A 57,671-nucleotide genomic window follows, 5' to 3' on the forward strand; every position below is an offset into this window, starting at 1 on the left:
CGTCGCACGCTTCTTCTGGTCGTCTTCCAGCGCGGAGATCTGCGAGCGCAGCGCGGGCGGCACTGCCTGTCCTTCTGCGATGCCGACCGTGCGCAGCAGACTCGCGCGCTCTGCCGCATCACGCTCGGCCGTCAGCGCCTTGGCGTCATCTGTCGCGGCCTGGATGATGTGGCCTGCCACCTCGACCGCACTGCCGACGCCGCGAACGCCGAGCACGGAGCGCAGCGTGGTGTCGCGTCTGTGCCGGGCCGCGTCGTCGGTGGCGAGGCGCTGCGCCATGCCGATGTGTCGCTGAGAATGCCGGGCCGCCTGCTCTGCCGTGACCTCGTCGGCGCCGGTGCGCTGCATGATCAGTCGGGTGACGTCGTCGACGTCCGGTTCGCGCAGTCGCAGAGGCCGCACGCGAGAGCGGATCGTCGGCAGCAGATCGGCCTCGCTCGGTGCGCAGAGGATCCAGACGGTGTTCTCTGGTGGCTCCTCGAGGGCCTTCAGCAGCACGTTCGAGGTGCGCTCGACCATGCGGTCTGCGTCTTCGACCACGATGACGCGGTAGCGACCGACCGACGGAGCGAAGTACGAACGCTCCACCAGAGATCTCGCTTCTTTGATCGTGATGATGACCTTGTCGGTGCGCAGCGCGGTGACGTCGGGATGCGTGCCCGCGAGTACCTGTCGCATGGTGTGCTCGTCGTCAGGGTTATCGGCGATCAGCGCCGCCGCGAACGCGTAGGCGAGGGTGGAGCGCCCAGAACCGGGTGGGCCGGTGATCAGCCAGGCGTGCGACAGAGCGGAAGGATCGGATGCCGCGCTGCGCAGCGCTTCCACCGCGTCATCCTGTCCCCAGACATCCGTCCACGGAAACGGGGCGAGAGTCGGGGCAGATGGCATGGACTCAGCCTAACCGGAGCATCCGACGGACCCCCGCGCGCTCAGACGAGAGCGGCGACGCGGGTCCGGATGCCGGCGGCGATCATCTCAGGTTCTTGCGCGGCATCCAGCACCAGGAAGCGATCCGGCTCGGCGGCGGCGAGAGTCAGGAACGACTCGCGCACTCGGGTGTGGAACTCGGTCTTCTCGGACTCCAGCCGATCGAACGGCTTGTCTGCGGAATCGAGGCGGGTCCTCGCCGTCGCGGGGTCGAGATCGAGCAGCAGCGTCAAGTCGGGCAGCGCATCCTCGGTGGCCCACAACGACAGTTCGCGCACCTCGGCGGCATCGAGCACGCGTCCGGCGCCCTGGTAGGCGACAGAGGAGTCCAGGTAGCGGTCCTGCAGCACGATCTCGCCGCGCTCGAGAGCCGGCCGCACGACGGTTGCCACGTGGTGCGCGCGGTCGGCCGCATACAGCAGCGCCTCGGCGCGTGGCGCGATATCACCGCGGTGATGCAGCACGATGTCGCGGATCAGCTGGCCGACCTCACTGCCGCCCGGCTCTCGTGTGCGCAGCACGTTGTGCCCGGCATCCGTCAGCCACTTCTCCAGCAGCTCCGCCTGGGTCGTCTTTCCCGAACCGTCGCCACCCTCGAGAGTGATCCACACCCCTGAGCGTGCACTCACCAGCGCCTACTTCTTCGCCGCGTTCGCGGCACGCGTCGCCGCGGCCTTCTTGGCCGCTGCCGAACGTGCAGCGGCCTTCTCCTCGTCGGTCTTCGCCGCCGGCTTCTTCGCAGCAGGCTTCTTCGCAGCCACCTTCTTGGCCGGAGCCTTCTTCGCAGCGCCCCGCTTCGGAGCGGGGCCCTTCGCGCGCTTGTCTGCGAGCATCTGCACGGCGATCTCGAAAGTGATGTCCTCGGGCTTCTGCCCGCGCGGGATCGTCACGTTCGTCTCACCGTCCGTGACGTACGCGCCGAAGCGTCCGTCCCGGATCCGGATCGGCTTGCCGCTGACAGGGTCGGCCTCGAACTCGGCGAGCGCGCTGGATGCACGGCGAGACCCCGCACCGTACTTCGGCTGCGCATAGATCTCGAGCGCCTGGTCGAGGGTCACATCGAAGATCTGCTGCTCGCTCTCGAGCGAGCGCGAATCGGTGCCCTTCTTCAGGTACGGGCCGTAACGACCGTTCTGCGCGGTGATCTCGTCGCCGGTCTCGGGATCGTTGCCGACGACGCGCGGCAGGCTCAGCAGCGTCAGCGCGGTGTCGATGTCGATGTCTTCCACGGACATCGAGCGGAAGAGCGATGCCGTGCGCGGCTTCGGCGCGTCTTTCTTGGCCGTCTTCTTCTTCGGCTTGTCAACGACCTCACCGGTGGCCTCATCGATCGCGACGTCCTCCTCCGGCAGGTTCTCCTGCACGTAGGGGCCGTAGCGACCGTCCTTCACGACGATGACCCGGCCGTTCTCCGGGTTCTCCCCGAGAACGCGGTCGCCGGCGACAGGTGCATCGATGAGTTCCTGCGCCTTGGCCGCGGTCAGCTCGTCGGGAGCGAGGTCTTCCGGAACGTTGACGATCCGGCCGCGCTCTTCGGGTTTCGCGGGGTCGATGACCTCGAGATATGGTCCGTACTTGCCGAAGCGCAGCGTGGCGGTGTCGGTGATGGGTGTGGAGTTGAGCGCGCGGGCGTCGATCTCGCCGAGATTGTCGACGACCTGGCGCAGACCCACCTGTGCCTCGGTGCCGAAGTAGAACGATTTCAGCCATTCGACACGCTTCTGCTCGCCCCTGGCGATCGCGTCGAGGTCGTCTTCGAGGGCGGCAGTGAAGTCGTAGTCGATCAGGTCGGCGAAGTGCTCCTCGAGCAGCCGCACGACGCTGAACGCCATCCAGGTCGGTACGAGCGCCTGACCGCGCTTGGTGGCGTAACCGCGGTCGATCACGGTGCCGATGATGCTGGCGAACGTCGAAGGGCGGCCGATGCCGTGCTCCTCCAGCGCCTTGACCAGCGAGGCCTCGGTGAAGCGCGGCTTCGGTGTGGTCTTGTGGCCTTTCGCCTCGGCATCCGACATCCCCAGCTCATCGCCGACGGTGACGGCAGGCAGCGACTGATTCGAATCAGCGTCGGAATCGCCGCGCTTTTCGTCCCGGCCCTCCTCGTAGGCCTCGAGGAAGCCCTTGAAGGTGTAGACGGTGCCGGATGCCGTGAACTCGGCGACCTGGCCGGCGGCCTGCACGGCGAGCGTGACCGTCGTGGTCTCGTACTTCGCGTCGGCCATCTGGCTGGCGACCGTGCGCTTCCAGATGAGGTCGTAGAGGCGCAGTTCTTCGCGGTCGAGCTCGCCGGAGACCGACGCCGGCTTGCGGAAGTTCTCGCCCGACGGCCGGATCGCCTCGTGGGCCTCCTGCGCGTTCTTGCTCTTGGACTTGTACACGCGGGGCTTGAGCGGCACAGCCTTGTCGCCGTAGAGCGCGACAGCCTGGCTCCGTGCCGCCTGCACCGCCTGGGTGCTGAGGGCGACGGAGTCCGTTCGCATATAGGTGATGAAGCCCTTCTCATACAGGCGCTGGGCGACGCTCATCGCCTGCTTCGCGCTCATCGAGAGCTTGCGTCCTGCCTCCTGCTGCAGCGTGGAGGTGGTGAACGGGGCGTACGGACTGCGAGTGCCGGGCTTGGCCTCGACCTTGGTGACGGTGCCGGCACCGGTGGCGTCGACAGCGTGTGCGAGGGCGAGAGCCTTCTTCTCGTCAAGGACGATGACGGCCTTCTTGAGCTTTCCGTTGTCGTCGAAGTCGGTGCCTCGGGCGAGCTGGCCGCCGTCGACGCGAACCAGGCGCACCTTGAAGGCAGTGCCTGTGGCTGAGGCGGATGCTTCGACGTCCCAGTAGTCGGCGGAGACGAACGCCATGCGCTCGCGCTCCCGCTCTACGATCATGCGGGTGGCGGCAGACTGCACGCGCCCGGCGGAAAGCCCCGTCTTGACCTTGTACCAGAGCACCGGCGAGATGTCCCAGCCGTACAGGCGATCGAGGATGCGGCGGGTCTCCTGGGCATCGACGAGTGCGAGGTCGAGCTCGCGGGTGTTGCCGATGGCCGCTTGGATCGCGTCCTTGGTGATCTCGTGGAACACCATGCGCTTGACGGGCACCTTCGGCTTCAGCGTTTCCAGCAGGTGCCAGGCGATCGCCTCGCCTTCGCGGTCCTCATCAGTGGCGAGCAGGAGCTCGCCGGCATTCTTCAGCGCGCGCTTGAGTTCGGCGACGGTCTTCGTCTTGCGATCGGACACGACGTAGTACGGGTCGAACCCGTTGTCGATGTCGATCGAGTACTTCCCGTACGCGGCCTTGTCGGCAGCGGGGATGTCCTTCTTGTCAGCGAGGTCGCGAATATGGCCGACAGAGCTGAGCACCTCGTAGTCATCACCGAGGTACCCCTGAATCGACCTCATCTTCGTCGGAGACTCGACGATGACGAGCTTCTTGCCTTCAGCCAAGGGTGCGTCCTTTCTTCGAAGCACACCATACACACCACTGTCGTGGTGCATTCACAGCGGAGCCGTGGGTGAGACCGTCAGAATCCCTCGGGTGGCCCGGCACGGGCGCGGGAGACGGCAGCAAGACCAGCGTACGCCGACTCGACCTGCACGGTCGCCACAAGACCGTCCAACACGCACGACACGAGCGTCGCTCGGGATGCCGCGGCGACCCGGGCCGCGAGCGCACAGGGCTCCTCTCCGGTGACGATCGCGCCGGACGACGCGTCTGCGGCCGCGAGTGCGGCAGCATCCGCCGCCCCGGCAGCACGCTGCGCCGTGACCGCCGCACCGCCGACGGCCGCAAGCCCCAGCGACAGCGATGCCGCGACCGTCAGCACACCGGCGGCGAGCGCGCTGCCTGCCATCACAGACCTCCGCTGAGTGCGCAGCTGGACGCGGTCAAGGGGAAGCGGATCAAGCGTCCGATCACCATGTCCGCCCGAGCGCTGACGCAGCTGAGGTCACCGCGTAGTTCGCTCGAAACCTCCGCATCGCTCACGGATGTCGTCACCGCCGCATACGCGATCGCGTTGCTCTCGCCCCGCCCCAGCAGTCGTGCTGCGTCAGCCACCGCATCTTGAAGAGACACCTGCCGTGCGCCGGCGCCGAGTGCGCCCGCTCCCAGCATCAGCGTGAGCAGGACTGCCGGAAGCGCGAGCGCGAGCTCGGCGGCGACGGATCCGCGCTCGGCGTCGGTCGTCTTCACGACGAGCTCGTCGCTCGCATCACGGCATGCGCGTCGGCTAAGAGACCGTGAGCGCACGACGCACGAGATCGGTCAGGATGCCGCGCACCTCGTCCGAGCGCATGATGACGACGAGCAGTCCTGCGAACGCCACGGCCGCCATCGTCGTGATGGCGTACTCGGCGGTGGCAGCGCCGGACTCGTCGGTGAAGAGCGACGCCGCGCGGCGTCTGGTGAGGGTCGGGATGGAGTTCATGTGTTCCTTCTTTCTTTCGGGCTGCGGTCAGGCAGCGGGGTTCAGATCGACAGCGGTATCAAAGCGGCAGCGGAGTCGACGACATGACAGAGATCATCAGCGGCGCGACGCCGAGCAGCAGAAAGGCGGGGAGCGTGCAGACGCCGAGCGGGATGAGCAGTTGCGAGGAGAGCCTGGCCGCGCGCAGTCGTCCGCGGATCCGTGCGTCGTGACGCTCCTGGGCGGCGGCGGCTCGCAGAAGCTCGCCGGCGGGGACACCCGCTGCGCGCGACAGCTCGAGCACTCCCCTGGTGTGTGCGCCGCTGATGCGATCTCGAGCGGGACTGTCGTCCACGAGCTGCCACGAGCGCTCGATGGAGGCACCTCCGGACAGGGCGACGGCCATGAGTTCGGCATGCATGCCGGGCGTGCCCGGATCCGGCTGCGCCCGCTTGAGCAGATGACGCGTCCAGACGCGTGCTCCCAGCACGAGCAGCAATCCCACGATCAGGCATGCGGTGCCGATCGGATTGCTGAACAGCACCGTGACCGTGTCGAATCCGAGAGCGAATCCGAGCAGGAGCCCCGCGAGCGGCATCCAGAGCAGAAGCCGGGCCGTGCCGGCCGGCTCCGCGAGCGCGATGCGCACGTCATCGGCCGCAGCGGCCGTGTCTCGCATCGTCTCAGCGAGCGACCGCAGCACCTCGGCGAGAGGAGCTCCTACGGTCGTCGCTACATCCCATGCGGCCGCCACATCGGCCCATGCACCGCGCTCAGCTTCGATCGCGTCGACAAGGACGGCGCCCTCATCGCAGCGCTCGACCACGCTTTCCGCGTGGGCGTCGCCCGAGTCCGCCAGGTGCCGCCATGCATTCAACGGAACGGCACCGGCCTGCAGCAGCACAGCGAGCGTGCGCACCGAGACCGCCGCCTCCTCCGCCCCGGCATCCGGTTTCTTCGCCGGTCGCAGACCCGGGATCGACGCGAGCTTCACCACGGTCGCACCTCTTCGATGTCGAGTCGATCGGCCCGCAGCAGAAGCCGCCCCACCTTGGCGATGCGCCGCACCCCATCACCACCGCGAGCGAGGTGCACCACCACCGTGAACGCGCTCACGACCTGTCGGGCCAGAGCCGTGGCATCCATACCCGCAAGCGCACCGAGCGCTTCCAGACGGGCGGGAACATCGACGAGTCCGCTTGCGTGGAGCGTGCCTGCGCCGCCGTCATGGCCGGTGTTCAATGCGGAGAGGAGTTCGCGCACCTCTTCACCGCGGCACTCGCCGACGACGAGCCGATCCGGTCGCATGCGCAGCGACTCGCGGACCAGTCTGGCGAGCGTGATGGATCCCGCTCCCTCCAGATTCGCCTGTCGCGCCTCGAGCGCGACGTGGTGCGGATGCGCAGGGCGCAGCTCGGCGACGTCCTCGATCGTGACGATGCGCTCAGCCGCGGGGACGCGGTGCAGCAGCGCTGCGAGCAGCGTCGTCTTGCCGGTACCAGTGCCGCCGGTGATGAGGATGTTCGCCCGCTCTGCGACCAACTGCTCCAGCCAGGCCTGCTGCGACGCGTCGAACGCCCCGAGTGCCGCGAGTGCGCCGAGGTCGGCTGCGCGCACGCGAGGAATACGCACCGACACGGCGGTGCCGGACGTCGACACCGGAGCGAGTACCGCATGCACGCGGATGCCGGATGCGAGTCGTACATCGACGCAGGGCGACTGGTCGTCCAGGTGACGGCCGCCGGCTCCGATCAGTGCGACGGCGAGGTCGCGCACCTCGCGCTCGGACGCCGCCCACTCCACCACGCGCTCTGCGCCGTCGCCGCGATCGACGAAGAGCCCATCTGCGCCGTTCACGAAGACGTCTGTCACTCGCGGATCGGCGCAGTGCTCGGCGAGCGGCCCGAACGCGGCATCCAGGTCGACAGGGAGTGCGCGGCTGCCGCCTACGGCAGTCACCGCATCGCGCGGCCGGATGATGAACGGCTGTGGCATGCCCCGACGTTATGCGCGGCCACTGCCCTGCGTGCGCCCGGAACCCACGTGCTGTGCGCAACCCGTCACGTTCGCGGGACAGTGCAGAACGACTGCGAACACAGAGAAGGGCGGCACCACACGGGGGGAATGGGATGCCGCCCAAAGGCGGGCCGAGCCCGGGGAGGACGGCCACGCCGAGGCCGAATCGAGATTACGGCTGCCGTCGAGTGTACGCATGGCAGCCGTCCTCACAAAACCGATCCGGATACCGACTTTCGGCGGTATTGACGAAAACAGGCGCAGACTAGATTCACCGTGTCACGGTCGTGCACTCTGCACGATCTCGTCCCGCCGCAAAGGAGCGCATGCCATGAGCAGCCAGATCGATCATCTCCTCGACGAGACCCGCAGGTTCCCGCCCGCTGAGGAGTTCGCCGCAGCTGCCGTCGCGCAGCCAGAAGTCTACGAGCGGGCCGGCGCCGACCGCGAGGCGTTCTGGGGCGAGCAGGCCCGGGAGCTGCTGCATTGGAAGAAGCCCTTCACCCGAGTGCTCGACTGGTCCACCCCGCCGTTCGCCAAGTGGTTCGACGACGGCGAGCTCAATGTCTCGTACAACTGCCTCGACCGTCACGTCGAAGCCGGCAATGGCGACCGCGTCGCGATCCTCTGGGAGGGCGAGCCCGGCGATTCCCGTCGCATCACCTACGCCGAGCTCACCGACGAGGTCAAGCGGGTCGCGAACGTGCTGTCCGGGTTCGGAGTCGGCGTGGGGGACCGCGTCGCGATCTATCTGCCGATGATTCCCGAGGCCGTCGCGGCGATGCTCGCCGTCGCACGTCTCGGTGCCGTCCACTCCGTCGTCTTCGGCGGTTTCAGCGCCGACAGCCTGCGCTCCCGCATCGACGACGCCGGCGCCAAGGTTGTCATCACGGCGGACGGCGGTTATCGCAAGGGACGCGTCTCCGCCCTCAAGCCCGCCGTCGACCAGGCTCTCGGCGACCGCGGCGACGGCGTACAGCAGACCGTCGAGCACGTTCTCGTCGTCAAGCGCGGCGAGAACGACGTCGATTGGGTCGAAGGACGCGACGTCTGGTGGCATGACATCGTGCCTGCGGCATCGGTCGATCACGAGGCCCAGGCGTTTCCCGCCGAGAACCCGCTGTTCATCCTCTACACCTCCGGCACCACCGGAAAGCCGAAGGGCATCCTGCACACGTCCGGCGGCTACCTCACCCAGGCGGCATACACGCACAGGAACGTGTTCGACCTGAAGCCGGAGACCGACGTGTTCTGGTGCACGGCGGATATCGGCTGGATCACGGGCCACACCTACGTCACATATGGTCCACTGGCGAACGGCGCGACGCAGGTGCTCTACGAGGGAACGCCGGATGCCCCGCATCCCGGCCGCTGGTGGGAGGTCATCGAGAAGTACGGCGTGACGATCTTCTACACCGCGCCGACCGCGATCCGCTCCTTCATGAAGATCGGCCGCAGCGTCCCTCGAAAGTTCGACCTGTCGTCCATCCGCCTGCTCGGATCGGTGGGTGAGCCCATCAACCCCGAAGCGTGGATGTGGTACCGCGAGGTGATCGGCGGGGGCGACACTCCGATCGTCGACACCTGGTGGCAGACCGAGACCGGAGCCATCATGGTGTCGCCCCTCCCTGGCATCACGGCGACGAAGCCGGGCTCGGCACAGGTGCCGCTCCCGGGCATCGCCATCGACGTCGTCGACGAGACGGGTGAAGAGGTCGGCAACGGCAACGGCGGTCTGCTCGTGATCACCGAGCCGTGGCCGAGCATGCTGCGCGGCATCTGGGGCGATCCGGAGCGCTACAAGGAGACGTACTGGGAGAAGTTCGACAAGCAGGGCTTCTACTTCGCGGGCGACGGTGCACGACTCGACGAGGACGGCGATCTGTGGCTGCTCGGACGCGTCGACGACGTGATGAACGTCTCCGGCCACCGGCTGTCCACTGCCGAGATCGAGTCGTCGCTCGTCGCGCACGAGGCGACGGCAGAGGCCGCCGTGGTCGGCGCTTCGGACGAGACCACCGGCCAGGCTGTCGTCGCCTTCGTGATCATCAAGGAGAGCTACCTCTCCGAGCACGATGCGGCCGGGCTGGCGACGCAGCTGCGTCAGTGGGTCGGCGAGCAGATCGGTGCAATCGCCCGCCCACGCGACGTCTACATCGTGGGCGAGCTGCCCAAGACGCGCTCCGGCAAGATCATGCGCCGCCTGCTGCGCGATGTCGCCGAGGGCCGCGAAGTAGGCGACACCACGACTCTGGCCGACACGGCGGTGATGAGCATCATCTCGGCGCAGGTCAAGTAGCGGCATTGAAAAGGTCCCCGCTCCCGTCGGGTGCGGGGATCTTCTCATTGAGATCACGCGAGAGTGAAGGTCACCTCGACCTCGACCGGGCTGTCCAGGGGCAGCACCGCGACTCCGACGGCGGCGCGGGCGTGCACGCCCGCGCCGCCGAAGATATCGCCGAGCACGTCGCTGGCGCCGTTGATGACGCCGGGCTGGCCGGTGAAGGCCGGATCGGATGCCACGAAGCCGCCGACGCGCAGCACGCCGCCGATCTTCTCCAGTCCGCCTGCGGCGGCGGCCGCAGCCGCGAGCGCATTCAGCGCGCACGTGCGGGCATACATCTTGGCGTCTTCGGCCGTGACCTCTGCGCCGACCTTGCCTGTCGCGGGCAGCGCACCCGATGCGAACGGCAGCTGGCCCGACGTGTAGACGAGGCCCGCGTGCACGACGGCGGGAACGTACGCCGCGACGGGGGCTGCGACTTCCGGAAGCTCGATCTCGAGCTCACTCAGCCTGGACGCGATGCTCATGCCGCACCGCCCTCGAACTGACGTGCGGCCTGCTCTGCGGCCGCCAGGCCTGCACTGTTCGACCCATCCTGCGACACCGGCCGCTTGAAGTAGGCCACGAGTCCCCCTTCCGGACCTTGGACGACCTGCACGAGCTCCCAGCCCTGCTTTCCCCAGTTGTTGAGGATCGCGGCGGTGTTGTGGATCAGCAACGGGGTGGTCAGATACTCCCACGTGGTCATGGCACTCCTGCGGTCAGAGACGATCGGCACAAGCGATCGTCAAAGGCGGTATTCAGGGAACTCCCCTACGATCTAGCGTATGCCTCAGAAGAATCGCACAGCGAAAGGCGTGCTCGGCGGCCTTCTCGGCTTGATCGGGCTCAGCGCAGTCGCCGGGGTCCTGGTGACCGCGACGGTCACCCCCGCACTCGCCGTCGCCGGAGCCGCCGGATCGCAAGCGCTCGACCTGTTCGACAAGCTGCCGTCATACCTGAAGCCGGATGCGCCCATGGAGCCGAGCACGATCTACGCGATCGGCCACGACGGCAACCCGGTGCAGATGGCGACGTTCTTCGACCAGAACCGCACGCAGGTGGAGTTCGATCAGATCTCACCCGTCGTGTACGACGCCATCCTCTCCAGTGAGGACAAGGGCTACTACGAGCACGGCGGAGTGAACCTCGGAGCGACGGCGAAGGCGCTGATCGACAACGTGCGCGGCACGTCATCGCGCGGAGCATCCACGATCAGCCAGCAGTACGTCAAGAACGTGCTCGTGCAGCAATGCGAGCAGAAGGTGCTCCCGGGTGATGAGAACTACGCGGACAAGACCGCGCAGTGCTGGCTGGATGCCACCAACGCCGTCGGAACGGACGGTATCGAGCGCAAGCTGCAGGAGATGCGCTACGCGATCCAGATCGAGAAGGATTACTCGAAGAACGAGATCCTGCTCGGGTACCTGAACATCGCGAGCTTCGGCGGCACGGTCTACGGCATCGAGGCTGCGGCGAACTACTACTTCAACACCAGCGCTTCGAATCTGACGGTTGCGCAAGCGGCAACATTGGCCGGCATCGTGCAGAATCCGAACCGCTACCGCATCGACAAGATCGGCGGCTCCGCCACAGAAGCGGGCAATGCGGTGAACAGCGAAGCAGACGGTTACGCCTTGACGAAGGTTCGCCGCGACTACGTCATCAACCGCATGCACGAGGACGGCAAGATCACCGACGCGCAGCACGCCGAGGCACTCGAGTCGCCAATCGCTCCAGCCATCAATGCGCCGTCGCAAGGGTGCGCGGCCGCGCAGAACAACGCCTATTTCTGCCAGTACGTGAAAACCGTCGTGCTCGGCGACCCCGCCTTCGGCGACACCTATGAAGAGCGCGTGAAAGCGCTGCAACGCGACGGTCTGGAGATCTACACTTCACTGGACCTGCGCATCCAGGACCCGGCGGTCGCTGCTCTGAAGGATCGGGTGCCGCCGAACTTGGACAACCAGCACTTCGGCGGTGCCGGTGTCACGATCGAACCCGCAACTGGCCGAATACTCGCGATCACGCAGAACACGAACTTCCAGGAGACCCCGACCGAAGACCAGGCGTACTCGAGTCTCGTGTATGCCGCGGACTACGATCACGGCGGGTCCGCCGGGGTCCCGGTCGGATCGACCTACAAGCTGTTCACGCTGATCAACTGGCTCGAGACCGGACACTCGGTCAACGAGTCACTCAACGGCCGCCACCAGACGCTGAAGATGAACGTATGCGATGGCCAGACCCAACCCCTCGATACCAGCGAGATCAACAACTTCGACAACAATCCCGGCTACTACGGCACACCGATGCGGTTCACGAAGGATTCGCTGAACTCGGGTTACTTCGCCATGGCGTCCAGGTTGGAAGTCTGCGACATCAACGCCGTGGCCGATCGCATGGGTGTCACGACGTGGGACCCCGACGCGCAGAAAGTCGTGAAGACGACGGACTTCAACTACCCCTACAACGTCCTTGGCGACAAGTACATCGCACCGCTCGACATGGCCAGCGCGTATGCGACAGTCGCGAACAAAGGCATCTACTGCGCCCCGAAGGCGATCGACCGGGTCGTCAACCAGAAGGGCGAGGAACTGCCGGTTCCGGAGACGGCCTGCTCGCAGGTCATTTCTCCTGAGGTCGCGGCAACCGCCGCATACGCACTACAGGGAGTCATGAACTCCGGCGGTACCGGTCAGAACGCCAACCCGTATGACGGCACGCCTCTGCTCGGCAAGACCGGCTCGCACGAGACTTACGCGACGATGATGATCGAGTCCAGCACGAAAGCCACGACCGCCGTCTACATCGGTCGCACAGAGGGCTTCGCGAACATCTGGAACGAGTGGTACAACGACAACGAGCTGCAGAGCATCCGCTACGACGTCGCCCGCGACATGCAAGCTGCCGCAAATGCGGCGCTCGGTGGCGGCGATGAGTTCCCGCGGCCGGACGACAACCTCATCCGCCGGGTGCTGGTCGATCTCCCGAACGTCGTCGGGCAGACGGTGGGTGACGCCACAGCGACGCTCGAGTCCGCAGGATTCTCGGTGAACGTGGGCCCAGAGGTCGACAGCGATGCCGCGAAGGGCATCATCGCTACACAGGACCCGGGCGCGGGACAGGTGTCCAGCGGCACCACGGTCACGATCTCACCGAGCAACGGTCAGGCCGCGACAGTGCCCGATGTCTCCGGAAAGCCCCTCGCCGATGCCGTCGAAGCCTTGAAGGCCGCCGGCTTCACCAGCGTGACTGCGCATGCGTCGTGTTCCGCCGGCGACGACGATGCCAATACGGTGAAGAGCTCCAGCCCCGCTGCCGGAACCGCCACGAAGAAGTCGACTGCAGTGACAGTCAAGTGCTCGTAGCGGGCAAGCGCGCCCACCCGGCCCTCCTCGCGCTCAGCGCGGTGGGGGCCGTCGGCGCGGCCTGCGCGATATGGGGCATCGGCATCGAGCGCTACCTGTTCACCGCGCGCGAAGCCTCGGCCGAGGCCCTCGCGCCTGGCGCCCGCCCGATCCGGATCCTGCACCTGTCGGATGCACACATGGCGCCGTGGCAGCACCGCAAGCAGGACTGGCTCTCGTCGCTCGCCGAGCTGGAGCCAGATCTCATCGTCAACACGGGCGACAACCTCGGCCACCGCGACGGTCTGCAGGGCGTGCGTCGCGCGTTCGATGCGTTCGCCGGAATCCCCGGTGTCTTCGTGCACGGCTCGAACGACGTCTACGGTCCATCGCCGCGCAATCCGCTGCGCTATTTCTCCGGTCCATCCAAGCGCCACCAGGAACCCGAGCACCTCGACACGGATGCGCTCGACGCGTACTTCACCGACGAACTCGGCTGGGCGGACCTCAACAATGCTGCGGCTCGCCTGAGCGTGGCCGGTAGCGATGTCGACCTGTTCGGCGTCGACGATGCGCACCGCGATTGGGACGAGATCGACGATCTTCCGGCAGCCATCGCTTCTCTCGGCAGTCGGGATGCCGGTACTCCCCTGCTGGGCGTCACCCACGCGCCGTACCAGCGTGTGCTCAACACGTTCACCGACCTCGGCGCGCAGGCAATCTTCGGCGGGCACACTCACGGTGGCCAGGTGTGTCTCCCCGGCTTCGGCACCCTTGTGGCGAACTGCGACATCCCGCTGAAGCAGGCGAAGGGGCTGAGCACTTGGAGCCACGGCGGGCGCAGCATCCCGCTGAATGTCAGCGCCGGCTGCGGACACTCGATCTACGCGCCAGTGCGCTTCGCCTGTCGCCCGGAGGCGACTCTGCTCACGCTCACCGCACGGGACACGCCCGCATAGTCCGGGAGAGCATCGATTCGGCTCAGAGCCCGTTTCACTGTAGACTCAAACGGTTGCAACGGGGTGTGGCGCAGCTTGGTAGCGCGCTTCGTTCGGGACGAAGAGGCCGCAGGTTCAAATCCTGTCACCCCGACCACTGTTGCAAGAAGGCCGCCCTCCGGGGCGGCCTTCTTCACATCCGACAGCAGGCCTGACGACCCGCTGCGCTCACCTAGGCTGGAGACACCATGACCACACCCCGCCTCGTCGCCTTCGACCTCGATGACACGCTCGCCCCGTCGAAGAGCCCGATCGACCCGAAGATCGCCGTCCAGTTGCGCGCACTGCTGCAGCATGTCGACGTGGCGATCATCTCCGGCGGCAACGAACAGCAGTTCCGCGTCCAGGTGATCGCGCAGCTCGGCGACGCCGACACGACCGATCTCGCCCGCCTGCACCTGCTGCCGACGTGCGGCACACGCTACCTGCGCCATGACGGCGAGGGCTTCGACACCGTGTATGCGCACGACCTCTCCGACGAGCAGAAGTCGGCCGCGTTGCGCGCGCTCCGTGAGGAGGCGGAACGGCTCGGTCTGTGGGAGCAGAACCCCTGGGGCGAGATCCTCGAGGACCGCGGCTCGCAGATCACATTCTCGGCGCTCGGGCAGCAGGCCCCGCACGACGAGAAGCAGTCCTGGGATCCGTCCGGCACCAAGCGCAGTCGGCTGCGCGAAGCAGTCGCCGCGCGCCTGCCTGAACTCGAGGTGCGTTCGGGCGGTTCGACCTCGATCGACATCACCCTCGCCGGCATCGACAAGGCACACGGCATGAAGGCGCTGGCCGAGCGCACCGGCATCCCGCTCGGCGACATGCTCTTCTACGGCGACCGCCTCGACGAGGGCGGCAACGATTATCCGGTCAAAGCGCTCGGAGTACGCTCGATCGCGGTCACCGGGTGGGAGCACACCGCAACCGAGCTGGACGAACTCATCCCGACGCTTTAGCCGTGTCTGGGCGGCGGGCCGTAGCATTGCGACATGGATCCGCTGACGCTCACGATCCTCGTCGCCGCGTGCGCCAGTGCGGCATGCTGGCTCCTGTCCCTTTCCACCCGCGACACCTCATGGGTCGACCGCGGGACCGGCCTGTTCCGCCACAGCCGCCATCCGAACTTCTTCTTCGAACAGGCACAGAGGTGGGTGTTCTGCGCGATGGGTGCGGCAGCAGCCGCGGGATCCGGTCCGGGATTCTTCGGAGGCGCACCGAGCTGGACGATCATCGGGCCGGCGCTGCTGACTGCGCTCTTCATCGGCTCGACGATCTTCACCGAATCGATCTCAGCATCCCGATATCCGGAGTACGCCGAGTACCGCCGCACGACCTCGATGATCGTGCGGCTTCCTCCCCGCGCCGCTGCGTTGCGGTGACGCCACGGCAACGCGGTCAGCGCGCAGCGAGAGCTGCGTTCGCCGCCCCGCCCCCCACCGGCACGAGACGGGCGAGCTGAGTGACGTGAGCCGGCTCGAGCTCCGCAAGAGATGCCACGCCGAGAAGGCGCATGGTGCGCTCGATCTCGGTGCGCAGGATCGCGATCGTCCGGTCGACGCCCTGCCGCCCTCCGGCCATCAGACCGTAGAGATATGCCCGCCCGATCAGCGTGAAGTCCGCGCCGAGGGCGACGGAGGCGACGATGTCGGCGCCGTTCATGATTCCAGTGTCGATCATGACCGTGAAGTCGTCTCCGACTTCCCTGCGCACCTTCGGCAGCAGGTGGAACGGGATGGGCGCCCGGTCGAGCTGACGGCCACCGTGGTTCGACAGCACGATACCGTCCACGCCTGCATCGCGCAGCTTCACGGAGTCCTCGACGTTCTGCACGCCCTTGATGACGATCTTTCCGGGCCAGAGATCGCGGATCACGGCGAGGTCGTCGTAGCTGATCGTCGGGTCCATCGCAGCATCCAGCAGCTCGCCGACGGTGCCGCCGGTGGTGCTGAGCGACGCGAACTCGAGCTTCGGTGTGGTGAGGAAGTCCCACCACCACCAGGGGCGAGGGATCGCGTTGATGATCGTCCCGAGCGTGAGCTGCGGCGGAATAGCGAATCCGTTGCGCTTGTCACGCAGACGGGCACCCGCGACCGGAGTGTCGACCGTGAAGTGCAGCGTGTCGAAGCCGGCAGCGGCGGCGCGACGGGTGAGCTCGTAGGAGATCTCGCGGTCGCGCATGACGTACAGCTGGAACCAGTTGCGCCCGTTGGGGTTCGCAGCCTTCACGCCCTCAATCGATGTGGTGCCGAGAGTGGAGAGAGTGAAGGGGATGCCCGCGGCTGCTGCTGCACCTGCGCCGGCCTCTTCGCCCTCGGTCTGCATGAGGCGGGTGAATCCGGTCGGCGCGATGCCGAATGGTAGGGCGCTGGGGCCGCCGAGGATGTCGATGGAGGTGTCCACATCGGGCGCCGGCTTGAAGATGCCGGGATGGAACTCGACATCCTGAAAGGCCTGACGCGCTCGCGTCAACGACAGCTCGCCCTCTGCGGCGCCGTCGGTGTAGTCGAACGCCGCCTTCGGGGTGCGGCGCTTCGCGATCGTGCGCAGATCGTCGATCGTGAGTGCCGCATCGAGACGACGCTTGCGCCCATCGAGCTCGGGCTTCTTGAACTTCATGAGCTCGAGGAGCTCTGAGGGCTTGGGAACCTGACGGGTGACCATAGCCTTCCTTTCAACGAGACGGGTGGGTGGATGTCAGACCGGCCGCGCTGTAGTAGCCGGTGATGTGGTCGTGCACGAGAGCGCGGGCGGCATCCGCGTCGCCGGCATCGATCGCGGCGATCAGCGCGCGATGCTCGAAGCGCAACCGGGCCGCCATGGCATCGAAGTCGTCGATGGATGCTGAACCGGTGAGGACGTACGACTCGATGGACGTGCGCAGGCCTGCCATCATCGCGGCGATCACGGTGTTGCCGCTGGATTCGGCCAGCGACAGATGCAGCTGCGCGTCGAGTGCGAGGAACTCGCCCGTGGTGAGGCCGCCGGCATCCATCGCGTCGAGTATCCGGTGCGCCGCCGTGATGTCACGTGCTTCGGCCGACGCGAGAGCCGTCACGACGGCATCCTCGAGCACGAGGCGAGTGCGCACCACATCCCCCAACGCGAAGCCCTTTGCGGCCAGCTGCAGGCGCAGCAGGGCAGACATCCCCCCGGAGGGCGTGGCGATGACGATCGCGCCGGACTGCGGGCCTGAGCCGGTCGCTGTGCGGATCAGCCCCATGACCTCGAGCACGCGCAGCGCCTCGCGGACGCTGGAGCGGCCGACGCCGAGTTCAGTGGCGAGATCGCGCTCGGACGGGAGTCGATCGCCTGGTCCGAGGCGACCTTCGAGCAGGTCGCGCTCGACGCGCTCGAGCACGACGCGCCAGGCACGCTGCGTCATCCACTCCTCCTCTGTGGTCAGACCACAGACTAGCGCGTGTGGTCAGACCACGCAATTCCGACGCTCAGATCGCATGAAGACGGCTGCCGCAGCCTCACCCCAGGCGCCCACCGGACTCCTCGAGGTAGCAGTTGCCGCACAGTGACTCGTACGTCACGACGTCTGCTGGCGCTCCGGCTGCCGCTCCCTCGTCGATCGCGACCTGGTCGCCGTCGAACACGAAGCGGCCGCCTGTGACGCGACCGTTGAAGACGGCCTTGCGTCCGCAGCGGCAGATCGTCTTGAGCTCCTCAAGCGAGTGGGCGATCGCGAGCAGTCGGGCAGAGCCGGGAAAGGCGTGAGTCAGGAAATCGTTGCGGATCCCGTAGGCCATCACCGGGATGCCGTCGACCACCGCGATGCGGAACAGATCATCGATCTGCTTCGCAGTGAGAAACTGCGCCTCGTCGACGAGCAGACAGGCGACGCCGGCAGGGTCGCCAGGGATCAGGCTCTCATCGTTGTGCTGCTGCATCCGCTCGCGTTCGCGTTGGAAGAGTGCGCGTGCGTCACCGTCAGGCGGGATGAGGAAGTCGACCTCACGCGTCATACCGAGGCGGCTCTCCACCTGGTTCGCGCCCTTGGTGTCTATCGTCGGCTTCGCCAGAAGCACGTGCTGGCCGCGCTCCTCGTAGTTGTACGCGGCCTGCAGCAGCGCCGTGGACTTGCCGGAGTTCATCGCCCCGTAGCGGAAGTACAGCTTCGCCACGGTGCGCTGCTACCTCGAGATGCCGAGCACGGCCGCCGTCGCCGTCATGGATTCGTCTGCCACGGCCTCGTTCTCGTTGAGCTTCTCGCCGTACGTCGGGATGAGCTCGCGCAGCGTCGGCTCCCACCCGGCGTACTGCTCGGGGAAGCACGTCTTCAGCAGGTTCAGCATGATCGGCACGGCCGTCGATGCGCCGGGCGATGCGCCGAGCAGCCCCGCGATCGAACCGTCCGCAGCGGAGACGACCTCGGTGCCGAACTGCAGCACGCCGCCCTTCTGCGCATCCTTCTTCATGACCTGTGCGCGCTGGCCTGCGTCGATGAGCGACCAGTCCTCGTCCTTCGCTGTGGGCATGAAGACGCGGAGGCCGTCGACCTTCTTGCGATGGTTCTTGATCAGCTCGCCGACCAGGTACGTGATCAGGTCAGGGTTCGCGAACGCCACGCGCAGCATGGGCCACAGGTTGTGCGTGCGCACCTGGCTGACGATGTCGAACATCGAGCCGTTCTTGAGGAACTTGGGACTGAACGTGGCGAAAGGACCGAACAGCAGCGACGCCTCGCCGTCGACGACACGGGTGTCCAGGTGCGGCACCGACATCGGCGGTGCCCCGACGGATGCCTGCGAGTAGACCTTCGCCTTGTGCTGGGAGACGATGGCAGGGTTCGTGGTCTTGAGGAACTGTCCGCCGATCGGGAAGACGCCATAGCCCTTGATCTCAGGGATGCCGGAGCGCTGCAGCAGCTTCAACGCCCAGCCGCCGGCGCCGACGAAGACGAACTTCGCGTTGACCTCGCCCGGCGTGTGCCCCAGCGCCCGGCGGTACGAGACCTGCCAGCTACCGTCCTTCTGCTTCTTGAGCTTTCGCACCTCTTGGTTGGTGCGCAGTTCGACGCCACTGGCGGCGAGGTGATCGAAGAGCTGATGCGTCAGCGCACCGAAGTCGACGTCGGTGCCGGCCGGAACCCTGGTCGCAGCGAACGGCTCGCCCTTGCGGCGCTTCTGCATGAGCAGCGGCGCCCACTGGTTGATGACACGGGAGTCCTCGCTGTACTCGATGCCCTCGAACAGCGGCTGCTCCTTGAGTACCTCGTAACGCGCCTTGAGGTACGCGACATCCTTCTCTCCGCGCACGAACGTCATGTGCGGGGTGGCGTTGATGAATGTCGACGGCTCGTCGAGCACACCCTTGTTGACCAGCGACGACCAGAACTGCCTGCTCTGCTGGAACTGCTCGTTGATCGAGACCGCCTTGGCCGGGTCCAATGGCCCGCCGTCGTTCTGCGGCATGTAGTTCAGCTCGCAGAGCGCCGCATGGCCGGTGCCCGCGTTGTTCCACGGGTTGGAGCTCTCCTGGGCCACATCAGACAGTCGCTCGAAGGCGACGATCTTCCAGTCTGGCTGCAGTTCGTGCAGCAAGGTGCCCAGTGTGGCGCTCATGATGCCACCACCGATGAGGACGACGTCGACGGATTCAGTCACCGAACCAGTCTAGTTCGCGCGCCGGAGGACGCGAACCACTGCCGTTCTCCGCGGAGCGACTACGCGGCGACAACGAGACGAGCGGCGACGAGCTCGGCGATCTGCACAGCGTTGAGCGCTGCGCCCTTGCGGAGGTTGTCGTTGCTGACGAACAGCACGAGACCCTTGTTCTCCGGCGCTGACTGATCGGCACGGATACGACCGACATAGCTCGGGTCGCTGCCTGCGGCCTTCAACGGCGTCGGCACCTCTTCGAGCACGACACCCGGTGCTGCGGCGAGCAACTCGGACGCGCGCTGCGGGGTGATGTCGCGCGAGAACTCCGCATGGATGGAGAGCGAGTGGCCGGTGAAGACCGGAACGCGCACACAGGTTCCGGCGACGCGAAGATCGGGCAGCTCGAGGATCTTGCGACTCTCGTTACGCAGCTTCTTCTCTTCGTCGGTCTCGTTGAAGCCGTCGTCGACGATGCTCCCGGCGAGCGGGATGACATCGAACGCGATGGGAGCGACGTACTTCTCCGGCTCGGGGAAGTCGATGGCCGCACCGTGGTGGACGAGCCGCAGCACGTCGCCCTGCTCGACCGCGGCTTCGACCTGTCCGAGGAGTTCCTGTGCACCGGCGAGGCCGGAACCCGACACCGCCTGGTACGTACTGACGATGAGCCGCTCGAGCCCGGCCTCGGTGGCCAGAGGCTTGAGCACGGGCATCACGGCCATCGTCGTGCAGTTCGGGTTGGCGATGATGCCCTTGGGACGCTCATCGATCGCGTGCGGGTTGACCTCGCTGACCACGAGCGGCACCTCGGGGTCGCCACGCCAAGCGCTGGAGTTGTCGATCACGACAGCGCCCGCAGCGGCGAAGCGCTCGGCGTATGCGCGGCTGGCGGTGGCTCCGGCGGAGAACAATGCGATCTCGATGCCCGCAGGATCAGCCGTCTCGACATCCTCCACGACGACGTCGACACCGGCGAACGCGATCGTTCTGCCGGCAGAACGCGCAGACGAGAACAGGCGCAGCTCGCGGATCGGGAACGAACGCTCCGCGAGGATATCGCGCATCACGGTGCCCACCTGGCCGGTGGCGCCGACGATGGCGACGGAGTGTCCTGAGTCGGAGATACGGGTCATGAAAGGCTCTTCCTACGGGGGTTTGGGCGAGTCTATCGCGAGTTTCAGCGGCCGGTGCCGGCGTGCACGACGGCTTCGTCTTCACCGTCGAGGCCGTAGGCGGTGTGCACGATGCGGGCGGCGTCGGCGAGGTCCGAGCCGCGCAGCACCACCGAAATACGGATCTCGGAGGTCGAGATCATCTCGATGTTGATGCCCGCGGTCGACAGCGCGTCGAACAGCGTCGCCGAGACACCGGAGTGCACCCGCATGCCGGCGCCGACGACGGAGAGCTTGCCGATCTGATCGTCGTGGATCAGGCTGTCGAAGCCGACGTCCGTCTGCTCGGCGGCGAGCGCCTTCAATGCCGGCGACGCGTCACCCTTCGGAAGCGTGAACGAGATGTCAGCACGCCCCGTGGCGGCGACAGAGACGTTCTGCACGATCATGTCGACGTTCGCGCCGGACTTCGCGACGATCTTGAAGATCTCGGCGGCCTTGCCCGGCACGTCGGGCACGCCGACGACCGTGATCTTGGCCTGGCCCAGCTCTGTGGCGACACCTGCGACGATCGGCTCTTCCATGGCTTCTCCCTCGGTTTCGCGGGGGTTCTTCATGCCCTCGCCCAGAACGTACGTGCCTTCGCTCGACGAGAACGTCGAGCGGGCGTGGATGAGCACGCCGTGACGGCGTGCGAATTCGACAGCGCGGATGTACAGCACCTTGGCGCCGTTCGCCGCCAGCTCGAGCATCTCCTCACTGGAGACATGATCGAGCTTCTGCGCACGCGGGATGACGCGGGGGTCCGCCGTGTAAATGCCGTCGACATCACTGTAGATCTCGCAGACATCGGCATCGAGCGCCGATGCGAGGGCGACGGCAGTCGTGTCCGACCCGCCTCGCCCGAGCGTCGTGATGTCACGCGTATCACGGTTGAACCCCTGGAATCCGGCGACGATGACGATCGCACCTTCGTCCAGGGCTTCACGCAACCGCACCGGTGTCACATCCACGATGCGCGCGGAGCCGTGGTGATCGTCCGTGATCATCCCGGCCTGGCTCCCGGTGAACGAGCGGGCGTCGAACCCCATCGAATGGATCGCCATCGCCAGCAGAGCCATCGAGATGCGCTCCCCGCTGCTCAGCAGCATGTCCATCTCGCGCGGCGCGGGGATGGGGGCGACCTCGTTCGCCAATTCGAGCAGCTCGTCCGTCGTGTCGCCCATGGCGCTCACGGCCACGACGACATCGTGTCCCGCACGTCGCGCGTCAACGATGCGTTTGGCGACGCGTTTGATGCTCTCGGCGTCGGCGACGGAAGAGCCGCCGTACTTCTGCACAATGAGGGCCAACGTACACTCCCAGGGATCTCGGGCAGATCCGCCCACGGCCATTGTACTTTCGACGCGTATTCCCCTCCGCGTATGTGACGCCTCCGAAATACTGCTGCTGCTCAGGCGGCGGACGGCGATCCGTCGCGAGCCGGTCGCTCAGGACTTGTGAGAGCGGGATCCACGACCGGAGGGCGGGTGCGGAGGTGCCCGCCCGTCGCGGCGAACCAGCATCCGGCGAGGATCACGGGGAACCCGATCAGCAGCCCCGGCGTCACCGGCTCTGCGAGCACTATCGCGCCGAGCACGATCGCGACGACAGGGTTGATGTAGGTGAACAGCGGCGCGCGCACCGGACCGACTTCGCGGACGAGCGCGAAGAAGGCGACGAACGCGAGCGCCGTGCAGATCACGCCGAGCAGAATCAGCGACACGCTCGAGCGGATCGTCGGCACCTCATGCTGTGTGAGCAGTGCGGCCGGCAGATAGCCGAGGCCGATCGCGAACAGCGCGAGCGTGATGGTGCCTATCGACGGGACCCCTGCGAGCTTGTGCGCGATGATGAACGGCGCGATGGCGTACAGCAGCGCCGTGAGCATGATCTCGCCGATCGCGAAGACGCTCGCCTGGCCCTGCGGGAAGAGTCCCGGCCCGGCGACGACGATGCCGACGCCGATGAAGCCGAGGAGAAGACCACCCAGGCGTATGGGGGCGAGGACCGCGCGGTCGCCTCGCAGCAGAGCGATGATGACGGCGAACAACGGCACCGTCGCGACGAGCAGACCGGTGAGTCCCGAAGGCAGCTGCGTCTCGGCGTGACTGAGCAGCAGAAACGGCCCAGCCATCTCGACCAGACCGAATGCGAGCACCCACGGCCAGTGCTTCCACACCGCCTTCAGCGCACCGCTGCGGATCGCGAACGGTAGCAGGACCAGTCCGCCCAGCAGCGTGCGCCCGGCGACGACGGCGGGCGGGCTGAACGAGTGCACCGCCTCTTTGATGAACAGGTAGGTGATGCCCCAGACGAAGGCCATGACCGCGAAGAGCATCCAGCCTCTGCGTGTGAAGCCCCTGTGGGCGTTCATTCGGCCGACTCTGCGGTGATGCCGGCGCTCAGGAGGACGGTCACAACGTTCGTCGACCTTCGAACGCGCGACCGAGGGTGACCTCGTCGGCGTACTCGAGGTCGCCGCCCACAGGCAGACCGGATGCGAGGCGTGACACCGTGATCTGCATCGTGGTCAGCAGTCTGCTGAGGTAGCTGGCGGTCGCCTCCCCTTCGAGGTTCGGGTTCGTCGCGAGGATCACCTCTTGCACGGTGCCGTCGGCGAGACGCGACATCAACTGCGTGATGCGCAGGTCATCCGGACCGACCCCTGCAATGGGGCTGATCGCCCCGCCGAGCACGTGGTAGAGGCCGCGGAACTCACGGGTGCGCTCGATGGCCGAGACGTCCTTGGCATCTTCCACGACACAGATCAGGGCTGGATTGCGGCGGGGGTCACGGCAGATCGCGCAGCGGTCTTGCTCGGACACGTTGCCGCAGACCTCGCAGAATCGCACCCGTTCACGCACATCCGTGAGTAGCTCGGCGAGACGGGCGACGTCGAACGTCGGTGTCTGAAGGATGTGGAATGTGATGCGCTGCGCCGACTTCGGCCCGATACCGGGGAGCCTGCCGAACTCATCGATGAGCTCTTGAACGATGCCGTCATACATCAGGCGAACCTCGTGGGCGCTTCATAGGGCTCTTCACGCACGAAGGTCGCACCGAGCACCTGACGGATCACCGCTTCGCCATAGCGCTGCACGCCGCCGCCACCGGCGGCGCGCTCGGTGGCGACGGGTACGGAGCGCTGCGGGACGGCCGGCAGCTCGGACTGCTGCGGCGGCACGGGCGGCTCGTACGGTGGTTCGTCGTCGGCGTCATCGGGGGCATCGGCGTCATCCGGCAACGGCGGCGCATCGTGATCGACCGCCCCGTCCTGCGTCGGCTGGGGGGCCGATGCCTCGGACTCGACATCGGCGGGTTCGGGGTCGATCGGGAACTGGGGATGCGATGCGACCGGCTGCTGCTCGGAGCTGGGGATCGATGCGACCGCCCATTCCGTCACCGAAGCGGGCGTGGCCGGCGCCTGCGGCGCGCTTCGTCCTGATGAACTCTGGTTCGACGACGACGGCGCTGTGCGCACGCGTTCAGGAGCAGCCGCATCGGAGAGCGCCGTCGGCGGCAACGGCTTCGGGAGATACTTCACGCGAACGCCGAGTTCCTGCTCGATCGCCGTGCGCAGGTGGTCGGACGGGCCGGGACCCGGCGTGGAGCCCTTGAACGACTTGACGTCCTGCGGACTCGCGAAGCCGAGCGTGAGCACCTCGGATTCGGTGGCGTAATCGAGCGGCTGCACGGTCGTGACCGTCAGCCACGCTGTGCGGCTGACGTCTTCGAGTCGCTTGAGGATCGCCGGCCATGACGAGCGGACGCGTTCGAAATCGACCGGGCCTGACGGCTCAGCGTGCGATTCCGGAGTCGTTTCAGGTGCCGGAGTCGTCTCGGGAACCGGAGTCGTCTCGGGTGTTTGAGTCGTTTCGGGAACCGGAGTCGTCTCGGGTGTTTGAGTCGTTTCGGGTCGCTCAACGACCCGCTGAGGTGCACCAGCGGGGGCCGCAGGCTCAGGCACAGCAGGAACAGCAGCCGGCTCAGGAGGCTCCGGAGCAGGAACAGCACGCTCAGGAACAGGAGCAGGAGTCGAAGCAGGCTGAGCGAGTCCGGGCGAGTCGAAGCCTTCGCGGCTCCCCTCCCCCGCGGCGCTCAGCACGCGGGCGATCATGAGCTCGAGGTGAAGGCGGGGCGATGTGGCCCCTGTCATGTCGTCCAGAGCGGCGCTGACGACGTCGGCCGTGCGGGAGAGGCGCGCAGCGCCGAAGGCAGTGGCCTGGGTGCGCATGCGGGCGAGCTCGTCCTCGGCGAGTCCGCGCAGCACTGCGCCGGCGCCGACGCCGACTGCGGCGATCACGATGAGATCGCGCAGACGCTCGAGCAGATCGTCGACGAAGCGCCGCGGATCCTGACCCGTCTGCACGACCCGATCGATCGCGGGGAAGGCCGCTGCGGCATCGCCGGCGGCGAGCGCATCGACGATCTCGTCCAGCAGGGCGCCGTGGGTGTAGCCCAGCAGCGACACCGCCCGTTCGTATGCGACCGAGTCGCCGTCGGAGCCGGCGATGAGCTGGTCGAGCAGCGAGAGGGTGTCTCGAGGCGAGCCGCCGCCTGCACGAACGACGAGCGGCAGCACGCCTTGATCGACCTGCACGCCTTCTTCGGCACACAGCTTCTCGACGTACTCGAGCATCGCCGCCGGCGGCACGAGCCGGAACGGGTAGTGATGCGTACGGGAGCGGATCGTGCCGAGCACCTTGTCGGGCTCCGTGGTCGCGAAGATGAACTTGACGTGCGCAGGGGGCTCTTCCACGAGCTTCAGCAGTGCGTTGAAGCCCTGCGGGGTGACCATGTGCGCCTCATCGAGGATGAAGATCTTGAATCGATCGCGGCTGGGAGCGAAGGTCGCCCTCTCGCGAAGATCCCGCGCGTCGTCGACGCCGTTGTGACTGGCCGCGTCGATCTCGACGACATCGAGTGACCCGCCGCCGGCGCGCGACAGCTCAACGCAGCTGGGGCAGGTGCCGCACGGGGTGTCGGTGGGGCCCTCCGCACAGTTCAGGCATCGAGCGAGAATGCGTGCCGAGGTGGTCTTTCCGCAGCCACGTGGCCCTGAGAAGAGATACGCGTGACCGACGCGGTCGCTGCGCAGCGCCGTCATCAGCGGTTCGGTCACCTGGGACTGCCCGATCATCTCGCCGAAGTTCTCGGGGCGGTAACGGCGGTACAGGGCTGTGGTCACCACTCCAGCCTACGGCGTGCCGCCGACACTGTGCTCGCGGCTCAGTCCTCGAACACGTTGATCACCGGGATCGCGCTGGTGACCACAGGCACGGATGCGGAGATGCGGGTGCCGTCGTCTCTGCGCGCGTCTTCGAACTGACCCAGCGTCGGACGCCCCTTCAGCACCGGCCCTTGATCGGCCAGCGCGACGACGACGTCATCCGCCTCGGTCACCGTGTACTCGCCTCCGCGCACGGTGAACGAGACCGGCTTACCGGATTGCACGGCGACGCGAAGCTGATCGCGGGTGACCGTCACGTTCAGCGCCGTGCCCTGCCACTCCAGCGAGTACGACAGCGACGGCCAGTCGACAGGCAATCGCGGGTCGAAGCTGAGCTCGCCCGCGTGATCCCGCATGCCGCCGAATCCGCACACCAGCGCGGTCCACACGCCGCCGGCCGACGCGACATGCACGCCGTCCGAGGCATTGTGGTGCAGGTCGCCCAGATCGACGAACAGCGAATGCTCGAAGTACTCCCTCGCGAGGTCCTGGTATCCGACCTCTGCCGCGAGGATCGACTGCACGACCGCGGACAGCGTCGAATCGCCCGTCGTCAGCGGATCGTAGTACTGGAAGTCGGCGAGTTTCTCCTCCGGCGTGAAATGGTTGCCCTGCAAGAAGAGCGCCAGCACGACATCGGCCTGTTTCAGCACCTGGAACCGGTAGATCACGAGCGGATGGAAGTGCAGCAGCAGCGGGCGCTGGTCGTCGGGGGTGTGATCGAGATCCCACACCTCGCGCTCCAGGAACATCGCGTCCTGCGGATGGATGCCGAGGCTCTCGCTGAAGGGGATGAACATCGCCTCCGCCGCAAGGTCCCAGGCGTCGGGCTCGCCGGCATCCAGCCCTGTACGCTCCACGAGCGCTTCATACGCACGCGGATCCTTGGCGGCGATCTCTCGCACCACTCGTGCCGCGTAGCGCAGGTTGTACCTCGCCATGACGTTGGTGAAGAGATTGTCGTTCACGACCGTCGTGTACTCATCCGGTCCGGTGACGCCGTGGATGTGGAACGTCGCATCGCCGTTGGATCCTCGCCAGAACCCGAGCGTCGCCCACAGCCGAGCCGTGTCCACGGCGATGTCGACCCCCTCTCGGGCCAGGAAGTCCACGTCGCCGGTGGCGCGCACATACTTGCCGAGCGCGAAGCTGATGTCGGCGTTGATGTGGTACTGCGCGGTGCCGGCGGCGTAGTACGCGGACGCCTCCTCGCCGTTGATCGTACGCCAGGGGAACAGCGCTCCCGCCTCGTTCAGCTGGGCGGCTCTGCGCCGGGCTGCCGGCAGCATGAGCACACGCGCTCGCAGGGCGTTGCGCGCCCATTGCGGGGTCGTATAGGTGAGGAAGGGAAGCACGTAGATCTCGGTGTCCCAGAAGTAGTGGCCGCTGTAGCCCGATCCCGAGAGGCCCTTCGCCGGCACGCCTGCACCGTCCGCGCGAGCGGATGCCTGAGCGAGCTGGAACAGGCACCACCTGGTGGCCTGCTGCAGATCGTCGTGTCCTTCGATCACGACGTCAGAGCGCTGCCAGAACCCGTCGAGCCATTCCTTCTGGCGACGGAACTGCTCTTCGACCCCCTCGATGCTCGCCCTGTCGAGCGAGCGCCGGCAGCGATCGACGAGCTCGTGTGCCGGTACGCCGCGAGAGGTGTGATAGCTGACCAGCTTGGTGATGCGGATCGGCACTCCGCCCTTCGCCTGCACACGGAAGACGTTCTTCGCGACGTCCTGCTCCACGAGCATGCGCGCGCTGTACTCGTTGTCCGTCTCGATGACGTGGTCGGCGACGACGGCCACGGTCATCCCTGATTCGGTGGTCTGATAGGACAGCGCGGAACGCAGACCGTCCTGCCAGTACTCCTCCGGCTGCAGCACCCGTTCGGTGATCTTCTCCGTCTTGCGCGGGTCGAAGCCCGACTTCTTGGCCGCCTTCGGCGTACCGCCGTAGACGCTGCCACCGTCCTGACGGTTCAGCAGCTGGCAGCTGATCGTGACCGGAGCGTCCGAGTTCTCGACCGTCACTTCGAGTCGAAGGATCGCGAGATGACGCTCCTCGAAGCTGACCAGGCGCTCGTCGCGCATGCGGATACGCTTTCCCGACGGCGTCTCCCAGACGAAGGTCCGCTCCAGCACACCGGTGCGCATGTCGAGCGAACGGGTGTAGTCTCTGACCTCCGATTCCTCGAAGGAGAGCGGCTCGTCGTCGACGTACACGCGCATGATCTTGGCATCCGGCGCGTTGACGATGGTCTGGCCGACCTCGGCGAAGCCGTACGCCTGTTCAGCGTGACGGATGCGCCAGGTCTCATGCAGACCGTTCAGGAACGTGCCGTGCTCGTGCGCGCCACGACCTTCGATGTGATTGCCGCGCAGGCCGAGGTATCCGTTGGAGATGGCGAAGAGCGTCTCCGAGACGCCGTCCTCTGCGTAGCGCGTCTCGGTCAGACGCCACGGGTCGACGGGGAAGCGGTCGCGATCGATCATGCGGTCTCCGGGTTGTGGGTGGCTGATGCGTCGGGGAGCAGCCGGGCAAGGTCATCGACGATACAGGTGGCGCCGGCGGCGCGCAGGGCCTCGGCTCCGGCTCCGCGATCGATGCCGACGACAGTGGCGAAGCCCGCTGCGACGGCCGACGCGACACCGGACACGGCATCCTCCACGGCGACGCTCGCCGCGGGGGCGACGCCGAGCCGCTCGGCGCCGGCGCGGAACATGTCGGCGGCGGGCTTGGAGGTGAGGCTCTCGCGCGCAGCGACGTTGCCGTCGACGACGACGGTGAAGAACTCGCGGATTCCGGCGCTCGACAGCACCTCTTCGGCGTTGGAGGAGCTCGATACGACCCCCATCGGGGAACCCGCATCACGCAGCGCTTCGAGCAATGCGAGGGAACCGGGAAAAGGCGCGACTCCGCCGCTGCGGAGGGCCGCCGCGAATTCCGCGTTCTTGCGGTTGCCGATCCCGCAGACGGTCTGCGCATCTGCTGGGTCGTTCGGATCGCCCCAGGGGACTTCGACGTTGCGGCTGTGCAGCAGGCTCGCGACGCCGTCGTAGCGCCGTTTGCCGTCGACGTAGGCGTAATAGTCGGCGTCGCTGTAGGCGGGGGTGATCCCCCAGGTGGCGAAGACATCGTCGAACACCGCCTGCCAGGCACGCATATGCACCTCGGCCGTCGGCGTCAGGACGCCGTCCAGGTCGAACAGGATGCCTTCGGCAAGGCTGAGGTCTGGCAGAGATTCGGGCATGCGGGCCTCCAGAGTTTCACGCGAAGGGACCGGCACCTCACCGTGCCACCTGCCAGCGTAGTGGCGCAGGGTTCACAGACATAACTCCCATGGGACGCGTTGCAGGACTCAGACCAGACTCAGGGTCTGCCGTGCGATCTCGAGCTCCTCGTCCGTGGGCACGACGAGCACCGAGACCGACGATGAGCCGGTCGAGATGCGACGGATACCGTGGCCGCGCGCCTCGTTGCGCGCACGGTCGATCTCGATTCCGAAGAAGCCGAGGCCCGCAAGCGCCTCGGCCCGCACCTGCGCCGCATTCTCGCCGACACCCGCCGTGAACGAGATGACATCGACACCGCCGAGCTGTGCGATGTAGGCACCGGTGTAGGCGCGGAGGCGATGGATATAGACGTCGAAGGCCAGGGTGGCTGCGTCGTCACCTGCGTCGACGCCGGCGAGGATGTCGCGCATGTCGCTGTGCCCGGCGAGGCCCTTCAATCCGCTCCTGGTATTGAGCAGCGTGTCGATCTCGTCGATCGAGTAATCGGCCACGCGAGCGATGTGCACCAGCACCGCGGGGTCGAGGTCACCGGAGCGCGTGCCCATCACAAGGCCCTCGAGCGGGGTGAACCCCATCGACGTCTCCACAGAGCGCCCGCCATCGATCGCCGTGACCGACGCGCCGTTGCCCAGGTGGAAGACGAGCTGACGCAATGAGGCGAGATCGCAGCCGAGGAACGCCGCGGCCTGCTCGCTGACGTACTTATGGCTTGTGCCGTGGAAGCCATAGCGGCGGATGCGGTGCTTCTCGGCGAACGCCGCATCGATCGCGTACGTGTATGCCGCCGGCTTCAGCGTCTGATGGAACGCGGTGTCGAACACGGCCACGTGCGGCACATCGCGGAACGCTGCTCGCGCGGCGCGGATGCCTGCGAGATTCGCCGGATTGTGCAGCGGCGCCAGCACCTCGAGTTCGCCGATCGACTGCTCGACGGCATCCGTCACGAGCGTCGGCGCGAAGAACCGCGCGCCGCCGTGCACGACGCGGTGTCCCACTGCCACCGGCGGATGCTCGGCGAGAGCGGGGCCGTGCGTCTCGAACTGCTCGAGCATGACTGCGAACGCCTCGACGTGATCGGCGATCGTCCGTTCACTCTTCTTGGTGACGTCGAGCACTGTGGGCGCGGCATCGCCGTCGTTCAGACGCCGGATCGTGTGCGAGATCTCGCTGGATTCCTGTCCGATGCGCTCGATGAGTCCCTCGCCGAGCGGCACCTCGCGATCCATGTCGACCAGGCTGTACTTCAGTGACGAGGAGCCGCTGTTGACGATCAGGACGACGCTCATCGTGCGGTCTCGATTCCCTGGGCCTGGATCGCGGTGATGGCGACCGTGTTGACGATGTCGTCGACCAGCGCACCGCGCGACAGGTCGTTGATCGGCTTGTTCAGCCCCTGCAGCACCGGGCCGATCGCGACGGCTCCTGCGGAGCGCTGCACGGCCTTGTAGGTGTTGTTGCCGGTGTTCAGGTCGGGGAAGACGAACACTGTCGCGCGCCCTGCGACGGCGGAATCCGGCATCTTCGCCTTTGCGACTGCGACATCCGCCGCGGCGTCGTACTGGATCGGTCCGTCGACGGGTAGCTCCGGCGCGCGCTCGCGCACGAGCGCTGTCGCCTCGCGCACCTTGTCGACGTCGGCGCCGGTTCCTGACTCCCCCGTCGAATACGAGAGCATGGCGACGCGCGGCTCAATGCCGAACTGCCGTGCTGTCTCCGCCGACGAGATCGCGATGTCGGCGAGCTGGATGCTGGTCGGATCGGGGATGACGGCGCAGTCGCCGTACACGAGCACGCGGTCGGCGAGCGCCATCAGGAAGACGCTGGAGACCACTTCCACGCCGGGACGGGTCTTGATGATCTCGAACGACGGCCGGATCGTGTGCGCCGTGGTGTGGGTCGCGCCGGAGACCATGCCGTCGGCGAGACCGAGATGCACCATGAGCGTGCCGAAGTACGACACGTCGGTGACGGTGTCTGCGGCCTGCGACAGGGTGACTCCCTTGTGCGCTCGGAGGCGCGCGTACTCCTCGGCGAACTGCTCGACATACGCCGGCTCGGTCGGGCTGATGATCTGAGCCGCGCCGATGTCGATGCCGAGCTCGGTGGCGCGGGCGCGGATCTCGCTCTCATCGCCGAGGATCGTCAGATCCGCGACGTCGCGGGCGATCAGACTCGACGCGGCGCGGAGGATGCGGTCATCCTCTCCCTCTGGCAGCACGATGCGCTTGCGGTCGGCGCTGGCCCGCTCGATGAGCCCGTACTCGAACATCAGAGGAGTCACGACGTGCGCTTCGGCGAGTCCGAGCTGCGTCGCGAGCTCTGTGATGTCCACATGGGTCTGGAACAGCCCGAGCGCGCGGTCATAGCGGTGACGCGAGTCGGCGGCCAGCCGGCCGCGAGCACCCATCACGCGTACGGCGGTGTCGTAGGTGCCGTGGTCGGTCGCGATGATCGGGACAGTGGATGCCAGACCTCCGAGCAGCCGTTCGATCGACTCCGGCAGCGGGAACGGCCCGTTGAGGATGATCCCCGCGATCGACGGGAATGTGCCCGCTGCGTCGGCCATCAGGGTCGCGAGCAGCACTTCTGTGCGGTCGGCGGGGATGACCACGACGGCATCCTGGGTGAGACGCGGCAGGACGTTGACCATCGACATTCCCGCCACCACGACGCTCAGAGCTTCACGGGTGAGCAGATCCGGGTCGCCCTTGAGGAGCCTTCCGTCGACGGCTGCGAGGATGCCGCGGATCGACGGCGCCACGAGTGTGCGGTCCTCCGGGATCGCCCACACGGACGTGTGCTCCGCCTGGGCGGCGCGCACCGCGTCGACACTCTGCTGCAGTGCGTCCGGGTCGGCGCGGTTCACGATGACCGCGAAGAGCTCAGCGCGCTCGTCGTGCAGCTCGGCGAGCGCGAGAGAGGCGATCTGGCCCACGGCGTCGGCGGTACGAGCGGTCGAGGTACCGAGCTGTTCGGCTTTCGACTGCTGATCCCGCCCGCTGAGTACGAGCAGCACCGGAGCACCTAGATTCGCGGCGATGCGGGCGTTGTATCCGAGTTCGGCGGGACTCGCGACATCCGTGTAGTCGCTGCCGATGACCACGACGGCGTCGCACTGCGCCTCGACCGCTTTGAACCTGGCGACGATGGTCGCCAGCGCGCGGTCGGGGTCCTCGCGCACGTCGTCGTATGTGACGCCGATGCTGTCGTCGTAGTCCAGATGCACGCCGTCGTGCGCGAGCAGCAGTTCAAGCACGTAGTCGGGCTCTGCGGACGAGCGCGCGATCGGGCGGAAGACGCCGACCCTCGGCGTCACGCGCATGAGCGCGTCGAGCACGCCCAGTGCGATGGTGGACTTGCCCGTATGCCCCTCGGCCGAGGTGATGTAGATGCTCCGTGCCACGCTGCCACCCTACGCCGGGCAGGGCCCGGAAAGCGCGTCGACGACTGCCGCGGCGTCATGCTCGAACCGGGCGTAGTGCTCCGGGTCCGTGTTGATCTGAACGCGGTGGATCGCATGCGAGGGCTCCATGTCCTGCCACCCCTCGAGTCCGGCGAGCCGTCCGTAGAACAGGGCGGCGGATCCCGCTGGGTCCATCCGGGTCTCGACGCTCCCCCACCACTCCTGCTGCTGGAACAGGCCGATGCTGGTCGTGCGCGTGCCGTCAGGGTTGGTGAATCCGGACGTCTCCCAGTCTCCGTAGTCGATGTTGCGCAGCGAGCTCTCCCCCATCGCCGCCATGACGCCGAGTATCGAGCCGTCTCTGCCGAGACCCTGCTCCGACGCCGTGCGCACGATGATCGCGGCGTTGTCGATCTGCTCTCCGTGCCACCCCTCTACACCTGCATCGGGAAGATCCTCTGGCGTATACATGCACACCGCGATCGGATCGCGCGAGGTCGCCATCGGCACGAGCACGATGAGGAGCGCGGCGAGGGTGAGCGCACCGAGCGTGAGGATGGCGGGCCGCGCACGATCACGCGTCTTCCGCCGTTTCACGCGCTGCGCTCTCCCTGACCGCGCTGACGACGCGCTCCGGCGAGCGCGGCGACGCCACCGCCGATCGCGCCGCACAGGTGCGCCTGCCATGAGACGCCAGGTCCCACGCCGACAATGCCGGCGAGCATCGATCCGCCGTAGAGCACGATCACGATCACGGCGATGAGCGCATGAGCGATCCGATGCGCGATCGGCCGTGGCGAGAAGACCCGCACGACGACGTACGCGAAGTAACCGAAGACGAGCACGGACGCACCGACGGTGAGGGTGCCAGGCGCACTGAGCAGCCAGGTGCCGGCGCCGCCGACGATCGCGGTGACGGCGGTGACCATCCAGAACCGGCCCGCGCCTTCGATGGCGATGAGGCATCCGAGCACGAGCAGCGGCAGAGAGTTGGCGATCAGGTGCGCCCAGCCCGAATGCAGAAGTGGCCCGAGCACGAGTCCCTGCAGGCTGCCGAGGTCCCAGGATCGCAGCCCGAACCCGGTGAAGGAGCCAGGAAGGATGACATCGAGGATCTGGATCGTCCACATCACCGCCACGAGTGCGAGCGGCGATGCGAAGCGCACGAGCGCACCGGAACGCGCGGGTCTGGCGGATGAACTCACACCACGATCCTCGCAGGCGAAGCTGAGCAGAAGGCCGCATGCAGACAGCGGACAAAAGAAATGACCCTCCGCGCACCCAGCAGAGCCCGGTTACCCTTGCTACGTTTCCGTCCTGGGGGAATTGGCCTGGATGCTGCCACGCGGAGAGCCTCGAACAGTCTACCTGCCCTTCGGCAGAGACACGAACCTGCACCGGAGCCGGAAAGCTGAGACCGGCCGGCGCGGGCACGGCGTACGCGGGTTACGATCAGTTCACACGCAGAGAGGCGCCTGGGGCGAAGGGGAACGCATGGACGACACCGGACCCGAGATCACTGCTGAGCAGTTCCGGGCGCAGACCTCCGCCATCCTGACCTCCGTCGGCGAGGTGATCGACGGAAAGCCGGATGCCGTGCGCAGCGCACTGGCCTGTCTGCTCGCAGAGGGGCATCTGCTCATCGAGGACGTTCCCGGTGTCGGCAAGACGATGCTCGCCCGCGCGATCGCAGCGAGCATCGACGCCACGGTGCGGCGCATCCAGTTCACCCCCGATCTGCTGCCGGGAGATGTCACCGGCGTCTCGGTCTACAACCCCGTCGAACGCGAGTTCGAGTTCAAGCCGGGGGCCGTGTTCGCGCAGATCGTGATCGCCGATGAGATCAACCGCTCATCACCCAAGACCCAGTCCGCCCTGCTCGAAGCCATGGAGGAGGGCCAGGTCACCGTCGACGGGCGTACGCACCCGCTGCCCGACCCGTTCCTCGTCGTCGCAACCCAGAATCCTCTCGAGATGGAAGGCACTTACGCCCTCCCTGAGGCACAGCGCGATCGATTCATGATGCGCATCTCGATGGGCTATCCAGATGCCGCGGCAGAAGCGCTCATGCTGCGTCAACGCGACAGCGTCAATCCGCTCGCCGCGATCACCCCGGTCGCGGACGCAGGCGCGATCCGACGCCTGATCGGCTTCGCACGCGCCGTGCACGTCTCTTCCGCCGTCGAGGAGTACGCCGTCGCGCTCTCTCAGGCCACCCGTGCCGATCCCAACCTGCATCTCGGTGCCAGTCCGCGCGCCACGCTGCAACTGGTGCGCGCCGCCAAGGTATGGGCGGCACTGGACGGGCGCGAGTTCGTCATCCCGGACGATCTCACCGAGCTGCTCGTGCCGGTCTTCGCCCATCGCCTGCTCCCCGCCCGCGGGGTGCATCGTGCGGGCGCCCAGCCGGTGGAGGCTGCGCTCGGCCAGATCGTGGATCGTGTGCGCGTTCCACTGGCGGCCAGATTCTGAGATGAGCCCGGCCGTGCCTCGACGTCGCTTTCTCACCGGCAGGGGCGCAGCTGCGCTCCTGGCCGGTCTGCTGTTCGTGATCGCGGCGAATCTTCTGGCGGCGCCCATCCTCCTCTACGTCGCGATGCTGCTCTTCCTGCTCGTCGTCTTCGCCGTGCTCGTCGTGCACGTCCCGCGGCGCGGCGGTGCGGTGACGCGTCGCATCTCCACCGACCTGCTCACCGTCGGCGAAGAGTCCCAGGTGGCGGTGCGCTTCGACCTGCGCGCGCTGCGAATCCCGCACGGCATCTGGCGCGACCGGCTGCCTCCCGCCGTCTCCGGCGATGCCACAGGAGAGTTCCCCACAGACAACGGCACCAGCATCCGTTACGCGATAAGGGGCGTGCGCCGCGGCGCGTGGGCGGTGGGCCCGCTGACGCTGCACACGATCGACCCGTTCGGATTCGCGCAGCGCATGCAGGAGTTCGGCGATACCCGCACGGTCACGGTCGTCCCCGAGGTCGTCCCGCTCGCGCCGCTCAGCTCGAACATCGGTGCGGCAGGTGGCACGGCGCACACGTCGTCCACCAGGCTCGGGCAGGGCAGCGACAATCTGTCTCCCCGGCGCTATGTGTCCGGCGATTCGATGCGCCGCATCCATTGGCGGGCGACGGCCCATCGCGGCGACCTGATGGTGCGACAGGAGGAGGAGGAATCCAGCCCGGATGCACTGGTGGTCCTCGACCGCACGGCCAGGCGCTGGCAGCCTCAGGTATCGGGAGTCGACACGGCCTTCGAAGCCGCAGTCTCGGCATGCGCGTCGGTCGCGCTCCACCTCGTGCAGGAGGGCTACAGCGTCGATGTCATCGATTCCGCAGGATCCGTACTGGGTCGACTGCGCGGACACGAGGACGATCGTGACGGATTGCTCGTGGCGTTGGCGCTCGCCAGACCGCAGGGAGAGGGCCGCGACATCGTCACGCTCTTCGATGGAACTCCTCCCGGCCCGCTGGTGCTGATCACCGGCCGCATCGACGAAGAGGATGCGGCGATGCTGCGCCATGGCGGAGCCTCGGCTCCGATCCTTCTCATGACCGACCCGCTGGCGGGTGCGGGCGAGGCGGCTGCACGAGTCGGATGGTCTTCCGCCCCGCTCGCGGACGACATCGCCGGAGCATGGGAAGACGCCCTCCCCGCACGCATGGCGACGGGAGGCGGCCATGTCACGCGCTGAAGCGCGTCGCGCGCCATGGGCCGAAGCTGCGGTTGTCGCCGAACGACGCGAGAGCGCCCTGGCGATCGCCCTGCTCACCGCCTGCGCCGGATTCATCGCGCTGTGGCCGTACGCGTCTGTCATCGCGCCGGGCGTGTGGTCGCTCACGGGCATCGGCGTCGTCGTCGTGATCACGGCCACCGGTGCAGCGGCGCGGTTTCTGGGTGCCCGACGTCGCGGACGGGACGCGTGGGCGCTGCTCGCCCAAGGGATCGTCGCAGTGTGCGCGCTCACCGCGCTCCTTCTTCCGCAGACCGCTGCGCTCGGAATCATTCCGACCGGCGCCACGCTGCGCGCTCTGCCGCCCCTCACCGCCCAGGCATTCGAACAGGTGCAGTTCGGCACCGCCCCGCTGCAGGACACCCTGGCCCTTCGTACCATGATCGCGATCGGGTTCGCCGTGATCACGATCATTCTCGATCACCTGGTCGCACAACGTCTCGCGCTGTTCGCCGCGATCCTGGTGGCGGCGGTCGGGGCGACGCCGATGATCATCTCGTTCGGGGATGCGAACATCCCCTGGTTCGTGCTGCTCGCCATCCTGACGCTGTTCCTGCTTCGGCACAGCACCCGTCACGACCGCCGCCGTCCGCGCCGGGCGTCTTCTGCCGTCGCGTTCGGCGTCGGCGCTGCGGCGATCGTCACCGCGCTGGTCGTGACGCCTGCGCTGCCGGTCTCCGCCAGCTGGATCGGCACGGGCACCGCCGTCCAGCTCAACCCGTCGCTGAGGCTGGGGGACGACCTGCGCCGTCCCGTGCCCTCCGACGTGATCACACTGGCCACCACAGACGCGGCCGCCCCCTATCTGCGCATCGCGACGCTGTCGGGGTTCAACGGTCGTGTCTGGGACTCGGATGAGGGAGACACACAGCCTCTGTCCGAAGGGTTCGGAGGAGTGGAATGGTCGGACGATGTCGCCGCCGAAGAACGCCGCACCTCGATTCGCGTCGTCGGCGTCTCCAGCTCGTGGCTGCCGGTGCCGTATCCCGCGACGAAGATCGCGGGCGCCTCGTCCGGCTGGGAGATCATGCCGGGCAACCGGACGGTGGTGTCCGAGACGAGGGATGCAGCGGGCGAGGACTACACCGTCACGGCCGCCGCCGTGCGGCCGACGCTTGAGCAGATCCGCGCATCGTCCACCGCTCTCGGCCCCGGTGACGCGCGTGCTCCTGACGACCTTCCCCAGGTGATCGCCGAGACGGCGCGTGAGGTGACAGCGAGGGCCGGCAACGACTACGACCGTTTGATCGACCTGCAGGCGTGGTTCCGCTCCGAGTTCACCTACTCCCTGGATGCGCCGGTCGACGGTGGCTTCGACGGCACCGGGGTGGATGCGGTCGCCGAGTTCCTCGACGTCCGTTCGGGATACTGCATCCACTTCGCGGGCGCCTTCGCTCTGATGGCGCAGTCGCTCGACCTTCCGGTGCGGATAGTGGTCGGCTACCTTCCCGGCCGCCTCGCCGACGAGAAACGCGGCGACGAGTTCGTGTACGTCGTCAGCAGCGACCAGCTGCACGCCTGGCCCGAGGTGCGCTTCGAAGGCATCGGGTGGGTGCCGTTCGAGCCCACAGCCTCACTCGGCGTGCCGACCGGGTTCCAGCCCACATCCGTCGAGGGCGGCTCGACCACGGGACCTGCGTCCCCGGCGCCGAGCGCGGCACCGTCGACGGCACCGACGAACGGACCGGAGCGCGATGACGCGCTGGACGGCTCATCCGCCGCCGGCGGCGGCGCGCTGCAGCGGCTCGACCCCACACCGGTTCTGCTGGTGGTCGCCGGCGTGCTGTTCGTGCTGCTGCTTCCGGCGCTGATCCGATTGGTCGTGCGGATGCGGCGCCGCTCGCGTGCACGCGCCGGCGATGCCGTCATCGCCTGGCGGGAGCTGCGTGCTACATTGACCGATCTGGGGCTGCCGGTCTCGGACGCGGATTCTCCACGTGCACGCGGTGCCGCCCTGATCGAGCGCGGTGCGGGCGCGGACGCGGTGCACACCCTGGTGGATGCCATCGAGCGCGCGAGCTACGCGCAGGGTGCGGCGCAGTCGGGCGACCTGGCAGGTGCGCTCGCGCTGGTCAGCGCCGATCTGCACCGCGTTGTCGACGTCCGCTCACGCGCCGCAGCGCTGCTGCTGCCGCGCTCGCTGTTCCTCATCGACGCATCGCGCGAGCCGGCGTATTCCTGACTCAGGCTGTCGCGGTCATGTGCTCGCTGCACGGCACCGCGTCGCAGCTCTGGCACACGACGAACTGACTGCGGCACGAAGCGTCGGGGCAGTTCGCTGTGCGCTTGGTCTGCGTACCGCATCCGGCGCATGTGCCGATGACGGAGGTGTGGTCGCTGAAGTCCACCGACCCTCGTTTGTCGAAGACGTAGAGCGATCCTTCCCACAGACCGTCGTCGCCGAAGCGCTCCCCATAGCGGACGATGCCTCCGTCGAGCTGATACACCTCGCCGAACCCGCGCGCGGTCATGAGACTGGAGAGCACCTCGCAGCGGATGCCGCCGGTGCAGTACGTGACGACGGGTTTTCCCTTGAGATCGTCGTACGCGCCCGAGTCGAGCAGCTCGACGAAGTCACGGGTCGTCTCAGTGTCGGGCACGACCGCACCGCGGAAGCGTCCGATCTCGGCCTCGAGCGCGTTGCGGCCGTCGAAGAATACGACGTCGTCGCGTGATTGCACCAGTTCGTGCAATTCGTCCGGGCTCAGCCGTGCACCGCCGCCGATGACTCCACCCTCATCGACCCGCAGCTCGCCCGGCGCACCGAAGGAGACGATCTCGTCGCGCACCTTGACGCTGAGCTTGGGAAAGTCCACGCTGAGTCCGTCGTCGTCGAGTCCGCTTCCCTCGCTCCATTTGATGTCGGCGGTCTTGAACGCCGGGTGGGCACGGAACGAACGCGCCCACTTCTTGAGAGCGGGAAGGTCACCGCCGAGCGTGCCGTTCACGCCGTCCTTCGAGATGATCACTCGACCGCGCAGCCCGAGGGCCTCGCCGAGGTCGCGCTGCCACAGACGTATCGCCTCGGGGTCGGCGAGCGGCGCGAACGCATAGAAGAGGACGATCTTGGGTGTGGCCACCCTGCGATTTTACGCGGGCTGCGATCCACGGCGCCTGCGAGCCCATGCACCGGCGGACTCACTCGAGAGGCACAGCAGCGTGATGGCTTGGACGGATGCCGTCAGCAGCGTCCAGTCCAGACCGAGCACGGTGCTGCCGTCCAGGTAGTCGATCGCCATGAAGACGATCTGGAGCGTGACCAGCACCATCAGCACCGCACGCGATCTGCGACCTCGTCGCAGCACGAGCCAGGCCATGATCAGCTGCCAGAGCAGGAATGATCCGAAGAAGACGAGCAGGAAGACCAGCACGATCCGTTCATCGACGTCCGCATCGATGAGCAACTGCAAGGAGGCTCCGTCGGTCAGCCAGCCGACCAGTTGGAGGAGCGTGACCAGGACGATGAGAGTCACCGCAGTGATCACCGACAGCGGCGCTCGGGCGATCTGCCGCGCCGTGCCCTGCTCGGAGTGCATCACAGTCATTGGTTCGGGCGGCGCTACGCCGGAGACGTCGATGATGGGCAGGTTGCCGTCGGTCACGAACCGGTCTCCGCCACCGTTGCGCGAATGGTATCCGGTGGTGAAGTCGCGGAGCAGGCGAATCCGCACGGCACCGTCCGCAGCCCGCGCCGTCTCGACCAGGTGATCGCGTTCGACGTCGGTGTTCTGGTCGATGCGATGCGTGACCTGCAATGTGAACAGCGACAGGCCCACGTCGGTGTCGTAGGTCGCGGCGCCCAGCCAATCCGCATGGGCGCCGCCGGGAAGCAACCAGCCAGGCGGGCTGTGCCAGAAGCGCACGTGGTGACGCTGCTTGGGGTTTCCCTCCACCTCCTGCTGGTAGGCGACGTCGTGGCGCCTGCCGAACAGCATGAGCGGCGACACCGGCGCGGTGGAATAGCTGCGCCGGGTGAGGGTCGACACGATGATGCGCCATGTCGAGGCCGCCGTGATCTCATCCGCACGATGCCAGCCGGCCGAGATCATGACGTGGTCGAGCTGAGGTCCTGAGCCGTCCACGCCGACGTTGACCGGATCGCCGAGCAGCCCGTCGGTCGTCCGGGTTCGTCCGAAGAAGTAGTCGGGCACGTAGAGGTCGGAGAGCAGCCGGTGCAGCCGCGGAAGCACCAGGTAGGCGGTGATCGCCCAGATCGGGATGAACCACGCCAGCGCCCACTGCGTCCGCACGCCCTGGATCGCGATGATCACGGCCAACCACACCGCGGCCGCCGTGCCGATGAGGAAGGCTGTGCGGTCGACCACCGTCGCGCGGGGCAGCGGCTGCTGCATCTGCAACATCCATCGTCTGCGGTGCGGCACCTCGTTCACGCGTTCTCCCCTGCGGATCGGTCAAGGTTTCCCCTCACCCTATGACTCACGGCAGCTGGCGCAGGCGGCATCTGCGATCGGATAGACTGTTCAGGTTGTTCCTTGGTGACGTGTCCGAGCGGCCGAAGGAGCACGCTTGGAAAGCGTGTGTTGTGCAAGCAACCGCGGGTTCGAATCCCGCCGTCACCGCCAAATGCCTGAAGGCCTCGCGAAAGCGGGGCCTTCAGTCGTTCATTCCTCAGGCCGTGAAGCGCTCCCCGTAGCTGCGGCTACCCTCATCGGCGGGCAGCCGCTCCATTCCGAGTCGCTCATAGAACGCCGCAGCACCCTCGTTCGCGGGATTCATGCCGAGGTGCAGCCCCTTGACACCTCGGCGACGCAGCTCGGCGAAGAGGGTCTCGATGAGCCGACGGCCCAGACCCTGGCCCTGAGTCTCCGGCAGCAGGTCGATGTGCAGATGCGCCGGGTACTGCTCCGCGTTCGGGTTCTGTCCAGGACCTCGCCGGTACCCGTACTCGATCATCTTCTCCTCCGGGCTTTCGGCAGCATCCGGTCGGGGGAAGCGCTCTGCGAACTGCGGCCACCACTCATCGCGGAACCACTGCTCGAATGCGTCGGTGTCATCCGTCGCGACGATGTAGCCGATCGCACGGCCGTCGTCGGCCTCGACGACCCAGCACAGATCGGGATGGCGCTCGACGTAAGGCACCGCGAACAGCAGCCCCCAGAGGTCATCGTCGCTGAACATTCCGGTCGCATCGCCGCCGGCATCCGCCGTCTTCAGGCAGATCTCGAGCAGCGCCGATCGATCGCCGGCTCGGTAGGGACGGATGCTGGTCATGGCCGGCTCCTCACGATGTCAGGGTGTCAGGGTGTCGTCAGTTCCAGGCGCCGACGGCAGAGTCTCATTCGACGCTCGCACCCACCTCAACATGATCGCACCGACGATCAGCACAGTGCCTACTCCGACCAGCATCCCGCCGAGCGTGTCGCTCAGCCAGTGCACTGAGAGCAGCGTGCGTGAGAATGCCATCGCGATCGTCCAGAGCACACCGAGCAGCAGCACCCAGATCCGAGGGAACAACAGCATCGCGATCACCGCCATCGTGGCCGCGTTCGCGGTATGCCCCGAGGGGAAGGAACCGTAATCGGAGATCACGAGCATCTCCTGCGGACGAGCGCGTCCGAACAGGCTCTTGAGCAGTTGCACCACCGCGACGCTCGCGAGCAGCGAGACGACGACGAAGACCGCCGCTCTCCATCGTCTGACGATCAGCAGCGCGGCCAGGACGACGAGCGGAATCAGATACACCGCGACCCAGTTGCCGCCGACCTGATTCATCACCTCGGAGAATCCCACCAGCAGCGGCGTCTGGATGCCGATCATCATCCGGTTCCATCCGCTGTCCACCGCCGACGAAAGATCTGGCCCTGGCGCTGTCATAGAAGCCCCCAGAGCCACGGCTGCCAGCAGTGCACCGATGCCCCACCACAGCAGTACGGATCGTCGAGTCATCCGCCCATTCTCACCCATGGGCCACTATTATGGCGTGAGCATGCCGACGGTTCGCGGTCGCACGATCAGCCACAGTGCGAGTATGCCGACCACCGCACAGCCCACCATCACGGAAGCCATCGTGGTGGCGGTGATGCCCGCACCGACCGAGATGAGCCCGACGACGGGCGAGATGATCGCGGCGATGCCGTTGTTGCTCGCGCCGAGGATGGACGCTGCCGTGCCGGCGGCCTTGCCGTGTCGATCGAGCGCGAGCACCTGCACGCACGGGAACGAGAACCCGCACGCCGTCATGAAAACGAACAGCGGAATGACGGTGCCCCAGAAACCCAGGTCGAGCTGGTCGAAGACGATGATCGCGGTACCGCTGAGCAGAAGCACCGCGGTGGAGAAGGCGAGAACCCACTGCGGGCCGAAGCGCGCGGCGAGACGCGACGCTGCCTGCACGCCCAGCACGACACCGACGGAGTTGACCGCGAACAGCCAGCCGTACTGCTGAGCATTGAGCCCATGCGTCTCCTGAAAGAGGAACGGCGAAGCGGAGAGGTAGGAGAACAGACCGGAGAAGGTCATTCCTCCGATGACGAGCACTCCGAGGAACACCCGGTCACTGAGAACGCTGCGATAGCGCTGCCAGGCAGTGGTGGTGCCGCGTTCGTGGCGACGCTCCTTCGGGAGCGTCTCCGGGATGAACAGTACGGCCGACAGCAGCATGACGACTCCGTAGCCGGCGAGCACGACGAAGATGCCGCGCCATGGCATGATGCCCAGCAGCCATGATCCGATCAGGGGCGCGGCGACCGGCGCCACACCGGAGACCAGTGCGAGTCGCGACAGCATCACGACCAGCCGGCGCCCACCGAACAGGTCGCGCACGATCGCCATCGCGACCACGCCACCGGCAGCGGCGCCGATGCCCATGACGACGCGCGCACCTCCCAGCAGCAGCAGATCCGGTGCCACGGCGGCCGCGACGCTCGCGAGCACATGCAGCGCTGTGACCGAGATCACGGGAACGCGACGACCGACCTTGTCGGAGAGCGGACCGACGACGAGCTGCCCCACTGCGAAGCCGATCATCGTGCCGGTGAGCGTGAGCTGGATCGCCGCTGACGTCGTCTGGAAGTCGGATTCCAGCACCGGGAAGGCGGGTAGATACAGGTCGATCGTGAACGGTCCGAGCGCCGTCAGCGCTCCCAGAAGGATGATGTAGAGCACGCGGCGGCGATGCGGGATCGCATCGCCGGGGTGCAGCATGATCGGCGCGGTCGCCGGATTCGGTCCGAGCGTGCGTATCGCGCCGGTCGGCGTGCTAGTGCGGATCGTGCCCGTGATGGCACGGATGCTGCCGGTCGGTGTGCGTTCGAATTCGGGAGTGGGGGCGTCAGAGGGCGATGAATAGTTCAAGATCCCTCAATGCTACTCGCGTCCCTCCCCGGGCGGAGAGCCGCTCAGTTGTCGATACGGGCGAGCCCCTGCTCGAGGTCGGCGATCAAGTCCGACACGTCTTCGATGCCGACCGACAGCCGCACGACGTTCTCCGCAACGGCGAGCGCGGTACCGCGTACCGAAGCATGCGTCATGTCCGGCGGGTAGCCGATCAGCGATTCGACGCCGCCCAACGACTCCGCCAGTTGGAACAGTTCGGTCGACTCGGCGAACGCACGAGCGGCATCCGGGCCTGCGGCGAGCGCAAGCGAGAGCATCCCACCGAATCCGCTCATCTGGCGTGCCGCGATCTCATGACCGGTGTGCGAGGAGAGCCCGGGGTAGAACACCGTCTCGAACTCGGGGCGTGCCGCCGCCCACTCAGCGATGGCCTGGGCGTTCTCGCTGTGCTGGCGCACTCGCACCGCGAGTGTCTTGATGCCACGGGTCGTGAGCCAGGCGTCCAGCGGCGCGGAGACGGCACCGACCGCGAACTGCTGGAATTTCACCTGGTCGTAGAAGCGGTCGTCGGCGAACACGACGGCACCGCCGAGCACGTCGGAGTGACCGCCGAGGTACTTCGTCGTCGAGTGCACGACGAGGTCGGCGCCGAGCGCGAGCGGGCGCTGCAGCGCAGGCGAGGCGAACGTGTTGTCGACCACGACGATGGCGCCGGCGGCATGCGCGATCTCGGCGGTCGCGGCGATGTCGACGATCTTGAGCAGCGGGTTGCTGGGCGTCTCGAGCCAGACGATCTTCGTCTCAGGACGAAGTGCCTGGCGGATCGCGTCGATGTCCCCGAGTTCGACGGTGGTCGTCTCGATTCCCCACGGCGCGAGGACCCTGGTGAGCAGGCGGTACGTGCCGCCGTAGACGTCGTTGCCGAGCAGCACGTGGTCTCCCGGTTTCAGGATGCCACGCAGCATCGCGTCTTCTGCGGCGAGGCCGGAAGCGAAGGACAATGCGCTCGCGCCGCCCTCGAGCGCGGCCAGCTGCGTCTGCAGCGAGTTGCGCGTGGGGTTGCCGGCCCTGTTGTACTCGTACCCCTCGCGGAAGCCGCCGATGCCGTCCTGCACGTGAGTGGAGGCCTGGTAGATCGGCGGGATGATCGCACCTGTCAGAGGGTCGGGCGCTTGGCCCGCGTGGATGGCACGGGTGGCGAAGGAGTGGTCGGACATGTCCTCAGCCTACGTCCGCCCGCCACGGCATCCGCTCCTGTTACGCCCGGTGACCCGAGAGCGTCAGATCAGCGCGCGAGGTAGGCGAGCAGGTCCTGGCGGGTGAGAAGCGTGTGCGGCTTGCCGTCTACCGTCACCAGCAGCGCGTCGGCGTCGGCGAGCGCAGTGCGGGCCTGATCGACGGACGCATGGATGCCGATGAGCGGCATCCGCGCGCCGACATGAGCTCCGATAGCGTCCGTGGGTTTTGCGTCACCGCGGAAGAGCAGGTCGAGCAGACCGCGCTCATCGACCGTGCCGACGACCTCGCCCATCATCACGGGCGGCTCCGCGCTGAGCACGACGAGCTGGGACACGTCGAACTCGGTCATCATGCTGATCGCGTCGAGCACGGTGTCGCTGGGGTGCGCATGCACCAGGTCGGGGACGGCGTGCTGTCCTTTTCGTAGCGCAGTGCGCGCATCGAGCACATCTGCGACCGTCTCCCCCTCCTCGACCTCGCTGAACCCGTACGACCGCATCCACGAGTCGTTGAAGATCTTCGACAGGTACCCGCGTCCGCCGTCGGGGAGGAGCACCACCATCACGGCATCCGCTGGCAGGGTCCTGGCCACGCGCAGCGCGCCGACGACGGCCATGCCGCTGGATCCACCGACGAGGATGCCCTCTTCACGCGCGAGTCGGCGGGTCATCGCGAACGACTCCGCATCGTCGACCGCCACGATCTCGTGGGGCACGGTGGGGTCGTACGAACCCGGCCAGATGTCCTCCCCCACGCCCTCCACGAGATACGGGCGCCCGGTTCCGCCCGAGTACACGCTGCCCTCTGGATCGACGCCGACGATGCGCACCCTGTCGTCGGAGACCTCCCGCAGGAAGCGGCCGGTGCCGCTGATCGTGCCGCCGGTACCGATGCCGGCGACGAAGTGCGTGACGGCGCCGTCGGTGTCGCGCCAGACCTCGGGACCGGTCGTCTCGTAGTGGCTGCGCGGGCCGTTCGGGTTCTCGTACTGGTTCGGCTTGAAGGCCCCGTCGATCTCCCGCATGAGCCTGTCGCTGACGCTGTAGTACGACTCGGGGCTGTCGGCCGGCACCGATGTCGGCGTCATCACGATCTCCGCGCCATATGCGCGCAGCACGTCGATCTTGTCTTCGCCGACCTTGTCCGGTAGGACGAACACGCACTTGTACCCGCGCTGCTGGGCGACCAGCGCGAGTCCGACGCCGGTGTTGCCGCTGGTGGGCTCGACGATCGTGCCACCTGGCCGCAACTCGCCGGAAGCCTCGGCCGCATCGATGATGCGCCCCGCGATGCGATCCTTCGAAGACCCGCCGGGGTTCAGGTACTCGAGCTTGACCAGCACCGTGCACTCCACGCCCTCGGTGACATGCTGCAGTTTCACGAGAGGGGTGTCGCCGACGAGGTCGGCGATGTGCTCGGCGTAGTTCATGACTCAAGGGTAGGGCCAGGACCCGGTTCAGCCGACTGCGTTACCCCTTCGTCGATCCCGCCAGCAGCCCTCTGACGAAGTACCTCTGCAGGGCGAAGAAGACGATCAGCGGAACGATGATCGACACGAACGCGCCGGCGGTCAGGAGGTGCCAGTCGTTTCCGCGCGTACCGGTGATCTCAGCCAGCAGTTTCGTGATCGGTGCCGCGCCGCCGTCGGCGAACACCAGCGCGACGAGCAGATCGTTCCACACCCACAGGAACTGGAAGATCGCCACAGAGGCGATGGCCGGCATGGTCAGCGGCAGCACGATCCGGAAGAAGATCTGACCACGCGATGCACCGTCGACTCTTGCGGCCTCGATGATCTCGCCGGGGATCTCCGACATGAAGTTGTGCAGCAGATAGATCGCCAGCGGCAGCGCGAACATCGAGTGCGCGAGCCAGACCTGCGCATACCCACCGGCTGCCCCGAGCGGCAGCGTGATCTGCAGGCCGAACAGGTTCAGGCCGCGCGAGAAGGTGCTCAGCAGCGGAACGAGAGCCATCTGGATGGGCACGATCTGCAGCGCGAAGATGAAGATGAAGAGGAAGTTGCGTCCCTTGAAGTCGATCCACGCGAACGCATACGCGGCCATGGAGGCGACCATGAGCGGGACGATGGTCGCCGGGATCGTGATCGCGATCGAGTTGACGAACGACTCGATCATGGTCAGCTGCGTCGTGCCCGACTGCAGGACGTCGACATAGTTCTCGCCGGTGACCTGCGGGTTGAGGAAGAACTCCCACCAGCCGCTGGATTGGATGTCGTCGCGCGGTCGGAATGACGAGATGAAGAGCCCGAGAGTGGGGATCGTCCACAGGACAGCGATGATGATGGATGCGGCGGATGCCCAGGGCCGCGAGAGCTTCTTGCGCGTGCGTCCTGCAGATGCGTTCAGCTTGCCGCCGGTGGTGATCGCGCGGGTGCTGGTGGGCGTGGAAGTGGGCAGTGCGTTGGACTTCACGGTGTCGCTCATCGGATCTCCCGCTGCTTCTGGATCTGGCGTGCGTTGTAGATGACGATCGGCAGCACGAGGATGAACAGGATGACCGCCAGGGCGGCGCTTCGACCCGCTTCGAACTTCGAGAACTGCGTGTACATCTCGTTGGCGAGCACCGAGGTCTCGTAGTTACCGGCAGTCATGGTGCGCACGATGTCGAAGACCTTCAGCGAGGCGATCGAGATCGTCGTCAGCACGACGATGAGAGCCGGGCGGATGGCGGGTACGGTGACCGAGATGAACCGCTGCCAGGCGTTCGCGCCATCGAGCTCGGCGGCCTCCAGCAGCTCCATCGGCACACCCTTGATGGATGCGGAGAGGATCACCATCGCGAATCCGGTCTGAACCCAGATCAGCACGACGATGAGGAACAGGGTGTTCAGCGGAGGATTGAGCAGGAACTGCTGCGGCTCAGCGCCGAACCAGACGAGAAGTTGGTTGAGAAGGCCGATCTGTTCGAACTGCGGGCCGCGGTACTCGTACATGAACCGCCAGATGATGCCGGCGCCGACGAACGAGATCGCCATCGGCATGAACACCAGGACCTTGTAGATCTTCTCCCCGCGTGTGCGGTCGATGAACACGGCATAGGCGAGTCCGACGATCGTCGACACGGTCGGCACGATCAGCACCCAGACGATCGTGTTGACCACGACGCGGATGCCGTCGGGCTGTCCGAATATCCAGGTGTAGTTAGCGAGCCCGACGAAGCTCTTCCCCGACGAGTTCATGAACGATGCCACCATCGTCTGCAACGACGGCAGGACGAGGCCCACCAGCAGGAGCAGGAACGCCGGCGCCATGAAGGCGACGAGCTGGATCAGGTATCCCTTGCCGGACTTCGAGCGGTAGTCGAGCAGGAAGAACACCGCTCCCACCACGACGGCGACCCCCATCGCCCAGTAGTAGGAGCGGAAGAACCACACCACCGCGAGCGGGATCAACAGACACATGGCCAAGCGGATGATGGTGTACATCGTCCCCTGGCGAGGTGCGATGTCTACGAGCAGGAGGATGATGGCCACCACCAGCCCGAAGGCGATGACGACGGCCACCGCCTGCAGGACCGGCGGCAGCGAGCCGATCCATCCGAAGAATTCGATCGCGGTCACGGAGTCCCCTTTACAACAGCGTGCAGATCATCAGCGGTCCATGCGCCGTCGCAGGGACCGGGAGCAGGTGGACCGTCCGAGAAGACGGCCCACCTGTATCGGGTCAGCCTGCCGGCCAGCCCGTCTCGATCTGCTGGAGGACCTCATCGGTCGACGTACCGTTGACCCAGGCGACCATGCCCTTCCAGAACGTTCCGGCACCGACAGCACCAGGCATCAGGTCACTGGCGTCGAAGCGGAACGTGGTGTCCGGATCCTGCAGGATCTTGATGGTCTCCTGAAGGATCGGATCCTGCGCCGCGTCCGGCTCCAGGCCGTTGTTCGCCGATGTGACGCCGCCGAGGCTGACGCGGCTGTTCGCCCACTCGGGGCTGGACAGGTACGCGAGCACCTTCTGCGTGGCTTCGGTGTCGCTGAACGCTCCGACGATCTCACCGGCACCCGTCACGGCCTTCTCATCCGCGCTCTCGCCCGGCAGCATGAACGCCCAGACGTCGCCGTCCTCGGCGATGTTCGTGCCCTCGGGGAAGAATCCGGACAGGAACGATGCCTGGTGAGTCATGGCGCACGAGCCGTCGGCGACCTTCGGTGCCACATCGCCGAACGCCGTCGAGTTGATCGAGCGGACGTCGCCGAATCCGGCGTTGACGTTCGCCGGGTTCAGGAGGACCTCGCCGACCGAATCGAACGCGGCCTTGATCTGCGGGTCGGTGAAGGGAACCTCGTTGGTGACCCACTGGTCATACACGTCCGGGCCGGCCTGGCGAAGCACGTAGTCCTCGACCCAGTCGGTCCCCGGCCAGCCGGTGGCAGTGCCTGACTCGAAGCCGGCGCACCACGCGGGGGTGCCGGTCGCGGCCTGGATGGCCTCGGTGAGGGCGGTCAGGTCACCCAGAGTCTCTGGAACCTCGACTCCCCACTCGGCGAACTTCGCGGGTGAATACCAGATCCAGCCCTTGACGTTGGCCATCAGCGGTGCGCCGTAGAACGTGCCGTCGTAGGTGCCGTAGTTCACCCAGTCCTCGGTCCAGTATTCGTTGGCGTTGCTGGCGACCTCTTCCGGCGCGGGCTTGAGGAAATCGCGAGAAGCGAAGTCGGCGAACAGACCCGGCTGCGGGAAGATCGCGATGTCGGGCGGGTTTCCGCCCTGTGCGCGGGTGCCGAGCTGCGTCTCGAAGTCCTGGCTGCCCTCGTACTTGATCTCGATGTCGTTCTCTTCAGCCCAGTCGGCCCACGACTCCTGCAGGAGCTCGGCTTCAGCGTCGACGATGGTGCCGTAGATCGTGACCGTGCTGCTTTCCCCCTCGCCCCCGTCGCCGCCGCCGTCGGGGGCGCCTGGGGCCCCGCACCCCGCAAGCGCGATGCCCGCAGCCCCGACCAGGGCGAGCGGAGCAAGACGCCGATTACGCTGTGACAGTCCCATGTGACTTCTCCTCTTCGAGTTCACGTCCCCATGCGTGCCGCCTGCCCGAGAGCGAGCGGATCGGGAACCGATTCCAGGCCAAACCTACTGGCCATGTCCGCCCGGCACAATGGCCGGAGATCACAAGCTGACAACCTTTGAGTATTCAGATGGGCAACACATGGGAGCGCTCCCTCCGCGCACACCTGGAACCGGTTCCCTTCGAGCGAGAGTCGGCTACGCTGTGCACGGACGCACGGCGCCGCGCGTTTCGGACATCGAGGAGGATGCATGAGCACGATCGCGGATGTCGCCGCGCGCGCCGGCGTCTCCAAGGCCACCGCCAGTCGGGCGTTGAGCGGACGTGGATACGTCTCGAAGGAGACACGGGAATCGGTGTCGCGCGCCGCGCGCGAGCTCTCGTACGTCGCTCATTCCTCCGCGACGAGCCTCGCGACCGGGCGCACACTGACTGTCGGTGTGGTGGTGCCGACGATCGGCCGCTGGTACTTCTCCGAGCTGCTCACCGGCGTGCAGGAAGCCCTGCTCGCTCACGAATACGACCTCGCGCTCTACAGCGTCGCCGGCGGCTCCCCCGCAAGAGATCGGATCTTCGACGTGGTGCTTCCCCGTCGAAGATTCGACGGCATCATCGCCGCGGGCATCCAACCGGGCAGTCATGAGCTGGATCGATTGTCCAGACTCGACAGGCCTCTGGTGAGCGTCGGCCCGTATCACCCCGGCACGAGCTCGGTGTCGATCGATGACGCCGCGGCCGCCCGCATCGCGACAGAGCATCTGATCGACCTCGGCCACACGGCGATCGCGTTCATCGGCGCAGCCGACGATGACGCGCGTTCGGGGTTCGGAGATGCTCGCCGCCTGCAGGGCTATCGCGACGCGATGGATGGCGCGGGGCTCAGCGACCGCATCAGCGTGAGTCCGGCGGCGAGCGACATGCCCAGCGGATATCAGAGTGCGGTCGATCTGCTGGGCAATCGGCTCACTCGTCCCACCGCAGTGGTCGGCGTATGCGATGAGACGGCGATCAGCGCGATCATCGCTGCGCGACGTCTGGGCATCGCGGTGCCGACCGAGCTGAGCGTCGTCGGCATCGACGACCATCAGCACGCGGAGATGTTCGCACTCACGACGATCCGGCAGCAGCCGCGGGAGCAGGGGGTGCAGGCGGTCGACCTCCTGCTTCGTCAGCTCGAGCATCCTGATGCCGAGCTCGAACACATCGTCGCCGCATCCGCATTGGTGGTGCGCAGCTCATCCGCTGCGCCGCGCTGAGCGTCCCGCAGACGCACGAATGCCCCGGGCATCAGCCCAGGGCATTCGTGTAAGCGTTGAGACGCTGTTACTTGAGGGTGACGGTCGCGCCGGCAGCCTCGAGAGTCTCCTTGGCCTTCTCGGCGGTCTCCTTGTTGGCGCCCTCAAGGACAGCCTTCGGAGCGCCGTCGACGACAGCCTTGGCCTCGCCGAGGCCGAGCGAGGTGAGCTCGCGGACGGCCTTGATGACCTGGATCTTCTTGTCGCCGGCAGCCTCGAGGATGACGTCGAAGGAGTCCTTCTCCTCAACCTCTTCAGCAGCGCCCGCGCCACCGGCACCGGCAACGGCGACGGGTGCAGCAGCGGTGACGTCGAACTTCTCCTCGAACGCCTTCACGAACTCGCTGAGCTCGACGAGGGTCAGGTCTGCAAACTGCTCGAGCAGCTGCTCAGTGGTGAGCTTCGCCATGATGTATCTCCTAGATTGATGGGGTTTGTGGAACGAGATCGCCGGTCGCTCACGCGGCCTGTGCGGTCTCCAGCTTTTCGCGAAGCGCGTCGATGGTCGCGGCAGCCTTGCCCATCGTCGCCTTCATCATGCCCGCAGCCTTCGCCAGCAGAACCTCACGGCTCTCGAGCGAGGCGTACTTGTTGACCTCGTCGGCGGTGAGGGTGTTGCCCTCGAACACGCCGCCCTTGATCACGAGAAGCGGGTTGGCCTTGGCGAAATCACGAAGAGCCTTCGCGGTGGCGACGAAATCGCCGTGCACGAATGCGACGGCCGACGGACCCTTGAGGTCGTCATCCAGCGCAGAGATCCCGGCCTTGTTGGCAGCGATCTTGGTCAGCGTGTTCTTCACCACGGCGTACTCAGCGTCCTGACGGATGCTGTTACGCAGCTCCTTGAGCTGGGCAACCGTCAGACCGCGGTACTCGGTCAGCAGGACGGCGTTCGAGTTCTCGAATGACTTCGTGAGCTCGGCAACCGATGCATCCTTCTGCGCCATGGTCACTCCTTGGTGGGTACGAGATGCCGCACGGTGGTGGGGCATCGACCTCGACCACCCCACAAGCCAAACAAAAAAGCTCCGGCGCAAGCGCACGGAGCTCTGAAACAGTTCGTGACACCTGCGCGGGCCCCTGCTTAGCAGTGCTTCGATCGTGTTGCGCTTGCGCGCATCACGATGACCGGCGGTCTTCGGTTGATTCAAGGATACGGCATCCAGCGCCGTCCCCCAAATCGGGCAGCCCGCCTGCTCAGCGTCGGTCAGCGGCGCGACCGGCGTGCCCCGCGAGCGCATCCGCTGCGCGGACCATTGCGAGATGCGAGAGCGCCTGCGGTGTGTTTCCCGCGTGCCTGTTTCCCTCCACGTCGTATTCCTCGGAGAGCAGTCCGAGATCATTCGAGAGCGCCACGAGACGCGCCATCAGCTCTTCCGCGTCGTCCTCGCGACCACTTGCTGCGTATTGCTCGACGAGCCAGAAACTGCATGCGAGGAACGGATGCTCTCCCCCTTCGAGGCCGTCGACGCCGCTCGTCGTGCGGTACCGCATGACCAGACCGTCCCGAAGAAGCGTGTGCTCCATCTGCGCGACCGTTCGCGTCATCCGCGGGTCATCGGGCTCGCAGTATCCGACCTGCGGCAGCACCAGAAGCGACGCGTCGACTTCGTTCGAATCGTAGTGCTGCACGAAGTAGCCGTCGGCGTGAACGCCGCGATCATCGATCTCGGCGCGCAACCGGTCACGGATCTCGGCCCACCGATCGGCATCACCGGCCAGACCGTGCTCGCGTACGGCGCGGACGCCGCGATCCAGCGCCGCCCACATCATGACGCGCGAGTGAGTGAACCACTGCGGCTCGCCCCTGATCTCCCAGATGCCGTTGTCAGGACGATCCATCCCTGCGATGACGCGTTGGAGAAGGGCACGCTGCAGCGGCCAGGAGAAAGAGGATTCCTCCACCCCCGCGATGCGCGCGGCCTCCAGTGCCACGAGCACCTCTCCGATCACGTCGCCCTGGTACTGATCGACGGCGCCGTTGCCGATGCGCACGGGGGATGCGCCGTCGTAGCCTGGCAGACTGATGAGCTCGCGCTCGGCGAGATCGCGCTCCCCCGCGATGCCGTACATGATCTGCACCTCGGCCGGCTCGCCTGCGACCGCGCGCAGCAGCCACAGCCGCCAGTGCTGGGCCTCGTGCAGGAACCCGTGCGCGATGAGCACTTCGAGTGTCAGTGCAGCATCGCGCAGCCACACGTAGCGATAGTCCCAGTTGCGCGATCCGCCGAAATTCTCCGGCAGTGATGTGGTCGCGGCGGCGACGATTCCGCCGGTGTCCCTGTTGGTGAGTGCGCGCAGCACGAGCAGCGAGCGGACCACCATCTCGCGATGAGGTCCGTCGTGCTCGATTCCGCTCGCCCACCCCTGCCACCAGGAGCGGGTTCTGGCGATGGCCGCTTCGATGTCGAGCGGGTCGGGCGCGCTCTCGTGCGAGAGGAACCAGGTCAGAGTGAGTGCCCGCGTCTCGCCCTCGGAGACCGTGACGCGTCCGGTGTGCACATGATCGGCTGCGGAGAGCGCGACGCCGCGCACGATCACGGCGTCCGGCCCTGCGGTCGCCCGCAGCGCCGGCGCGGATTCGGTTCCCACCTGCCGCACCCATGGCAGCGCCCTCGCGTAATCGAAATGCATCCGCAGCTCGGTGTGGAAGGCGACAGTGCCCGAAACGCCGATCACCCGTCGAACCACATCGGTGCGATGCGCGCTCATCGGCATGAACTCGTGCACCTCCGCAGTGCCGTCGACCGTCTCCCATCTCGTGACGAGGACGAAGGTGTCCGGCAGGTAGTGGCGGCTCATCGTGGCTGCTTCGTCGAGCGGACGCAGCGTCCAGCATCCGTGCGTGGGGTCACCCAGCAGCGCACCCAAGATCGATGGCGAGTCGAAACGCGGCAGGCAGAGCCAGTCGATGCTGCCGTCGCGGGAGACGAGAGCCGCCGTGCGGCAGTCACTGAGCAGTGCGTAGTCTTCAATCGGAGATGGCATCCGTCCGATTGTGGCAGTGACCGCCTCTGCGATCCAGGTCTGTTGTGATCTCGTGGTGCCGACTACGGTGGGCCGCATGGCCGAGCACACGACACTCATGATCTTCGGAGCATCCGGCGACCTGACATCCAGACTCCTGCTGCCCGCGCTGGGGCAGCTGTTGATCACCGAGCCGAAGCGCACCGTTCAGCTGATCGGCGCCGGAATGGACGAGTGGGCGGACGAGAAGTGGCGCGAGGTCGTGCAGACAGCGTTCGCGTCGGCGGAGGCTGACGACGCGATGACGCGCGTCGAGACCGAGTATCACCGCGCCGACATCACAGCTGCCGACGATCTCAAGACGCTTCTCGCCGGCCGAGAGGCACCGCTGGCGCTGTACTTCGCTGTACCGCCCTCTGTCGCCGCAGCGGCGTGCGATGCGATGGCATCCATCGATCTGCCCCGGGGCGTCGTGCTGGCCCTCGAGAAGCCGTTCGGAGTCGATGAGGACAGCGCCCGGGCGCTCAACGAACGTCTCGCCCTGCTCGTTCCCGAGAGCCAGGTCTTCCGTATCGACCACTTCCTCGGGCGTTCGACCACCCTGAATCTGCTCGGGGTGCGCTTCGCGAACCGCGTGCTAGAGCCGCTGTGGTCGGCGACCGACATCGAGTCGGTCTCGATCACGTACGACGAGTCCCTGGGCCTCGAGGGGCGCGCCGGGTACTACGACCATGCCGGGGCGTTCGTCGACATGGTCCAGAGCCACCTTCTGCAGGTGCTCGCCGTCTTCGCGATGGAGGAGCCCGCGACGCTGGACGAGGTGGACTTCCGCGCCGCGACGACCGCAGTGCTGCGGGCGACCTCGGTGTGGGGCGACGATCCGGAGCGCAACTCCCACCGCGCGAGATACACGGCCGGCAGCGTGGAGGGGCGCACATTCCCCTCCTATGTGGATGAACCGGACGTCGATCCGGCGCGGAACACCGAGACATTGGGAGCTGCGACCTTCGAGGTGCGCAACGCCCGCTGGGCCGGTGTGCCGATCACACTGCGTTCCGGTAAAGCCATCGGGGATCCGTCGCGAGAGATCGTCGTGCGGTTCCGCCCAGTGCGCCGCGTCCCACATGGACTTCGCGGCGAAGCCGAGGGTGCGGTGCTGCGATTCTCGCTCGGCGTGGCCGCGATCTCGCTGGAGCTCAACGTCAACGGCGAAGCAGACCCCTTCGAGCTGGAGCGGACGACGATGTCAGCGGAGCTCGGGCCGGGCGCGCTTCGCGCCTACGCCGAGGTGCTCTCATGCATCCTCGACGCCGATCCGGTGCTCGCCGTGCGCGGCGATGCCGCCGAGGAATGCTGGCGCATCGTGCAGCCGGTGCTCGATGCTTGGAAGGCGGACAAGGTGCCGCTCGAGGAGTATGTCGTCGGCTCGGGCGGGCCCGATGGGTGGCCGGCAGCCGGCTGAGTTCCGAACGCCGGGTCCGGCCGGCTGGCTCCGGCGCGGCTGGTCTGGCGTGTCCATGGTCGCGGGTAATCTCGAATGGTGACTCCGGAACTTCAGGCTCGTATCGTCGCGGATTCCCGTGACCGCGTCGCCTGGCTCCGGGCACGCACGCGTGGGATCACCGCCACTGACGTCGCAGGCCTCTCCGGAGACAAGTCGATCATCCGCGCCGCCGATGCGAAGCTCGGGGGCGGTGCGCACTTCGGCGGCAACGCCTACACCGATCATGGCCGTCGTCGCGAGCCCGAGATCGCCACCTGGGTCGCCGGGACGCACGGCATCCATCCGTCATCGGCGCTGTTCCGGGCCGAGGCAGAGCATCGTCACCTCGCCACTCCCGACGGCATCGTCCAGGATTCCGAGGGCCGCATCCTGCTCGCCGAGATCAAGACCACGAACAAGAACTGGCGTACGATCCCCCGCACCTATCTCCGCCAGGTGTGGTGGCAGCAGCATGTGCTCGGTGCAGAGCGCACTCTGTTCGTCTGGGAGGAGCACGACAGCTTCCGCCCCATCCACGACGAGCCGCGATGCGTGTGGATCGACCGCGACGACCGCGAGATCGGCCAGCTCGTCACACTCGCTACGCGCCTGATCGATGAGCTCTACCACCGCACGACGGGACAGCGTCCACCCGGCGCAGACCTCGTCGAAGCCGCCAGCCGTCGCGATTCCCTGCGTGAGCGCGATGCGTTCCGCGCCCTCGCGCTCGCGGACTGAACCGGTATGACCGGCGTCGTTCGTTCAGTCCAGGACGCGCGCTGCCTCTTCGATGACCTCCGTCGAGATCGCATCCAGCAGTGACGATCGCAGGTTCCACTGCTGCCAGTACAACGGCACGTGGATCGGATCGCCCCCCAGAGGAAGCGCAGCACCGGATGCCGCGGCATCCGTCGCCTGCGAACCGGGCAGCATGCCCCACCCGAGCCCGAGCAGAACCGCCTGGGCGTAGTCGTATGACGCCGGGACGTAGTGGCGCGGGATGCCTTGCTCCTCCAGTCCACGAGAGCGCAACCAGGTGTGCTGCAGAGTGTCACGCCGGTCGAAGTCCACGAACGGCGCGCGCCGCAGAGCGTCTTCCGTGACGCCGTCAGGGAACCAGCGTTTCATGAACGCGGGCGTCGCCATCGCCTCGTAGCGCAGAACGCCGAGCGGCGCGACCGTGCATCCTGCGACCGGCGACTCCTCAGACGTCACCGCCGCCATGACCTCACCCGACTCCAGCAGGCGAGCGGTGAACGTCTGATCGTCGCGGTGCAGATCGAAGTCGATGTCGTGGTTCTCCGCCAGTCGCGCGAGCGGTGCCAGGAACCAGGTCGCCATCGAGTCCGCGTTCACTGCGAGTGGGATGCTGACGCGCCCTCCGGCGTCGTCGAGACCGAGCGCGGCGAGGGCATCGTGTTCGAGCAGTGCGATCTGGCGAGCCATCCGCACGACCGATTCGCCTGCGGCCGTCGCCTTCGCCGGCCGGCCTCGCACGATCAGGACCTGCCCGAGCTGCTGTTCGAGCGTCTTCAGTCGCTGGCTGACCGCCGAAGGGGTGATGCGCAGCGAGCGCGCCGCCGCGTCAAGGCTTCCGCCGTCGATGATCGCTGCGACCGTGGACGCCAGCTCTGGTGAAATGCCCGCCATATAAGCCATGCTAATGGTTCATAAGAACTCATCGCTGGTGCTTAGGAATAGGTCCTCCTACTCTCGGAGGATGCTCTCGTTCCTCGCCGGCCTCGGCCTCGGCTTCTCCCTCATCATCGCCATCGGCGCCCAGAACGTGTTCGTCCTGCGCCAGGGAGTGCGCCGGGAGCATGTGCTGACCGTCGTCATCATCTGTGCGCTCTCCGATGCAGTGCTCATCGCGACAGGGGTCGCCGGACTCGGCTTTCTGCTCCAGACGGTGCCGTGGCTGGTGGATGCCGCACGCGTTCTCGGTGCGGTCGTCCTGATCG

The 57,671-nt window shown here is 66.8% G+C and carries 51 protein-coding genes, 2 tRNA genes and 1 other RNA gene (2 of these 54 running past the window's edge); 14 read left to right on the forward strand and 40 right to left on the reverse strand.

What is annotated here, in order from left to right:
• From HDC95_RS12605 to HDC95_RS12640, 8 genes are all read right to left on the reverse strand, one after another.
• Positions 1-888 carry the 5' portion of a DNA polymerase III subunit delta' gene (locus HDC95_RS12605; protein WP_259063889.1) on the reverse strand. 273 nt of this gene lie to the left of the window's left edge, so only the first 888 of its 1,161 coding nucleotides appear in the window; it begins with the start codon at positions 886-888; the stop codon falls past the left edge of the window.
• Between the two features lie 41 nt (positions 889-929).
• The gene (gene tmk, locus HDC95_RS12610) at positions 930-1,556 is read right to left on the reverse strand and encodes a dTMP kinase (protein WP_259063891.1); all 627 of its coding nucleotides are present in this window, start codon (positions 1,554-1,556) and stop codon (positions 930-932) included.
• 6 nt (positions 1,557-1,562) lie between these two features.
• Positions 1,563-4,364: a type I DNA topoisomerase gene (gene topA, locus HDC95_RS12615; protein WP_259063893.1), complete on the reverse strand. Its 2,802-nt coding sequence runs from the start codon at positions 4,362-4,364 to the stop codon at positions 1,563-1,565.
• Positions 4,365-4,441: 77 nt separating this feature from the next.
• A complete protein-coding gene (locus tag HDC95_RS12620; protein WP_259063894.1) occupies positions 4,442-4,771 on the reverse strand; it encodes an Rv3654c family TadE-like protein in 330 nt (109 codons plus the stop codon).
• Positions 4,771-5,112, reverse strand: coding sequence for a TadE family type IV pilus minor pilin (locus tag HDC95_RS12625; protein WP_259063895.1), 342 nt, complete (start codon positions 5,110-5,112; stop codon positions 4,771-4,773). Before HDC95_RS12625 ends, HDC95_RS12620 begins: the two co-directional genes overlap by 1 nt.
• A gap of 37 nt (positions 5,113-5,149) precedes the next feature.
• The gene (locus tag HDC95_RS12630; RefSeq protein ID WP_259063896.1) at positions 5,150-5,347 is read right to left on the reverse strand and encodes a DUF4244 domain-containing protein; all 198 of its coding nucleotides are present in this window, start codon (positions 5,345-5,347) and stop codon (positions 5,150-5,152) included.
• A 58-nt stretch (positions 5,348-5,405) separates the two neighbouring features.
• Positions 5,406-6,323, reverse strand: coding sequence for a type II secretion system F family protein (locus HDC95_RS12635; protein ID WP_310503257.1), 918 nt, complete (start codon positions 6,321-6,323; stop codon positions 5,406-5,408).
• Positions 6,317-7,321, reverse strand: a complete 1,005-nt coding sequence (locus HDC95_RS12640) for a TadA family conjugal transfer-associated ATPase (RefSeq protein ID WP_259063897.1) — start codon at positions 7,319-7,321, stop codon at positions 6,317-6,319. Before HDC95_RS12640 ends, HDC95_RS12635 begins: the two co-directional genes overlap by 7 nt.
• Before the next feature lie 352 nt (positions 7,322-7,673).
• Between HDC95_RS12640 and acs the strand changes: the two genes are divergently transcribed.
• Positions 7,674-9,641, forward strand: a complete 1,968-nt coding sequence (gene acs, locus HDC95_RS12645) for an acetate--CoA ligase (protein WP_259063898.1) — start codon at positions 7,674-7,676, stop codon at positions 9,639-9,641.
• A 53-nt stretch (positions 9,642-9,694) separates the two neighbouring features.
• Here acs and HDC95_RS12650 read toward each other — a convergent pair whose 3' ends face one another.
• Together HDC95_RS12650 and HDC95_RS12655 are read right to left on the reverse strand one after the other, a co-directional pair.
• Entirely contained in the window at positions 9,695-10,153 is a 459-nt protein-coding gene (locus HDC95_RS12650; RefSeq protein WP_259063899.1) for a RidA family protein, read from the reverse strand.
• Positions 10,150-10,374: a DUF4177 domain-containing protein gene (locus tag HDC95_RS12655; RefSeq protein ID WP_259063900.1), complete on the reverse strand. Its 225-nt coding sequence runs from the start codon at positions 10,372-10,374 to the stop codon at positions 10,150-10,152. Before HDC95_RS12655 ends, HDC95_RS12650 begins: the two co-directional genes overlap by 4 nt.
• Before the next feature lie 79 nt (positions 10,375-10,453).
• Between HDC95_RS12655 and HDC95_RS12660 the strand changes: the two genes are divergently transcribed.
• From HDC95_RS12660 to HDC95_RS12680, 5 genes are all read left to right on the forward strand, one after another.
• A complete protein-coding gene (locus HDC95_RS12660) occupies positions 10,454-13,036 on the forward strand; it encodes a transglycosylase domain-containing protein (protein WP_259063901.1) in 2,583 nt (860 codons plus the stop codon).
• Entirely contained in the window at positions 13,027-13,974 is a 948-nt protein-coding gene (locus tag HDC95_RS12665) for a metallophosphoesterase (RefSeq protein WP_259063902.1), read from the forward strand. The genes HDC95_RS12660 and HDC95_RS12665 overlap by 10 nt, the downstream gene beginning before the upstream one ends.
• A gap of 59 nt (positions 13,975-14,033) precedes the next feature.
• A tRNA-Pro gene (locus HDC95_RS12670) sits at positions 14,034-14,110 on the forward strand.
• A gap of 91 nt (positions 14,111-14,201) precedes the next feature.
• Positions 14,202-14,957: an HAD-IIB family hydrolase gene (locus tag HDC95_RS12675; protein WP_259063903.1), complete on the forward strand. Its 756-nt coding sequence runs from the start codon at positions 14,202-14,204 to the stop codon at positions 14,955-14,957.
• Positions 14,958-14,990: 33 nt separating this feature from the next.
• Positions 14,991-15,380 carry a DUF1295 domain-containing protein gene (locus tag HDC95_RS12680; protein WP_259063905.1) on the forward strand — a complete coding sequence of 130 codons (390 nt, stop codon included), beginning with the start codon at positions 14,991-14,993 and terminating at the stop codon, positions 15,378-15,380.
• Between the two features lie 16 nt (positions 15,381-15,396).
• Here HDC95_RS12680 and HDC95_RS12685 read toward each other — a convergent pair whose 3' ends face one another.
• From HDC95_RS12685 to ffs, 16 genes are all read right to left on the reverse strand, one after another.
• Complete coding sequence (locus tag HDC95_RS12685) at positions 15,397-16,662, reverse strand: alpha-hydroxy acid oxidase (RefSeq protein ID WP_259063907.1); 1,266 nt, start codon at positions 16,660-16,662, stop codon at positions 15,397-15,399.
• A gap of 10 nt (positions 16,663-16,672) precedes the next feature.
• Entirely contained in the window at positions 16,673-17,383 is a 711-nt protein-coding gene (locus HDC95_RS12690; RefSeq protein ID WP_259063908.1) for a FadR/GntR family transcriptional regulator, read from the reverse strand.
• Between the two features lie 94 nt (positions 17,384-17,477).
• Positions 17,478-18,131, reverse strand: coding sequence for a thymidine kinase (locus tag HDC95_RS12695; protein WP_259063910.1), 654 nt, complete (start codon positions 18,129-18,131; stop codon positions 17,478-17,480).
• A 9-nt stretch (positions 18,132-18,140) separates the two neighbouring features.
• Entirely contained in the window at positions 18,141-19,613 is a 1,473-nt protein-coding gene (locus HDC95_RS12700) for a malate:quinone oxidoreductase (protein ID WP_259063911.1), read from the reverse strand.
• Between the two features lie 59 nt (positions 19,614-19,672).
• Positions 19,673-20,743 carry an aspartate-semialdehyde dehydrogenase gene (locus HDC95_RS12705; RefSeq protein ID WP_259063913.1) on the reverse strand — a complete coding sequence of 357 codons (1,071 nt, stop codon included), beginning with the start codon at positions 20,741-20,743 and terminating at the stop codon, positions 19,673-19,675.
• A gap of 44 nt (positions 20,744-20,787) precedes the next feature.
• Positions 20,788-22,074, reverse strand: coding sequence for an aspartate kinase (locus HDC95_RS12710; protein ID WP_259063915.1), 1,287 nt, complete (start codon positions 22,072-22,074; stop codon positions 20,788-20,790).
• Positions 22,075-22,175: 101 nt separating this feature from the next.
• Positions 22,176-23,138: a DMT family transporter gene (locus HDC95_RS12715; protein ID WP_259063917.1), complete on the reverse strand. Its 963-nt coding sequence runs from the start codon at positions 23,136-23,138 to the stop codon at positions 22,176-22,178.
• A 40-nt stretch (positions 23,139-23,178) separates the two neighbouring features.
• Positions 23,179-23,772, reverse strand: coding sequence for a recombination mediator RecR (gene recR / locus HDC95_RS12720; RefSeq protein ID WP_259063918.1), 594 nt, complete (start codon positions 23,770-23,772; stop codon positions 23,179-23,181).
• Complete coding sequence (locus HDC95_RS12725; protein WP_259063919.1) at positions 23,772-25,952, reverse strand: DNA polymerase III subunit gamma and tau; 2,181 nt, start codon at positions 25,950-25,952, stop codon at positions 23,772-23,774. The genes recR and HDC95_RS12725 overlap by 1 nt, the downstream gene beginning before the upstream one ends.
• 41 nt (positions 25,953-25,993) lie before the next feature.
• Positions 25,994-28,477, reverse strand: a complete 2,484-nt coding sequence (locus HDC95_RS12730) for a glycoside hydrolase family 65 protein (protein ID WP_259063920.1) — start codon at positions 28,475-28,477, stop codon at positions 25,994-25,996.
• Positions 28,474-29,235 (reverse strand): HAD family phosphatase, encoded by a 762-nt coding sequence (locus tag HDC95_RS12735; RefSeq protein ID WP_259063921.1) that lies wholly within the window; start codon positions 29,233-29,235, stop codon positions 28,474-28,476. Before HDC95_RS12735 ends, HDC95_RS12730 begins: the two co-directional genes overlap by 4 nt.
• 108 nt (positions 29,236-29,343) lie before the next feature.
• Positions 29,344-30,564: an acetate/propionate family kinase gene (locus tag HDC95_RS12740; RefSeq protein WP_259063922.1), complete on the reverse strand. Its 1,221-nt coding sequence runs from the start codon at positions 30,562-30,564 to the stop codon at positions 29,344-29,346.
• The gene (gene pta / locus HDC95_RS12745; RefSeq protein WP_259063923.1) at positions 30,561-32,681 is read right to left on the reverse strand and encodes a phosphate acetyltransferase; all 2,121 of its coding nucleotides are present in this window, start codon (positions 32,679-32,681) and stop codon (positions 30,561-30,563) included. The genes HDC95_RS12740 and pta overlap by 4 nt, the downstream gene beginning before the upstream one ends.
• Before the next feature lie 9 nt (positions 32,682-32,690).
• Positions 32,691-33,278 (reverse strand): hypothetical protein, encoded by a 588-nt coding sequence (locus HDC95_RS12750; protein WP_259063924.1) that lies wholly within the window; start codon positions 33,276-33,278, stop codon positions 32,691-32,693.
• The gene (locus HDC95_RS12755; RefSeq protein ID WP_259063925.1) at positions 33,275-33,886 is read right to left on the reverse strand and encodes a rhomboid family intramembrane serine protease; all 612 of its coding nucleotides are present in this window, start codon (positions 33,884-33,886) and stop codon (positions 33,275-33,277) included. Before HDC95_RS12755 ends, HDC95_RS12750 begins: the two co-directional genes overlap by 4 nt.
• Before the next feature lie 56 nt (positions 33,887-33,942).
• Positions 33,943-34,039, reverse strand: an RNA gene (ffs, locus tag HDC95_RS12760) — signal recognition particle sRNA small type.
• A gap of 136 nt (positions 34,040-34,175) precedes the next feature.
• Between ffs and HDC95_RS12765 the strand changes: the two genes are divergently transcribed.
• The 3 genes from HDC95_RS12765 to HDC95_RS12775 are packed head-to-tail and all read left to right on the forward strand — an operon-like array spanning position 34,176 to position 38,587.
• Positions 34,176-35,153, forward strand: coding sequence for a MoxR family ATPase (locus HDC95_RS12765; RefSeq protein ID WP_259063926.1), 978 nt, complete (start codon positions 34,176-34,178; stop codon positions 35,151-35,153).
• A gap of 13 nt (positions 35,154-35,166) precedes the next feature.
• Positions 35,167-36,366 (forward strand): DUF58 domain-containing protein, encoded by a 1,200-nt coding sequence (locus tag HDC95_RS12770; RefSeq protein WP_259063927.1) that lies wholly within the window; start codon positions 35,167-35,169, stop codon positions 36,364-36,366.
• Complete coding sequence (locus HDC95_RS12775; RefSeq protein WP_259063928.1) at positions 36,353-38,587, forward strand: DUF3488 and transglutaminase-like domain-containing protein; 2,235 nt, start codon at positions 36,353-36,355, stop codon at positions 38,585-38,587. Before HDC95_RS12770 ends, HDC95_RS12775 begins: the two co-directional genes overlap by 14 nt.
• A 1-nt stretch (position 38,588) precedes the next feature.
• Here the strand turns inward: HDC95_RS12775 and HDC95_RS12780 are convergent, their stop codons facing one another.
• Both HDC95_RS12780 and HDC95_RS12785 read right to left on the reverse strand, forming a co-directional pair.
• Entirely contained in the window at positions 38,589-39,485 is an 897-nt protein-coding gene (locus HDC95_RS12780; RefSeq protein WP_259063930.1) for a rhodanese-related sulfurtransferase, read from the reverse strand.
• A gap of 9 nt (positions 39,486-39,494) precedes the next feature.
• A complete protein-coding gene (locus HDC95_RS12785; protein WP_259063932.1) occupies positions 39,495-40,757 on the reverse strand; it encodes an LssY C-terminal domain-containing protein in 1,263 nt (420 codons plus the stop codon).
• Between the two features lie 143 nt (positions 40,758-40,900).
• Between HDC95_RS12785 and HDC95_RS12790 the strand changes: the two genes are divergently transcribed.
• Positions 40,901-40,988, forward strand: a tRNA-Ser gene (locus tag HDC95_RS12790).
• Between the two features lie 46 nt (positions 40,989-41,034).
• Here the strand turns inward: HDC95_RS12790 and HDC95_RS12795 are convergent.
• The 8 genes from HDC95_RS12795 to HDC95_RS12830 form a co-directional block, all read right to left on the reverse strand.
• On the reverse strand, positions 41,035-41,637 hold the full coding sequence (locus HDC95_RS12795) for a GNAT family N-acetyltransferase (protein ID WP_259063933.1): 603 nt from the start codon (positions 41,635-41,637) through the stop codon (positions 41,035-41,037).
• 18 nt (positions 41,638-41,655) lie between these two features.
• A complete protein-coding gene (locus HDC95_RS12800; RefSeq protein WP_259063934.1) occupies positions 41,656-42,312 on the reverse strand; it encodes a phosphatase PAP2 family protein in 657 nt (218 codons plus the stop codon).
• Positions 42,313-42,339: 27 nt separating this feature from the next.
• The gene (locus HDC95_RS12805) at positions 42,340-43,569 is read right to left on the reverse strand and encodes a multidrug effflux MFS transporter (RefSeq protein WP_259063966.1); all 1,230 of its coding nucleotides are present in this window, start codon (positions 43,567-43,569) and stop codon (positions 42,340-42,342) included.
• 194 nt (positions 43,570-43,763) lie between these two features.
• Complete coding sequence (locus tag HDC95_RS12810; RefSeq protein ID WP_259063936.1) at positions 43,764-44,918, reverse strand: cystathionine gamma-synthase; 1,155 nt, start codon at positions 44,916-44,918, stop codon at positions 43,764-43,766.
• Between the two features lie 68 nt (positions 44,919-44,986).
• Positions 44,987-46,369: a cystathionine beta-synthase gene (locus HDC95_RS12815; protein ID WP_259063938.1), complete on the reverse strand. Its 1,383-nt coding sequence runs from the start codon at positions 46,367-46,369 to the stop codon at positions 44,987-44,989.
• Positions 46,370-46,409: 40 nt separating this feature from the next.
• Complete coding sequence (locus tag HDC95_RS12820; protein ID WP_259063940.1) at positions 46,410-47,387, reverse strand: carbohydrate ABC transporter permease; 978 nt, start codon at positions 47,385-47,387, stop codon at positions 46,410-46,412.
• Positions 47,384-48,523, reverse strand: a complete 1,140-nt coding sequence (locus HDC95_RS12825) for a carbohydrate ABC transporter permease (protein ID WP_259063941.1) — start codon at positions 48,521-48,523, stop codon at positions 47,384-47,386. The genes HDC95_RS12820 and HDC95_RS12825 overlap by 4 nt, the downstream gene beginning before the upstream one ends.
• A gap of 103 nt (positions 48,524-48,626) precedes the next feature.
• A complete protein-coding gene (locus HDC95_RS12830) occupies positions 48,627-49,946 on the reverse strand; it encodes an ABC transporter substrate-binding protein (RefSeq protein WP_259063943.1) in 1,320 nt (439 codons plus the stop codon).
• Between the two features lie 270 nt (positions 49,947-50,216).
• Between HDC95_RS12830 and HDC95_RS12835 the strand changes: the two genes are divergently transcribed.
• Entirely contained in the window at positions 50,217-51,221 is a 1,005-nt protein-coding gene (locus HDC95_RS12835; RefSeq protein WP_259063945.1) for a LacI family DNA-binding transcriptional regulator, read from the forward strand.
• 67 nt (positions 51,222-51,288) lie between these two features.
• Here HDC95_RS12835 and rplL read toward each other — a convergent pair whose 3' ends face one another.
• The 3 genes from rplL to HDC95_RS12850 form a co-directional block, all read right to left on the reverse strand.
• Positions 51,289-51,669 (reverse strand): 50S ribosomal protein L7/L12, encoded by a 381-nt coding sequence (rplL, locus tag HDC95_RS12840; RefSeq protein ID WP_259063947.1) that lies wholly within the window; start codon positions 51,667-51,669, stop codon positions 51,289-51,291.
• A gap of 49 nt (positions 51,670-51,718) precedes the next feature.
• Complete coding sequence (rplJ, locus tag HDC95_RS12845) at positions 51,719-52,207, reverse strand: 50S ribosomal protein L10 (protein WP_259063949.1); 489 nt, start codon at positions 52,205-52,207, stop codon at positions 51,719-51,721.
• Positions 52,208-52,457: 250 nt separating this feature from the next.
• Positions 52,458-54,248: a glycoside hydrolase family 15 protein gene (locus HDC95_RS12850; RefSeq protein ID WP_259063950.1), complete on the reverse strand. Its 1,791-nt coding sequence runs from the start codon at positions 54,246-54,248 to the stop codon at positions 52,458-52,460.
• A gap of 76 nt (positions 54,249-54,324) precedes the next feature.
• Between HDC95_RS12850 and HDC95_RS12855 the strand changes: the two genes are divergently transcribed.
• Positions 54,325-55,689 (forward strand): glucose-6-phosphate dehydrogenase, encoded by a 1,365-nt coding sequence (locus HDC95_RS12855; protein WP_259063952.1) that lies wholly within the window; start codon positions 54,325-54,327, stop codon positions 55,687-55,689.
• A gap of 78 nt (positions 55,690-55,767) precedes the next feature.
• On the forward strand, positions 55,768-56,448 hold the full coding sequence (locus tag HDC95_RS12860) for a YqaJ viral recombinase family protein (RefSeq protein ID WP_259063954.1): 681 nt from the start codon (positions 55,768-55,770) through the stop codon (positions 56,446-56,448).
• A 24-nt stretch (positions 56,449-56,472) separates the two neighbouring features.
• Here the strand turns inward: HDC95_RS12860 and HDC95_RS12865 are convergent, their stop codons facing one another.
• Positions 56,473-57,360 (reverse strand): LysR family transcriptional regulator ArgP, encoded by an 888-nt coding sequence (locus HDC95_RS12865; protein WP_259063955.1) that lies wholly within the window; start codon positions 57,358-57,360, stop codon positions 56,473-56,475.
• A 70-nt stretch (positions 57,361-57,430) separates the two neighbouring features.
• On the opposite strand from HDC95_RS12865, the gene HDC95_RS12870 reads away from it, so the two are divergent.
• Positions 57,431-57,671, forward strand: partial view of a LysE/ArgO family amino acid transporter gene (locus tag HDC95_RS12870; protein WP_259063956.1) — the 5' end (the start) only. The gene runs 383 nt beyond the window's last position; 241 of the gene's 624 nt are visible here — the first part of the coding sequence; the start codon lies at positions 57,431-57,433; its stop codon lies off the right edge, out of view.

The sequence above is a fragment of the Microbacterium sp. AK031 genome, assembly GCF_024807145.1.
In the GTDB taxonomy this organism is placed as follows: Bacteria; Actinomycetota; Actinomycetes; order Actinomycetales; family Microbacteriaceae; genus Microbacterium.

Excerpts from the sequence above, each read along its gene's own strand:
- HDC95_RS12805 (WP_259063966.1), bottom strand. The coding sequence starts at position 43,569 with ATGCTGCACCCCGGCGATGCGATCCCGCATCGCCGCCGCGTGCTCTAC.
- HDC95_RS12815 (WP_259063938.1), bottom strand. The coding sequence starts at position 46,369 with ATGAACTACGCCGAGCACATCGCCGACCTCGTCGGCGACACCCCTCTC.
- HDC95_RS12775 (WP_259063928.1), top strand. The coding sequence starts at position 36,353 with ATGTCACGCGCTGAAGCGCGTCGCGCGCCATGGGCCGAAGCTGCGGTT.
- HDC95_RS12650 (WP_259063899.1), bottom strand. The coding sequence starts at position 10,153 with ATGAGCATCGCGTCCAGGCTGAGTGAGCTCGAGATCGAGCTTCCGGAA.
- HDC95_RS12830 (WP_259063943.1), bottom strand. The coding sequence starts at position 49,946 with ATGGGACTGTCACAGCGTAATCGGCGTCTTGCTCCGCTCGCCCTGGTC.
- HDC95_RS12685 (WP_259063907.1), bottom strand. The coding sequence starts at position 16,662 with ATGGTCACCCGTCAGGTTCCCAAGCCCTCAGAGCTCCTCGAGCTCATG.
- rplL (WP_259063947.1), bottom strand. The coding sequence starts at position 51,669 with ATGGCGAAGCTCACCACTGAGCAGCTGCTCGAGCAGTTTGCAGACCTG.
- HDC95_RS12850 (WP_259063950.1), bottom strand. The coding sequence starts at position 54,248 with ATGCCATCTCCGATTGAAGACTACGCACTGCTCAGTGACTGCCGCACG.
- HDC95_RS12795 (WP_259063933.1), bottom strand. The coding sequence starts at position 41,637 with ATGACCAGCATCCGTCCCTACCGAGCCGGCGATCGATCGGCGCTGCTC.
- HDC95_RS12705 (WP_259063913.1), bottom strand. The coding sequence starts at position 20,743 with ATGACCCGTATCTCCGACTCAGGACACTCCGTCGCCATCGTCGGCGCC.
- HDC95_RS12865 (WP_259063955.1), bottom strand. The coding sequence starts at position 57,360 with ATGGCGGGCATTTCACCAGAGCTGGCGTCCACGGTCGCAGCGATCATC.
- HDC95_RS12855 (WP_259063952.1), top strand. The coding sequence starts at position 54,325 with ATGGCCGAGCACACGACACTCATGATCTTCGGAGCATCCGGCGACCTG.
- HDC95_RS12690 (WP_259063908.1), bottom strand. The coding sequence starts at position 17,383 with ATGACGCAGCGTGCCTGGCGCGTCGTGCTCGAGCGCGTCGAGCGCGAC.
- recR (WP_259063918.1), bottom strand. The coding sequence starts at position 23,772 with ATGTATGACGGCATCGTTCAAGAGCTCATCGATGAGTTCGGCAGGCTC.
- HDC95_RS12730 (WP_259063920.1), bottom strand. The coding sequence starts at position 28,477 with ATGATCGATCGCGACCGCTTCCCCGTCGACCCGTGGCGTCTGACCGAG.
- HDC95_RS12785 (WP_259063932.1), bottom strand. The coding sequence starts at position 40,757 with ATGCAGCAGCCGCTGCCCCGCGCGACGGTGGTCGACCGCACAGCCTTC.
- HDC95_RS12835 (WP_259063945.1), top strand. The coding sequence starts at position 50,217 with ATGAGCACGATCGCGGATGTCGCCGCGCGCGCCGGCGTCTCCAAGGCC.
- HDC95_RS12630 (WP_259063896.1), bottom strand. The coding sequence starts at position 5,347 with ATGAACTCCATCCCGACCCTCACCAGACGCCGCGCGGCGTCGCTCTTC.
- acs (WP_259063898.1), top strand. The coding sequence starts at position 7,674 with ATGAGCAGCCAGATCGATCATCTCCTCGACGAGACCCGCAGGTTCCCG.
- HDC95_RS12735 (WP_259063921.1), bottom strand. The coding sequence starts at position 29,235 with ATGCCCGAATCTCTGCCAGACCTCAGCCTTGCCGAAGGCATCCTGTTC.
- HDC95_RS12820 (WP_259063940.1), bottom strand. The coding sequence starts at position 47,387 with ATGAGCGACACCGTGAAGTCCAACGCACTGCCCACTTCCACGCCCACC.
- HDC95_RS12800 (WP_259063934.1), bottom strand. The coding sequence starts at position 42,312 with ATGACTCGACGATCCGTACTGCTGTGGTGGGGCATCGGTGCACTGCTG.
- HDC95_RS12680 (WP_259063905.1), top strand. The coding sequence starts at position 14,991 with ATGGATCCGCTGACGCTCACGATCCTCGTCGCCGCGTGCGCCAGTGCG.
- rplJ (WP_259063949.1), bottom strand. The coding sequence starts at position 52,207 with ATGGCGCAGAAGGATGCATCGGTTGCCGAGCTCACGAAGTCATTCGAG.
- HDC95_RS12640 (WP_259063897.1), bottom strand. The coding sequence starts at position 7,321 with ATGCCACAGCCGTTCATCATCCGGCCGCGCGATGCGGTGACTGCCGTA.
- HDC95_RS12675 (WP_259063903.1), top strand. The coding sequence starts at position 14,202 with ATGACCACACCCCGCCTCGTCGCCTTCGACCTCGATGACACGCTCGCC.
- HDC95_RS12660 (WP_259063901.1), top strand. The coding sequence starts at position 10,454 with ATGCCTCAGAAGAATCGCACAGCGAAAGGCGTGCTCGGCGGCCTTCTC.
- HDC95_RS12620 (WP_259063894.1), bottom strand. The coding sequence starts at position 4,771 with ATGGCAGGCAGCGCGCTCGCCGCCGGTGTGCTGACGGTCGCGGCATCG.
- HDC95_RS12715 (WP_259063917.1), bottom strand. The coding sequence starts at position 23,138 with ATGAACGCCCACAGGGGCTTCACACGCAGAGGCTGGATGCTCTTCGCG.
- HDC95_RS12810 (WP_259063936.1), bottom strand. The coding sequence starts at position 44,918 with ATGTCCGACCACTCCTTCGCCACCCGTGCCATCCACGCGGGCCAAGCG.
- HDC95_RS12740 (WP_259063922.1), bottom strand. The coding sequence starts at position 30,564 with ATGAGCGTCGTCCTGATCGTCAACAGCGGCTCCTCGTCACTGAAGTAC.
- HDC95_RS12655 (WP_259063900.1), bottom strand. The coding sequence starts at position 10,374 with ATGACCACGTGGGAGTATCTGACCACCCCGTTGCTGATCCACAACACC.
- HDC95_RS12765 (WP_259063926.1), top strand. The coding sequence starts at position 34,176 with ATGGACGACACCGGACCCGAGATCACTGCTGAGCAGTTCCGGGCGCAG.